54 protein-coding genes, 1 other RNA gene and 1 other annotated feature are annotated in these 56,241 nt (G+C 62.1%); of the genes, 33 read left to right on the top strand and 22 right to left on the bottom strand.

Going from position 1 to position 56,241, the window contains the following annotated elements; translation table 11 throughout:
- The first annotated feature begins 491 nt into the window (after positions 1-491).
- From H6B31_RS03040 to H6B31_RS03055, 4 genes are read left to right on the top strand one after another with little or no spacing between them, the layout of a single operon-like run.
- Positions 492-1,232 carry a WecB/TagA/CpsF family glycosyltransferase gene (locus H6B31_RS03040; protein WP_204897153.1) on the top strand — a complete coding sequence of 247 codons (741 nt, stop codon included), beginning with the start codon at positions 492-494 and terminating at the stop codon, positions 1,230-1,232.
- Entirely contained in the window at positions 1,232-1,900 is a 669-nt protein-coding gene (locus H6B31_RS03045; protein WP_204897154.1) for a dTMP kinase, read from the top strand. The genes H6B31_RS03040 and H6B31_RS03045 overlap by 1 nt, the downstream gene beginning before the upstream one ends.
- Positions 1,901-1,943: 43 nt before the next feature.
- On the top strand, positions 1,944-2,489 hold the full coding sequence (locus tag H6B31_RS03050) for a DJ-1 family glyoxalase III (RefSeq protein ID WP_204897155.1): 546 nt from the start codon (positions 1,944-1,946) through the stop codon (positions 2,487-2,489).
- Positions 2,464-3,045 carry a 5-formyltetrahydrofolate cyclo-ligase gene (locus H6B31_RS03055; RefSeq protein WP_204897156.1) on the top strand — a complete coding sequence of 194 codons (582 nt, stop codon included), beginning with the start codon at positions 2,464-2,466 and terminating at the stop codon, positions 3,043-3,045. Before H6B31_RS03050 ends, H6B31_RS03055 begins: the two co-directional genes overlap by 26 nt.
- 58 nt (positions 3,046-3,103) lie before the next feature.
- On the opposite strand, the gene H6B31_RS03060 is transcribed toward H6B31_RS03055, so the two are convergent.
- Positions 3,104-3,271 carry a hypothetical protein gene (locus tag H6B31_RS03060; protein ID WP_204897242.1) on the bottom strand — a complete coding sequence of 56 codons (168 nt, stop codon included), beginning with the start codon at positions 3,269-3,271 and terminating at the stop codon, positions 3,104-3,106.
- A gap of 123 nt (positions 3,272-3,394) precedes the next feature.
- Here H6B31_RS03060 and mltG point away from each other — a divergent pair, with 123 nt between their 5' ends.
- Together mltG and H6B31_RS03070 are read left to right on the top strand one after the other, a co-directional pair.
- A complete protein-coding gene (gene mltG, locus H6B31_RS03065) occupies positions 3,395-4,543 on the top strand; it encodes an endolytic transglycosylase MltG (RefSeq protein WP_204897157.1) in 1,149 nt (382 codons plus the stop codon).
- Between the two features lie 22 nt (positions 4,544-4,565).
- The gene (locus tag H6B31_RS03070; protein WP_204897158.1) at positions 4,566-5,819 is read left to right on the top strand and encodes a peptidase U32 family protein; all 1,254 of its coding nucleotides are present in this window, start codon (positions 4,566-4,568) and stop codon (positions 5,817-5,819) included.
- Between the two features lie 67 nt (positions 5,820-5,886).
- On the opposite strand, the gene H6B31_RS03075 is transcribed toward H6B31_RS03070, so the two are convergent.
- The 7 genes from H6B31_RS03075 to H6B31_RS03105 form a co-directional block, all read right to left on the bottom strand.
- Positions 5,887-7,767, bottom strand: a complete 1,881-nt coding sequence (locus H6B31_RS03075) for a hypothetical protein (RefSeq protein WP_204897159.1) — start codon at positions 7,765-7,767, stop codon at positions 5,887-5,889.
- Between the two features lie 39 nt (positions 7,768-7,806).
- Entirely contained in the window at positions 7,807-9,348 is a 1,542-nt protein-coding gene (locus H6B31_RS03080; protein WP_204897160.1) for a hypothetical protein, read from the bottom strand.
- 29 nt (positions 9,349-9,377) lie between these two features.
- Positions 9,378-11,456: a hypothetical protein gene (locus H6B31_RS03085; RefSeq protein WP_204897161.1), complete on the bottom strand. Its 2,079-nt coding sequence runs from the start codon at positions 11,454-11,456 to the stop codon at positions 9,378-9,380.
- A gap of 63 nt (positions 11,457-11,519) precedes the next feature.
- Complete coding sequence (locus H6B31_RS03090; protein WP_204897162.1) at positions 11,520-12,689, bottom strand: hypothetical protein; 1,170 nt, start codon at positions 12,687-12,689, stop codon at positions 11,520-11,522.
- A gap of 13 nt (positions 12,690-12,702) precedes the next feature.
- Positions 12,703-13,566, bottom strand: coding sequence for a M56 family metallopeptidase (locus H6B31_RS03095; RefSeq protein WP_204897163.1), 864 nt, complete (start codon positions 13,564-13,566; stop codon positions 12,703-12,705).
- A complete protein-coding gene (locus H6B31_RS03100; RefSeq protein WP_204897164.1) occupies positions 13,559-13,936 on the bottom strand; it encodes a BlaI/MecI/CopY family transcriptional regulator in 378 nt (125 codons plus the stop codon). The genes H6B31_RS03095 and H6B31_RS03100 overlap by 8 nt, the downstream gene beginning before the upstream one ends.
- 136 nt (positions 13,937-14,072) lie before the next feature.
- A complete protein-coding gene (locus H6B31_RS03105) occupies positions 14,073-14,399 on the bottom strand; it encodes an MGMT family protein (RefSeq protein WP_204897165.1) in 327 nt (108 codons plus the stop codon).
- Between the two features lie 186 nt (positions 14,400-14,585).
- Here H6B31_RS03105 and H6B31_RS03110 point away from each other — a divergent pair, with 186 nt between their 5' ends.
- From H6B31_RS03110 to H6B31_RS03160, 11 genes are all read left to right on the top strand, one after another.
- Positions 14,586-15,278 carry a hypothetical protein gene (locus H6B31_RS03110; protein ID WP_204897166.1) on the top strand — a complete coding sequence of 231 codons (693 nt, stop codon included), beginning with the start codon at positions 14,586-14,588 and terminating at the stop codon, positions 15,276-15,278.
- Positions 15,279-15,774: 496 nt separating this feature from the next.
- Positions 15,775-16,614, top strand: coding sequence for a 3-hydroxyacyl-CoA dehydrogenase family protein (locus H6B31_RS03115; RefSeq protein WP_204897167.1), 840 nt, complete (start codon positions 15,775-15,777; stop codon positions 16,612-16,614).
- Between the two features lie 21 nt (positions 16,615-16,635).
- Entirely contained in the window at positions 16,636-17,778 is a 1,143-nt protein-coding gene (locus tag H6B31_RS03120; RefSeq protein WP_087289050.1) for an acyl-CoA dehydrogenase, read from the top strand.
- An 18-nt stretch (positions 17,779-17,796) separates the two neighbouring features.
- Positions 17,797-18,597 (top strand): acryloyl-CoA reductase electron transfer subunit gamma, encoded by an 801-nt coding sequence (gene acrB, locus H6B31_RS03125; protein ID WP_087289048.1) that lies wholly within the window; start codon positions 17,797-17,799, stop codon positions 18,595-18,597.
- Positions 18,598-18,618: 21 nt separating this feature from the next.
- Positions 18,619-19,758: an acryloyl-CoA reductase electron transfer subunit beta gene (acrA, locus tag H6B31_RS03130; RefSeq protein ID WP_087289046.1), complete on the top strand. Its 1,140-nt coding sequence runs from the start codon at positions 18,619-18,621 to the stop codon at positions 19,756-19,758.
- 219 nt (positions 19,759-19,977) lie between these two features.
- Positions 19,978-20,277 carry a DUF2089 family protein gene (locus H6B31_RS03135; protein ID WP_204897168.1) on the top strand — a complete coding sequence of 100 codons (300 nt, stop codon included), beginning with the start codon at positions 19,978-19,980 and terminating at the stop codon, positions 20,275-20,277.
- 36 nt (positions 20,278-20,313) lie between these two features.
- Entirely contained in the window at positions 20,314-20,787 is a 474-nt protein-coding gene (locus tag H6B31_RS03140; RefSeq protein WP_204897169.1) for a hypothetical protein, read from the top strand.
- Between the two features lie 119 nt (positions 20,788-20,906).
- Positions 20,907-21,326: a hypothetical protein gene (locus H6B31_RS03145; protein WP_204897170.1), complete on the top strand. Its 420-nt coding sequence runs from the start codon at positions 20,907-20,909 to the stop codon at positions 21,324-21,326.
- A 42-nt stretch (positions 21,327-21,368) separates the two neighbouring features.
- Positions 21,369-21,818, top strand: a complete 450-nt coding sequence (locus H6B31_RS03150; protein WP_204897171.1) for a hypothetical protein — start codon at positions 21,369-21,371, stop codon at positions 21,816-21,818.
- 238 nt (positions 21,819-22,056) lie between these two features.
- Positions 22,057-22,296: a binding site (T-box leader), on the top strand.
- Between the two features lie 92 nt (positions 22,297-22,388).
- Complete coding sequence (gene asnB, locus H6B31_RS03155) at positions 22,389-23,972, top strand: asparagine synthase B (protein WP_204897172.1); 1,584 nt, start codon at positions 22,389-22,391, stop codon at positions 23,970-23,972.
- A 47-nt stretch (positions 23,973-24,019) separates the two neighbouring features.
- Complete coding sequence (locus H6B31_RS03160) at positions 24,020-26,107, top strand: glutamine synthetase III family protein (RefSeq protein ID WP_204897173.1); 2,088 nt, start codon at positions 24,020-24,022, stop codon at positions 26,105-26,107.
- Positions 26,108-26,241: 134 nt separating this feature from the next.
- On the opposite strand, the gene buk is transcribed toward H6B31_RS03160, so the two are convergent.
- From buk to H6B31_RS03205, 9 genes are all read right to left on the bottom strand, one after another.
- On the bottom strand, positions 26,242-27,327 hold the full coding sequence (gene buk, locus H6B31_RS03165) for a butyrate kinase (RefSeq protein WP_204897174.1): 1,086 nt from the start codon (positions 27,325-27,327) through the stop codon (positions 26,242-26,244).
- A 35-nt stretch (positions 27,328-27,362) separates the two neighbouring features.
- The gene (locus tag H6B31_RS03170; RefSeq protein ID WP_204897175.1) at positions 27,363-28,274 is read right to left on the bottom strand and encodes a bifunctional enoyl-CoA hydratase/phosphate acetyltransferase; all 912 of its coding nucleotides are present in this window, start codon (positions 28,272-28,274) and stop codon (positions 27,363-27,365) included.
- Positions 28,275-28,409: 135 nt separating this feature from the next.
- Positions 28,410-29,429: an aldo/keto reductase gene (locus H6B31_RS03175; RefSeq protein ID WP_204897176.1), complete on the bottom strand. Its 1,020-nt coding sequence runs from the start codon at positions 29,427-29,429 to the stop codon at positions 28,410-28,412.
- Between the two features lie 90 nt (positions 29,430-29,519).
- Positions 29,520-30,062 (bottom strand): peptidoglycan-binding domain-containing protein, encoded by a 543-nt coding sequence (locus H6B31_RS03180; protein ID WP_204897177.1) that lies wholly within the window; start codon positions 30,060-30,062, stop codon positions 29,520-29,522.
- A complete protein-coding gene (locus H6B31_RS03185) occupies positions 30,059-31,294 on the bottom strand; it encodes a peptidoglycan-binding domain-containing protein (protein ID WP_204897178.1) in 1,236 nt (411 codons plus the stop codon). Before H6B31_RS03185 ends, H6B31_RS03180 begins: the two co-directional genes overlap by 4 nt.
- A 9-nt stretch (positions 31,295-31,303) precedes the next feature.
- Complete coding sequence (locus tag H6B31_RS03190) at positions 31,304-31,696, bottom strand: spore cortex-lytic protein (protein WP_204897179.1); 393 nt, start codon at positions 31,694-31,696, stop codon at positions 31,304-31,306.
- Positions 31,697-31,835: 139 nt separating this feature from the next.
- Complete coding sequence (locus H6B31_RS17660) at positions 31,836-33,392, bottom strand: peptidylprolyl isomerase (RefSeq protein ID WP_204897180.1); 1,557 nt, start codon at positions 33,390-33,392, stop codon at positions 31,836-31,838.
- Between the two features lie 231 nt (positions 33,393-33,623).
- Positions 33,624-33,823, bottom strand: a non-coding RNA gene (gene ssrS, locus H6B31_RS03200) — 6S RNA.
- A gap of 16 nt (positions 33,824-33,839) precedes the next feature.
- The gene (locus H6B31_RS03205) at positions 33,840-34,151 is read right to left on the bottom strand and encodes a DUF1292 domain-containing protein (protein WP_204897181.1); all 312 of its coding nucleotides are present in this window, start codon (positions 34,149-34,151) and stop codon (positions 33,840-33,842) included.
- Positions 34,152-34,541: 390 nt separating this feature from the next.
- Here H6B31_RS03205 and H6B31_RS03210 point away from each other — a divergent pair, with 390 nt between their 5' ends.
- From H6B31_RS03210 to rplT, 8 genes are all read left to right on the top strand, one after another.
- Positions 34,542-35,078: an NUDIX domain-containing protein gene (locus tag H6B31_RS03210; protein WP_204897182.1), complete on the top strand. Its 537-nt coding sequence runs from the start codon at positions 34,542-34,544 to the stop codon at positions 35,076-35,078.
- A 14-nt stretch (positions 35,079-35,092) separates the two neighbouring features.
- On the top strand, positions 35,093-35,812 hold the full coding sequence (locus H6B31_RS03215; protein ID WP_204897183.1) for a response regulator: 720 nt from the start codon (positions 35,093-35,095) through the stop codon (positions 35,810-35,812).
- Positions 35,813-35,953: 141 nt separating this feature from the next.
- The gene (locus H6B31_RS03220) at positions 35,954-37,735 is read left to right on the top strand and encodes an ATP-binding protein (RefSeq protein ID WP_346014028.1); all 1,782 of its coding nucleotides are present in this window, start codon (positions 35,954-35,956) and stop codon (positions 37,733-37,735) included.
- On the top strand, positions 37,719-39,035 hold the full coding sequence (locus tag H6B31_RS03225; RefSeq protein ID WP_204897184.1) for a hypothetical protein: 1,317 nt from the start codon (positions 37,719-37,721) through the stop codon (positions 39,033-39,035). The genes H6B31_RS03220 and H6B31_RS03225 overlap by 17 nt, the downstream gene beginning before the upstream one ends.
- Before the next feature lie 6 nt (positions 39,036-39,041).
- Entirely contained in the window at positions 39,042-39,887 is an 846-nt protein-coding gene (locus H6B31_RS03230; RefSeq protein ID WP_204897185.1) for a two-component system regulatory protein YycI, read from the top strand.
- A gap of 189 nt (positions 39,888-40,076) precedes the next feature.
- Positions 40,077-40,652: a translation initiation factor IF-3 gene (gene infC, locus H6B31_RS03235; RefSeq protein ID WP_087289063.1), complete on the top strand. Its 576-nt coding sequence runs from the start codon at positions 40,077-40,079 to the stop codon at positions 40,650-40,652.
- Between the two features lie 21 nt (positions 40,653-40,673).
- Positions 40,674-40,877 (top strand): 50S ribosomal protein L35, encoded by a 204-nt coding sequence (rpmI, locus tag H6B31_RS03240; RefSeq protein WP_087289011.1) that lies wholly within the window; start codon positions 40,674-40,676, stop codon positions 40,875-40,877.
- 20 nt (positions 40,878-40,897) lie between these two features.
- Positions 40,898-41,254: a 50S ribosomal protein L20 gene (gene rplT / locus H6B31_RS03245; RefSeq protein WP_087289009.1), complete on the top strand. Its 357-nt coding sequence runs from the start codon at positions 40,898-40,900 to the stop codon at positions 41,252-41,254.
- A 316-nt stretch (positions 41,255-41,570) separates the two neighbouring features.
- On the opposite strand, the gene H6B31_RS03250 is transcribed toward rplT, so the two are convergent.
- Entirely contained in the window at positions 41,571-42,941 is a 1,371-nt protein-coding gene (locus tag H6B31_RS03250; protein ID WP_204897186.1) for a gamma-glutamyl-gamma-aminobutyrate hydrolase family protein, read from the bottom strand.
- A 293-nt stretch (positions 42,942-43,234) separates the two neighbouring features.
- Positions 43,235-44,074 (bottom strand): aldo/keto reductase, encoded by an 840-nt coding sequence (locus H6B31_RS03255; RefSeq protein ID WP_204897187.1) that lies wholly within the window; start codon positions 44,072-44,074, stop codon positions 43,235-43,237.
- A gap of 437 nt (positions 44,075-44,511) precedes the next feature.
- On the opposite strand from H6B31_RS03255, the gene H6B31_RS03260 reads away from it, so the two are divergent.
- The 4 genes from H6B31_RS03260 to H6B31_RS03275 all read left to right on the top strand — a co-directional run bounded on the left by H6B31_RS03260 (position 44,512) and on the right by H6B31_RS03275 (position 48,806).
- The gene (locus tag H6B31_RS03260; RefSeq protein ID WP_204897188.1) at positions 44,512-45,915 is read left to right on the top strand and encodes a sodium:proton antiporter; all 1,404 of its coding nucleotides are present in this window, start codon (positions 44,512-44,514) and stop codon (positions 45,913-45,915) included.
- Between the two features lie 16 nt (positions 45,916-45,931).
- Positions 45,932-46,948, top strand: coding sequence for a cytidylate kinase-like family protein (locus H6B31_RS03265; RefSeq protein ID WP_204897189.1), 1,017 nt, complete (start codon positions 45,932-45,934; stop codon positions 46,946-46,948).
- A 377-nt stretch (positions 46,949-47,325) separates the two neighbouring features.
- Positions 47,326-48,201 carry a dipicolinate synthase subunit DpsA gene (gene dpsA / locus H6B31_RS03270; RefSeq protein WP_204897190.1) on the top strand — a complete coding sequence of 292 codons (876 nt, stop codon included), beginning with the start codon at positions 47,326-47,328 and terminating at the stop codon, positions 48,199-48,201.
- Between the two features lie 23 nt (positions 48,202-48,224).
- Complete coding sequence (locus tag H6B31_RS03275) at positions 48,225-48,806, top strand: dipicolinate synthase subunit B (protein WP_430691865.1); 582 nt, start codon at positions 48,225-48,227, stop codon at positions 48,804-48,806.
- Between the two features lie 96 nt (positions 48,807-48,902).
- On the opposite strand, the gene H6B31_RS03280 is transcribed toward H6B31_RS03275, so the two are convergent.
- Positions 48,903-49,895: a biotin--[acetyl-CoA-carboxylase] ligase gene (locus H6B31_RS03280; protein WP_204897191.1), complete on the bottom strand. Its 993-nt coding sequence runs from the start codon at positions 49,893-49,895 to the stop codon at positions 48,903-48,905.
- A 192-nt stretch (positions 49,896-50,087) separates the two neighbouring features.
- On the opposite strand from H6B31_RS03280, the gene H6B31_RS03285 reads away from it, so the two are divergent.
- From H6B31_RS03285 to H6B31_RS03295, 3 genes are all read left to right on the top strand, one after another.
- On the top strand, positions 50,088-50,456 hold the full coding sequence (locus H6B31_RS03285) for a VOC family protein (RefSeq protein ID WP_204897192.1): 369 nt from the start codon (positions 50,088-50,090) through the stop codon (positions 50,454-50,456).
- Positions 50,456-51,505, top strand: coding sequence for an acyltransferase (locus tag H6B31_RS03290; RefSeq protein WP_204897193.1), 1,050 nt, complete (start codon positions 50,456-50,458; stop codon positions 51,503-51,505). The genes H6B31_RS03285 and H6B31_RS03290 overlap by 1 nt, the downstream gene beginning before the upstream one ends.
- Positions 51,506-51,616: 111 nt before the next feature.
- Positions 51,617-52,105: a helix-turn-helix domain-containing protein gene (locus H6B31_RS03295; RefSeq protein ID WP_204897194.1), complete on the top strand. Its 489-nt coding sequence runs from the start codon at positions 51,617-51,619 to the stop codon at positions 52,103-52,105.
- Positions 52,106-52,174: 69 nt separating this feature from the next.
- On the opposite strand, the gene H6B31_RS03300 is transcribed toward H6B31_RS03295, so the two are convergent.
- Positions 52,175-54,859, bottom strand: a complete 2,685-nt coding sequence (locus H6B31_RS03300; RefSeq protein WP_204897195.1) for an ABC transporter permease — start codon at positions 54,857-54,859, stop codon at positions 52,175-52,177.
- Between the two features lie 13 nt (positions 54,860-54,872).
- Positions 54,873-55,541 carry an ABC transporter ATP-binding protein gene (locus H6B31_RS03305; protein ID WP_204897196.1) on the bottom strand — a complete coding sequence of 223 codons (669 nt, stop codon included), beginning with the start codon at positions 55,539-55,541 and terminating at the stop codon, positions 54,873-54,875.
- Between the two features lie 152 nt (positions 55,542-55,693).
- On the opposite strand from H6B31_RS03305, the gene H6B31_RS03310 reads away from it, so the two are divergent.
- Entirely contained in the window at positions 55,694-56,182 is a 489-nt protein-coding gene (locus tag H6B31_RS03310) for a zinc ribbon domain-containing protein (protein ID WP_204897197.1), read from the top strand.
- Positions 56,183-56,241: the final 59 nt, after the last annotated feature.

Genomic DNA, 56,241 nt, shown 5'->3' on the forward strand with positions numbered 1-56,241 from the left:
AAAACAAGGAAGAAACTCCCTTAAACTAGAAGAAAAAGGGATTTTCAGCCAACTATGACAGCATAACGCCCCTTGCATGCTCCAAAACGTGCTCAAAACAAAAAAAGAGGGAGAAATCCGCGGGTTTCTCCCTCAAAAAATTACCATGGTAGACATCTGGTAGACCGCCTCCGAAAAACAGCAAAAAGAAACCGCCGGAAACCCTTGGCGCGCAAGGCTTCCCAGCGGTAGACCTGGTAGACGGCTGGTAGACCAGAATGAAGTCCATGCAGGCAGGGCGAGGGCTGCAATGGGTTACAACTCAGCAGGCGGGGGAATGGGTGTCCGGCTGTGTCTGCATCCTGTCTTAGATAATTTATACACAATAAGTTCAAATAGTGCTGGGAGTGTTTGCACCTTTTTCATGGACTTTTTCCATTGTCCATGGTACAATAAAGTACTTATAGGGGATTAACCCTGTCCCATTTACTTTTAATATGGAGGAACATCCATTGAAAACCGATATTTTGGGCATACAATTTGACAACCTCACCCGGGAGGAGGCCAAGGAGGCGGGGGCGGCTCTGCTCCACTCTCCGGAGTTCCACTATGTGGTTACGCCAAATCCGGAATTTATCCTGGCCGCCGACAAGGATCTGGAATTTCAGAAGATCCTCAACCAGGCAGACCTGGTCCTTCCGGACGGAATCGGGGTGGTGTATTCCGCCAAAATTTTGGGGACACCCTTAAAAGGACGGGTGGCCGGATTTGATTTTGCCTGCGACATGCTGGATGTGCTGGATGAGATGGGAGGGCGCCTCTACCTGCTGGGGGCCAAGCCCGGCGTGGCCGAGGAGGCGGGCCGCCGCATTTTAGAGAGCCACCCTAACATCGTCTTGTGCGGCACCCATGACGGGTATTTCAAGGACTCTGACCCGGTGGCCCGGGAGGTGGCACAGGCCCAGCCTGATCTGCTGTTTGTGTGCCTGGGGGCGCCCAAGCAGGAGAAGTGGATCTCCCGCTTCGGCCTGATCACCGGGGCCAAGCTGGCCATCGGTCTGGGGGGCGCCTTGGACGTGTTTGCCGGCAACGTGGAGCGCGCCCCGGAGCAGTGGCAGAAGGCAGGGATGGAGTGGGCCTACCGCCTGAAAAAGGAGCCCAAGCGCATCGGCCGCATGGCCAAGCTGCCCCTGGTGCTGGTGAAGGCGGCCGGGCGGCGGGTAACCGGCAAGGGCCGCCAGGGGGTCCTGTGATGGCCGGAAAGCTGATTGTCTTCGAGGGAACGGACGGCTCCGGCAAGTCCACCCAATTTCAAAAGCTGTGTCAGCGGGTCTCTCAGACGGGAAGGGAATTTCAAAAGCTGGTCTTTCCCCAGTACAGCGAGCCCTCCTCCGCCCTGATCCGCATGTATCTGAACGGGGAGTTCGGCCCCCGCCCGGAGGACGTCAACCCCTACGCCGCCTCCGCGTTCTACGCGGTGGACCGGTACGCCTCCTACAAGAAGGTGTGGGGGACGTACTATGAGCGGGGCGGCCTGATTCTCACCGACCGCTATACCACCTCCAACGCGGTCCACCAGACGGTGAAATGCCCCCCTCAGGAGCGGGGGGAGTTCCTCCGGTGGCTGGACGACTTTGAGCATACAAAGCTGGGACTGCCCCGGCCCGATATGGTCCTCTATCTGGACATGCCCACCGACCAGGCGGTGGCCCTCCTGCGCCGGCGGGAGGCGGACACCCATACCCGCGGGGACATCCACGAGGTGGACACCGCCTATCTGGCTTCCTGCCGGGAGAGCGCCCTTCAGGCGGCCAAGCTGCTGGGCTGGAAGGTCATCCCATGTGTGGATGCCTCCGGCACGCTGCGCCCGGTGGAGAGCATTCAGGAAGAAGTCTGGTCTCTGGCGGCCCCTCTGCTGTGACAGCCGGGCTGTCCGTGTGAATGAAAATTAAGGAGGTCTTTTGATGGTCTATTTATTCCTGGCCCCCGGCTTTGAGGAATCGGAAGCCGTTGTCCCCGCCGACCTGCTCCGCCAGGCGGAGGTGGAGACGGCCCTGGTCTCCCTGTCGGGAAGCACCGTCACCGGGGCCCACAACATTACGGTCCAGGCCGATCTGACGGTGGATGAAGTGGATCTGGATCAGGCGGAGATGCTGGTGTTCCCCGGCGGCGGCACTGGCGTGGAGAACCTGTGGAACGACGACCGGGTGTCCGCCCTCATTCAGGAGGCCGCCCGGCGGGACATCTGGTTGGCTGCGCTGTGCGCCGGGCCCATTCTGCTGGGGCGTTGGGGATTGCTGGACGGCCGTCAGGCGGTGTCCTACCCTACCCGGCAGGACCAGCTGGGCAGGGCCCTGGTCTTGCCCGAGGCCCGGGCGGTGCTGGACGGGAAGTTCGTCACCGGACACGCCTGCGGCTCCTCCTTTGACTTCGGCCTGAAGCTTGTGGAGGCCCTCCGGGGCCGGGAGGCTGTCAAGATCATCAATGACCGCATCTTCTACCACCGCTGAGGAAAAGGCCTGTCTGCGCCGCCAAGTCCGCGCCCAGCTGGCCGCCCTGTCCCCGGAAAGACTCCGGGAGAGCGACCGGGTCCTGTTTGAGGCCTTTCTGGCCCTGCCCCAGGTGGAGGAGGCCAGCAGCCTGTTCCTGTTCTGGGGGATTCCAGGCCGGGAGCCCGAGACGGAAATCCTGGTCCGGACCTTGACCGCACGGGGAAAGCGGGTGGGCCTGCCCCGGATGCTTCCGGAGCGGGGGATGGAGGTCCGCCTGTTTCAGCCGGAGGTCCCTATGGCGCAGGCGCCCTTCGGCATTTGGGAGCCCCCGGAGAGCGCCCCGCTGCTGAAGCGGGAGGAGATCCAGCTGGCCCTGGTTCCCGCGGTGTGCTACGACCGGGACCGGTACCGTCTGGGCTTTGGCGGGGGGTACTACGACCGGTGGCTGGCTGGATTTTCCGGTTTCACGGTGGGCTTGTGCCGGGAATGCGTGCTTCAGGCCCAGATGCCCCGGGAGGCCCACGACCAGCGGGTGGACCTTTTGCTGACGGAAATGCACCGGTTCTTCCGCTGAGGCCGGCCCATACGGAAAAAAGCGGGGCTTACGCCCCGCTCTCCTCCAAGGATGGACCTCAGCAGCCGCAGCCGTTGTCACAGCCGCCGCAGCCGTTGTTGCAGCCGCAGTTGTTGCCGCCCCAGCTGTTCCCGTTGCCGCAGCAGCAGCACAGGATGATGATCAGCAGGATGATCCACAGGCAGCCGCTGCCGCCAAACCCGTTGTTCCCACAACACATATTCATTTCACCTCGCTTGCCTCGCCGGGGGGAGCTTTCTCCTTCCCGCGCGTTCTGGTATAGTCTATGGCGCCTTCCTGTCCCAGGTTCTGCTGGGCGGAAAATTTTTCTCGGTTAGGAGCTGACCCTATGGCACAAGAACAACGCAGAACCGGCGATCAGCCGGAGCGCCGATCCCGCGCTTCCGGACGGTCCCGAACGACTCAGAATCGCGGCGGCCGGAAAAAAGGCCGCGCCGCGACGAGCTTTGCTCTGCTCTATGTGGTGTTTGTCATCGGAATTTCCGCCCTGCTGGCCTGTATCGGCTGGGTGGCCGCCAACGATGTGCTGGCCCTGAACAAAGAGCAGAAAACGGTTACCGTTACCATTTCCAGTGAAGACAGCTTTGGCGATGTGGCGGACATGCTCAAGGAAAACGGACTCATTGAGTACAAGTCTCTGTTTAATCTGTTTGCCACCTTTACCGGGAGCAAGGATGAGGTGGTGCCGGGCACCTTCACCTTGAACACCAACATGGACTACCGGGCCCTGCTCACCGGCATGAGCGCCAATTCCTCCAGCAAAGCCACCATCTCCGTCACCATCCCGGAGGGCTATACCATCGACCAGATCTTCACCCTGCTGGAGGAGCGGAATGTGGCCAGCGTGGAGGACCTCCAGGATATGGCCGCCAACCACGACTACGCCTTCTCCTTCCTCCAGGATATCGAGCTGGGGGACTACCACCGGCTGGAGGGATATCTGTTCCCGGACACCTATGAGTTCACCACCCCGGAGAACCCCCTGTATGTCATCAACAAGATGCTGGTGCAGTTTGATGCCAAGGTGACGGACGAGATGCGCCAGGAGATCCTGAACAGCGGCCGGTCCATCCATGAGGTGCTCACGGTGGCCTCCATGATTGAAAAGGAGACCGACGGCAGCGACCGGGAGACCATCGCCTCGGTCATCTACAACCGTCTGAACAACCCCAACGCCTCCGCGGGCACCAACGGCTATCTGCAGATCGACGCCACCCTGGCCTATATCAACGGAGGGAACGTGCCCACCGACGCGGACCGGTCCATCGACTCCCCCTACAACACCTACCTCTATCCCGGCCTGCCCCCCGGACCTATTGCCAACCCCGGCATGGAGTCCATCCAGGCGGCCATGAACCCCGCAGACACGTCCTATTACTACTATGCCCTGGGGGACGACAACACCCACCACTTCTTCCGCACCTACAGCGAGATGCAGAGCTTTATGGCCTCGCAGGAGCGGTACAGCAATTCTTAACAGTTTGGAAATGGGCCCCGGAATGTTCCGGGGCCCGTTTTTGGGAGGTATTTCCTTGAACGAGAAGAAAATTGAGCTTCTGGCCCCGGCGGGGGACATGGAGCGGCTGGAGATGGCCCTGGCCTACGGGGCCGACGCGGTCTATCTGGCCGGCACCACCTTCGGCATGCGCTCCTTCGCGGGCAATTTCAGCCCGGAGGAACTGAAGACCGCCGTGGAGCTGTGTCACGGCAAGGGCGTCCGGGTCCACGTCACCTGCAACACCATGCCCCGGAACGAGGAGGCAGCCCGCCTGCCTGAGTGGCTGGAGTACCTGGACAGCCTGGGGGTGGACGCGGTGATCCTGGCCGACATGGGGGTGTTCTCCCTGGCCGGGAAGTACGCCCCCCATGTGGAGCGGCACATATCCACCCAGGCCAGCGTGGTCAACTACCAGTGTGCCCGGGCCTGGTACGACCTGGGGGCCAAGCGGGTCATTCTGGCCCGGGAGCTGTCCCTGGACGAGATCCGGGAGATCCGGGCCAAGACCCCCAAGGAGTTGGAGCTGGAGGCCTTTGCCCACGGGGCCATGTGCGTGAGCTACTCCGGACGGTGCCTGCTGTCCAACTACATGACGGGCCGGGACTCCAACCGGGGGGCCTGTGCCCAGCCCTGCCGGTACCAGTATGCCCTCATGGAGGAGAAGCGCCCCGGGGAGTATTTCCCCATTTTTGAGGAAAATGGGGAAACTTACATCCTGAACTCCCGGGACATGTGCATGATCGACCATGTGGGGGAGCTGATGGAGGCGGGACTCAACTCCCTCAAGCTGGAGGGGCGGGCCAAGTCGGCCTACTACGCCGCCATCGTCACCGGAGCCTACCGCCACGCCATCGACGCGGCTATGGCGGGGGAGCCCCTGGACCCGGTGTGGCGGGACGAGGTGGAGCACATCAGCCACCGCCACTACTCCACCGGCTTCTACTACGGACAGCCGGGGCAGTTTACCGAGGATTCCCGGTACATCCGGGACTGGCAGATCGTGGCCAAGGTGCTCTCCTGCGACGGAGAGGGCAACGCCCTGCTCACCCTGAACAACAAGTTCTCCACCGGGGACACCCTGGAGCTGGTGGGCCCCGACGTGCGCCCCGTGTCCTTCCAGGTGGGGGAGCTGCGGGACGAGGAGGGCAATGTGCTGGAGCAGGTGCGCAAGCCCCAGATGCGCTTCACTCTGAAGCTGCCCCAGGCGGCCCCGCCCCTGTCCCTCCTCCGGCGGCAGGTGGACCTGACGCCGTAACATAAGATCCGATGCAGAAAAACGCGGAAGTCCCTCTGGGCTTCCGCGTTTTTTGTATCACGGCCTCTCAGTCAAACATGTTGTAGAGGACGATCCGGCTCACTTGGTCATTTTCAAAGAAGAACAGCAGGGCGGGGCCCAGATCCATGTAGCTGTCGCAGTACCACAGAAAATCCTCCTCCGCGCTGTCGTACAGGTGCCAGTAGTCTCCGTCCCGGAGCTCCGGATACAAGTTTTGCACCATGGAGCGGCTGTCCCCCACCTGGATTCCCCGGTAGGTGCGCAGGTCAGTGCGGGTGGTCTCGATAGACTGGACAGTCCAGCGGTCCTCCGAAGCGTGGTAATATCGCAGGGCGGTGAAGCCATCCACACTCCAGCGGTCCCAGTAGTCCCCTGGGTTATAGATCGGCTCCCCGTTTTCCAGAATTTCCACCGCAGGCTCGCCCCCCTGGACCAGATAGGGGGGCTCCTGCCAATCCCCCAGCCCAACGGGAGCGGAGGCGTTGTCATACAGCAGGGAGGCGTCCGCGTCCATCAGCCCAAAGGCCTCCTGGAAGGCGGCATCCCGGGCGGATTTTCCCGTATGGGCCGGGTACTGCCCCAGCAGCCGGAGGAAGGAGCCGTCAGCCCCGTCTTTCTGCAAAACAAGGTAGTCTGACATGCCCTCCCCATAGTAAGCTCGGAAGGTCACCTCATAGGCGATATTTCTCATCGCTCCGTCGGCCATCTCATCTCCATAGACAATGGACTCGATGGCGACTGCGTTTTCTGGAAGGACCTCGGGGGCCGCTTCGCCCGGGAAATAGATTTGAGAGTAGCCCTGGCTTTGATAATACTCCGCAATCAGTCGGTCCCGCTCCTCCAGGCCGCCCCAGGTCTCCCGGGGGAGTGACACCTCCTCCCGGTCCCCCTGAGCCCAGGCCAGCACGTCGCCCACCTGTCCGGTCTCCTGGTCAAAGAGGAGGACGGCGGAGAGCCAGCCGCCCTCTCCAGCTTCGGCCCGGCCGTCGCAGAAGGCCAGCAGGGAGTAGAGGGAGTCCCCCTCCCGCTGTCCGGGGACGGGCTCCTCCGCTTTCATAGACACGATGTGGTACAGGGCGGAGCGGTTGCCGGCGCTCCAGGCGTTGCGGCTGTCCCGGGTGAAATTCTCCACCCACACCCGGGTCTGGTAGGGGATGGGGATGGGCAGGTCCCCCTCCTCCGGGATGTAGAAGTTCTCACTGTGGTCCACCGCCCACTGGGGCCCCACGCCGCGGAGCACATCGTAGTCCGTCTCCACAAACACATCCACCCCGCCGGGGGCCAGCAGGGCCAGGTGGTCCTCCCAGTAGTTCTTATAGTCGGCAAAAGCCTGGGAACTCTCGTCCCGCAGGTCGCCCTCCACCGGCCAGGTCCAGGTAAAGTCGTCGCCCTCCAGACGGATCAGCCCGGAGCTGCCTTCCGAAAGGCCCTGGTGCATGCCGTTGTGGGTATACAGCAGGCAGTTCTCCCCATTTTGCTGGAAGGTGGTGACATACGGGGTGCCGTAGTAGGTCCCCTGCTGGTACACCGGAGCGGTGAGCTCCCCGGTCTCCCGGTCCATCACCCCGATGAGCAGGGTATCGCCCAGCCGGTGGGAATAGGCGGCCGCCCCCAGCAGGTAATCCCCCTGTTGAATGGAGGCCAGCAGGCGGGGCTCATCCCCCTCCTCCCGGATGGACTGGTCCTCTGCCGCCAGCAGGGACAGCAGAGTCTCCTCCTCCTGGGACAGGGAGACAGCCGGGGACTGGGGCTGACAGGACACCAGCCCCCCGCACAGCAGAGCCAGGGCGCAGGCCAGGGCCAGAAGCAGGATAGGCGGGCGTTTCGTTTTATACTGGAAGATATTCCGAATGCGGTCCTCCGCCTCCCTGGCCGAACCGGACAGGGGAGTGGAGAAGGGGGAGCGGGGGAAGGAGGTGTTTTTCATAGCGCATACTCCTTTGCAGAGTGGGGGGCGCCTGGCCCCTTATAGAAGACGGGTCAGGGTGATCTGGCGCACCGTGTCCCCATCCAGATAGAACAGGAGTGCCAGTCCCCGGTCCTGCTCTAAATCCTCCGCGATCCACAGGCAGTTCTCCTCGTTGAGGGAGGGGTTCCGGTCCGAGTGGGATTTGGCCTCCGGGTAAGCGGCCAGCACGTCCTCCCGGCTGTCCCTCACCCGCACGCCCCGCCAGGTGGCCACGTCGGTGCGGGTGGTGTCGATGAAGCGCAGGGTTTCAGAGCCGTCAGAGGCTAGGTGATAGTAGCCGGCGGAAAAATTTTCCCATTCATAGGTGAGCCAGTAGTCCTCCTCGTTCTGGGTCAGGCTCTCGCCGGGCCGTTCGATGCGGGTCCCGGGTTCGTCAAAAAACAGAGTGCTGGTCTCTATCCCCAGACCGGCGGGGGCATCCCATCCATCCCGCCACAAGGAGTACTCCAGGTTCCACAGGCCGTAGTCCTCCCCTGTGACGGGACTGGCGCTGGTGTCCCCAATGTCCTCAGAGGCGGGCTCCTGGTTGGGAGGAGCTGGAACGACGGAGCTGCCGCCGGGATATTCGGATGAATCGGGGGCAGGAGAGCTGGAGGTAACAAATCCGCCTTCCGGTTCCCCGCCGTTAAAATACCACTGACACCACAGGGGCGCGTCCACCCCAAACAGCTGGTCCAGCTGTTCCTCCGGCGGCACCAAGGGGGCCGCTGTCTGGGCGGCATAGTCATAGCGGGAGAGGGAGCCGTTGTCCCAGCAGTAGAGGTGTGCCCAAGGGTCGTATTCCCCGCCGGTTTCGGTGGGGGCAAAGCCGGTGGTGACGGACAGGTAAAACACCACATGGCCGTCCCCGCAGATGCGGAAGCCCAGAATGTGGGCGGGCTCCAGGATGGAGACGGGGGTGAGGGTATCGGGGAGAACGCTGTCCGTGTTGTCGGTCACATACTGGTCCAGGCCGGAGCAGAGCAGGTCCTCGGTAAGCCCGGCCAGCTCCAGGGCCTGCTGGGTGGTCACCAGGGTTTGCTCCTCCCTGTCATAGCACCAGGTGCGGATGTCTCCGTCGGTGCCGTAGCTGCCGTAGCTCTGAAAAAGGATCAGGTTCAGATACCGGCTCGTCTGGGTGGGGTAGAAGAGGCACTGCTGGGATGTGTAGACAGTCTCCTCCCCCGGGGAGTCCTGGACCCAGGCGTATTCCTGTGCCAGCTCTGCCAGGTCCCGGTTGATGGAGGCCTCCGCCTCGTTGAGTTCTCCGCCCTCTGGTGGGACCAGGGTGGGGACCTCAATGTAGTTGAGGCTGGTGTCATAGTACTGAATGGCCATGGCGATGCCCGGCCCGGCGGCGGGGGAGACGCTTCCGCCCGAAGCGGGCTGGCAGGACACCAGCCCCCCGCAGGACAGGGCCAGGATGCAGGCCAGGACGAAGAACAGCAGGGGCGGGCGCTTCTTTTTGTATTGGAAGATATTCCGAATGCGCTCCTCCGCCTCCCGGGCCGAGCCGGACAGGGGGGTGGAGAAGGGAGAGCGGGGGAAATTGTGCGGCATAGAAAAGCTCCTTTCAAGAGGTCGAGAGATCAGGAGAAGAAGCCGGTTCCTCCCTCCAGGTTGTAGAGGCCGTAGCACCTCAAAGTGTCGCTGGCCGAGTGGAGGGTGTGGCGCTCAGGCCACCAGGTCCAGAAGTCGTACGCACCGTAGAGCTCCGTTCCGGGAGCGTGGCCTGTGGCTTCCGGGGTATAGAGGATGAACTGCGCCCCGGACGAAAGGGCGTTCCCCTCCTCGTCGTCAAAGCCGTAGGGGGCGCTGGAGATGTAGTGATAGCCCTCCTGGTCCCACTCCTCCCCCACCGGGCGTTCCGTGTCCAGTACCAACTCGTCCAGGGTGAGCAGCCAGGAGGAATCGGTGAGCTGCACGAAGTCCCGGAAGGTCCCGTGAAATTGGCAGACCGACACGAAAGTGAGGTCAGAGTCGTGGTAGTTCCCGGTAAAGGAGCCGTCCGGGCGGAGCTCCAGCACGGTGGACCAGGCTCCCGCGCCGCTGCGGAACGTCATCTGGAGGGGCTCCTCCAGGGGAAGGGCCGCCGTTGCCCCCAGAGGGGTCTGGGCCTGGGTCAGGGCCTCCTGGAAGGCCGTCAGCGTTTCGGCCAGGGACATTCCGGCGCTGGGGGTAAAGTAGTCTGGAAAATCGTCCAGCCAGCTCAGATCCACCGCCGGGGCGGGCTCCGTCCGCAGCGACCCGTCCGCCTCGGACAGCTGGACGCTGTGAGCCAGCAGCTCATCCAGCTCCTCCACAAAGGCGGCGATGTCCTCCGGGTCGAACTGGTGGAAGGGGGCGTAAAAGTTGAGATCAAAGTTGACGCTGTTCCACTGGATAGTCTCCCCAAACTCGCCGGAGTGGTCTGAGAGCGCATAGTAGTATTGGAAGCTGCCCGGGACGTTTTCATTTTCCACTGTGGCAAACCGCAGCAGGTAGTCCATCCCGTCCAGCGTGCACAGGCAGTCTCCTGAGATCAGCCGGAGAAACTGCTGGCCGTCTTCCCACAACTGAATTTCCGAATCGCCGCCGTCCCTCACCAGGCGCACCTCCTCCGGAATGCCGTTGTGGTTCAGGTCGGGGGACAGCGCCGACGGACCGCCGGTCTCCGGGGAGGCGGAGGCCGGTGCGGCAAAGCCGCCCTCCGGCTCCCCGCCGTTAAAATACCACTGGCACCACAGGGGCGGGTCCATCTGAAGCAGTTCCTCCGCCGGGACCAGGGGGTGAAGGCCGTCCGCCGCGTACTGGTTGTAGAGGGAAAAGACGCCGCCGGACCAGACATACAGGTTGTCCGAGCCGCTGACCGCGTCGTTGACCCAGTCTTCCCGGTCGTCTACCCGGGCGGTGAGGTAGAAGATGGGCTGGCCGTCCGCCCCCATGCGGAAGCCCTCCAGCGTCGGGAACTGGATGGCCAGGTCCACGGGCGGGTTCTCCGGGGCCTGGTTTTGGGTGAGCTCCTGGGACTGCCGCTCCAGCTCCGGTGCGTACTGGTTGGCCAGCGCCTGATAGAGCCCCTCCTCGGTCTGTCCGACGATGGACAGCGCGTCTTCTAACGTAAGCTGCCGCCCCTCCTGCCGGTCATAGACCAGGGTGAGCACATGGCCGGAGTTTAAGTCGGTGGAATACGCGTCCCGGAAGAAGACCAGACTCAAGTACCGGTCCGTCTGGGTGGGGTAGAGCAGGCAGTGATTTTCGATCACGGGGACATACTCCGGATACGTCTGCGCATTGAGCGCATCGGGTGACCCGCTCTCCAGGAGGGAGAGCAGCGGGGCGTAGTCCCCTTTCAGTTCCGCCAGGGCCTGGTTGATGGCGGTCACCCCCTCGTCCGGCTCCACGCCGCCGGGCAGGGCCAGCATGGGGATTTCGATATAATTTCCCCGGGTGTCGTAGTATTGGGTATCCATCACCAGGATGGAAGACTCCGCATGGGCAGGCTGGCAGGACACCAGCCCCCCGCACAGCAGAGCCAGGGTGCAGGCCAGGACCAGAAGCAGGATAGGCGGGCGTTTCTTTTGATACTGGAAGATATTCCGAATGCGGTCCTCCGTCTCCCTGGCCGAGCCGGACAGGGGAGTGGAGAAGGGGGAGCGGGGGAGGGAGCGGAGCAGTCTGCGGGACATGAAAACACCTCTTTTGGAGATAGGAGTTAGGAGATAGAAGATAGGAGATACGGAGGCAGGGCCTTAGAAGCGGTAGAAGAGGTAGCCGTCCTCGTCTCCATAGGGCGTGCCGCCCGCCTCGTACTCCTCCTGAGTGGCGGCCTGCATGACCTGGCCGTCCTCGGCGATCCACAGAAGCCGGTCGGCGCCGGAGGCGGATTCCGCGGAGGCGGGCAGGCTTCGGGCGGACAGCTCCGGGTCGCCCAAGACGTATGATCCATCCTGGAAAACCACCGGACAATCTACAACCACCGGGTTGGACAGGGGGGCTTTCGAGGGGACCAGGGCCAGGGTGCACCAGATTGCGCCGTCCCGCAGGTAGAACTCCACCTGGCTGCCGCCCCAGAGGGTGCCCTCCAAAATGGGGGCCCCCTCCACCCAGCTCTCGTCCAGAATCAGCAGCTGGTTATCCGTGGCCACATAGAGGGCCAAGGTTTCCGGGTCATAGGAGGCGGAAATAGTAGTTTCCAGCGTGCGCGGATTGGGCGTGCGGTCCCTCATAGTGTCCGGCTCAAACAGGTGTAGACCTTCCACCCAAGATTGAGAGCCATGTTCATAGGCCAGGGCAAAGGCCAGCTCCTCCCGCCCGTCCCCGTCAAAATCCCCGCACCACAGTTCCGGGGCTTCATAGGCCCATAGATTGGCGCTCCAATCCAGGGAGCAGTAGGCGTTGTGTTTTCCGGAGTGGACGATGACCCCGTATAGCTTGTCGGAGGCGTTCAGGCCGGGGGTGTAGTCATCAAACTGAATGACGCCGTAGAGCGCCGCGTCCCGCTCTGTGTCCTGGGACAGGAGCCACACCGTCTCATTCCAGCTCTCTGATTGGGAGAAGTCCTCCAAATTTACCGGAGTGGTGGGGGGATCGTCTATTCCTAGGCCGTTTGCAGCCAGGTTATCCAGGAACGCAATATTGGTATCATTATAGTCCTGCGCTGACGTAGTGGGTATCACCACGTCCAACGGCTCTCCGGGCAGAGCCGTAAAATTGGGGAATGGGATATCTGTCCCGGTTTCCTGGGCTTGGCAGGACACTAGGGAGCCGCAGGACAGGGCCAGGGCGCAGGCCAGAAACAGGGCCGGCACCGGCGGGCGCTTCTTTTGATATTGAAAGATGTTGCGGATGCGGTCCTCCGTCTCCCTGGCCGATCCGGAAAGCGCGGTGGTGAAGGGGGAGTGAAAGATAGAAGTAGACATAGGGCACCTCTCTTTAAATTTCTGAATCGGAAATGGAAGCAGACTGTGGTCTGCCCGCCCCGGTGAGGGCGGACACGGCGCTTAAAATGGTTCGGCCGTAGGCGGCGTGCTCCGCCGGCGGGAGGTGTTTCAGGGCGCTCTCGTCACAGGAGAGCTCAATGTCCCGGTCCATGGTGCGGGCGGTGAGCCACACCAGGGGGTTAAACCAGTGGAGGGCCCGCACCCACAGGGCCAGGGTCTTGCGGAAGATGTCCCTGCGGCGGAAGTGGGTGAGCTCGTGGAGGAGGGAAAACCGCAGGGCGTCCCCGGCGGGCGGGTTCTCCGGAAGGAGAAGGGCGGGCCGGAACAGCCCGGCCAGCATGGGGACGGCCAGGCCGGGGCAGGAGAGCAGGCGGGGGCGGCGGTCCAGCCCCAGCTGGTTGCCCAGGGCGTTGTAGAGGGCCAGAATGTCCGCGTCCCGGACGGGGGCGGCCCAGCGGTTCAGATACCGGCAGAAGCGCAGGTGGGAGAGCAGGTTCCAAATCAGGACCACCGCGGCCCCCAGCAGCCAGAGACCGAAGATCAGCTGGGAGAGGGACAGGGCAGGGGCGGCTCCGGCCTCCGGTTCCACCGGAGCGGAAGAGGAGGCTGCGGGCTGCGCGGGCCGGAGCACCACCCGGTCCTCCACCACGGGCAGCTGAATGGGCGCCTGCTGTGCGGGGCGGTCGGGGAGCAGCGGGAGTGGGACGGCCAGGCGCAGGCAAAGGACCAGCCAGACCCAGCACCGCCACCGGGCGGCGTACCGGGCGTGGGTGAACCGGGCGGTGAGCATCAGGATGAGAGCCACCGCCCCTCCGCCCAGAGAGAGGGCGGCCAGGTGGATCAGAAAGTCACTCATGGGATTCGCCCCCGCTCAGCTCGTCCAGCAGGTCCCGCAGGTCCTCCAGGTCCTTCTGCTCCAGCCCTCCCTTGGCCAGGGCGGCCACAAAGTTCCGGGGGGAGCTGCCGTACAGCCGGGAGAGCACCATCCGGCTGTCAAAGGCCAGATAGTCCTCCCGGGAGACCAGGGGGGTGTACCGGTTGCTCTTTCCCTCCCGGCGCACGGACACAAAGCCCTTGTCCGCCAGGCGGTTCAAATAGGTGTTGATGGTGTTGGGGGACCACTGAAAGTCGGTCAAAGCGTGGTCCAGGGCGGCTCGGGGGGTGTCCGGCCCGGAGGCCCACAGGGCCTTCATCACTTCCAGTTCGGTGTCCGGCAGTCGTTTCATAGTGCATCGCTCCAATTTACGTCAAATGTAGTTGATAAGAACATACTACACTTGAAGTGAATCCCGGTCAAGTTACAGAGTAATGACAAAATCGCCCCGAACGGCGCTTCGTTCGGGGCAATTCAACTGTCTATTCTCAGAGCGGAGAGGAGGACGTAGCCCCGTCCCACCGACACCGGGACAGGTCCACCCGGCCGTCGGGGAGGAAGGGGATGCCCTCCGCCTCCAGAAGCATCCGCTGGATGCCGGGACCACCGAACACGTCCGGCGGGCTGAGGCGGCCGTCTCCGTAGATGACCCGATGGCAGGGGAGCCTCTCCGGGGCCCGGGCCATGGCGCCCCCCACGATCCGGCTGGCCCGGGGCCGTCCGGCCAGAAAAGCGATCTGACCGTAGGTGGCCACCCGACCGGCGGGGATCTGTGCGGTTACCTGATAGACCGCCTGATAAAAGCTGGACGCCATGTCAGCGCCTCCCTTCCCGCGTGCTGGCCTGCCGCTGTCTTCTCTCCTACCTTAGCACAGGCGTCCTCACCGCGCAACCGTTGCTTTCCCCGTCCGTGCAAAAGAATTGTATTTCCCCCAAGAGTGTGGTACAATAATTCAAATACTGACAAAATGCCCCGAAGCGGGGCGGAGACGAGGTGCCCCATGGACCATCCATTTCGAAGCGCCGCCCTGGGCGGCTTTAACCGGCAGGATGTGCTGGACTATTTGGAGAAGATGTCGGCGGAGAACGCCCAGCGGCAGCAGGAGCTGCAGCAGAACCTGGAAGCGGCTGAGGAGGAGCGGCGGCAGCTGGCCGCCAAGACGGCGGAGCAGGAGGAACAGCTCTCCATCCTCCACCGGGAGCGAGACAGCCTGAGCCAGCAGCTGGAGCAGGCCCAGCAGGCCCTGGCCGCCAGCCAGGACCGGGAGGAGGCACAGGAGCGGGAGCTGGCCGCCCTCCGGCAGGAGCGGGACAGCCTGAAGGACAAAGTGGCAGCCCTGGAGCCGGAGGCCGCCGCCTATGAGGCCGTGAAGGAGCGCACCGCCGGTGTGGAGCTGGAGGCCCACTGCCGGGCCCAGAACATTCTGGACCAGGCCAACGGCCAGGCCAAGGACCTGCGCCGGAGCATGGAGCAGTGGATGGGCCGGGTGGAGCGGGAGTACGACGCTCTGCGCAGCGAGGTGGAGTCCACCGTCTCCCACGCGGCCGACCAGCTGGAGAAGGCCAACAAGTGCCTGGACCGGATGACCGCGCTCCTGTCCGATCAGGACGTGGCCCTGGAGGCCCTGTCCCAGGCCTATGACAACACCGACCCGGAGAAGGTTCCCGCGCCGGTGCCCCTGAATGAGGACTGAGGCCGCATCCGGCGCGGCGGGAGCGGGGAGGGGGCGGCTGCCTCCTCCCATTGGTTCCCCGGAAAAACCAGTTTTTCCAGAAAAATGGATGAGCTTTAGCCCTGTTTCGTCTTGGGGAGAGGAGAATTTTTCCTGGGTCCGGCCCCCTTGGATTCCAAGCTTTTTTGCGAAAAATTCCGTTCCCTCATCCCAAAACACCGGGAGATTTTATTCCGCTTGAAATTTGTCCAATCTCATAAATTAACAGAATTTTAACTGGAAAAACTGTATAAAATGCCAGTATACTTTCCCCTTGCTTATCGCCCTAAAAAACGATATAATTTGAACGGTACATAATCAGTTCAGACCGATTTATGCCCACCGCAACAACAGGGAGATTCTCTGTGTTGCGCTTTTTCTGGTCATCGTTTGTTAATTTTCTAACAAAACTGCTTGTGTCCCGTCAAAACGGTCAGGATATCTGTCCGAAGGAAATCAAATTTTAGGAGGAAAGACAATGAAGGTTGCAATTTTCGGCGCCGGTACCATGGGCCGCGGCATCGCTCAGGTGTTTGCCGCCAACGGCCATACCGCTCTTATGTACGCCAGCAGCATCGCCTCCGCCCAGCGTCACCGGGATGAACTGGACGCATCTCTCCAGAAGCGCGTGGCCAAGGGGAAAATGCCCCAGGGGGCCAAGGACGCCCTTATGGCCAACGTCTTTGTGGAGGAGGAGTCCGCGGCGGCGGATGCCGATCTGGTCATCGAGTGCATTGCGGAAGAAATGGGTCCCAAGAAGGAACTGTTCCACCGCCTGGACGAGCTGTGCAAACCGGAGACCGTCTTTGCCACCAACACTTCCTCCCTGTCCATCACGGAGATGGGCCACGGCCTGAAGCATCCCCTCATCGGCATGCACTTCTTCAACCCTGTGCCCAGCATGAAGCTCATTGAGATCATCCGGGGCGTGAACACCCCCCAGGAGACCTTTGACTTCACCTATAAGCTGGCCCAGGATATCGGCAAGGAGCCCGTTGAGGTAGCCGAGGGCCCCGGCTTTGTGGTCAACAAGCTGCTCATCCCCATGATCAACGACGCCATCGGCCTGGTGGAGTCCGGCACCGCCTCGGTGGAGGACATCGACAAGGCCATGCGCCTGGGCGCCAACCACCCCATGGGTCCCCTGGCCCTGGGTGACTTTATCGGCCTGGACATCTGTCTGGCCATTATGAACACCCTGTACGATGAGACAGGCGATTCCAAGTATCGTCCTGCCCTGCTGCTGAAGAAGATGGTCCGCGGTGGTCTGCTGGGCGTCAAATCCGGCAAGGGCTTCTACGATTATTCCAAGAAGTAAAAAATTTAGGAGGACTGGAAAATGGATTTTCATCTGACTAGAGAGCAAGAGATGGTCCGCAAAATGTACCGTGAGTTTGCGGAAAACGAGGTCAAGCCCCTAGCCGAGGAGCTGGATGAGGAAGAGCGCTTCCCCATGGAGACCGTCGAGAAGATGGGCAAGCTGGGCATGATGGGCATCTACTTCCCCAAGAAGTACGGCGGAGCCGGCGGCGACGTGCTGTCCTACGCCATGTGCGTGGAGGAGCTGTCCAAGGTGTGCGGCACCACCGGCGTTATCGTGTCCGCCCACACCTCTCTGTGCTGCGCCCCCATCTATGAGCACGGCACCGAGGAGCAGAAGATGAAGTATCTGCCCGACCTGCTGTCCGGCAAGAAGATCGGCGCCTTCGGCCTGACCGAGCCCAACGCCGGTACCGACGCCTCCGGCCAGCAGACCACCGCCGTGCTGGAGGGCGACCACTACGTCCTGAACGGCTCCAAGTGCTTCATCACCAACGGCACCGTGGCCAGCACCATCGTGGTCTTCGCCATGACCGACCCCAAGGCCGGCAACCACGGCATCTCCGCCTTCATCGTGGAGAGCTCCTTCCCCGGCTTCTCCGTGGGCAAGAAGGAGAAGAAGATGGGTATCCGCGGCAGCTCCACCTGCGACCTGATCTTCGAGGACTGCATCGTGCCCAAGGAGAACCTGCTGGGCAAGGAGGGCCAGGGCTTCAAGATCGCCATGCAGACCCTGGACGGCGGCCGTATCGGCATCGCCGCGCAGGCTCTTGGCCTGGGCGAGGGCGCCATTGACGAGGCCGTCAAGTACACCCAGGAGCGCGTTCAGTTCAAGAAGCGTCTGAGCCAGTTCCAGAACACCCAGTTCCAGCTGGCCGACATGCACACCCGCATGCAGGCCGCTCAGTACCTGGTGTATGCCGCCGCCTGCAAGAAGGAGAACCACGAGCCCTACTCCGTGGACGCCGCCATGGCCAAGCTGTTCGCCGCTGAGGCCGCTTCCGACGTCACCCGCCGCGCCGTGCAGCTGTTCGGCGGCTACGGCTATACCCGTGAGTACCCCGTGGAGCGCATGATGCGCGACGCCAAGATCACCGAGATCTACGAGGGCACTTCCGAGGTCCAGCGCATGGTCATCTCCCGTGCCATGGGTGTGAAATAAGATAGGAGGCAGATGGAAATGAAAATCATTGTTTGTGTCAAGCAGGTCCCCGATACCTCCGGTAAGGTGGCCGTGAATCCCGATGGTACTCTGAACCGCGCCTCCATGGCCGCTATCACCAACCCCGACGACCTGAACGCCGTCGAGGCCGCTCTGGTCCTGAAGGAGCAGACCGGCGCCGAGGTGGTTGTCGTCTCCATGGGTCCCCCTCCTGCCGAGGGCATGCTGCGTGAGATCATCGCCCGGGGCGTGGACCGCGCCGTGCTGATCTCCGGCCGTGAGTTCGGCGGCTCCGATACCTATGCTACCTCTCAGATCATCGCCGCGGCCATCAACAAGATCGGCCTGGACGAGGACGACGTGGTGTTCTGCGGCCGTCAGGCCATCGACGGCGACACCGCCCAGGTGGGTCCCCAGATCGCCGAGAAGCTGGGCATCCCCCAGGTCTCCTACGCCGCTGAGATCACCAAGGAGGGCAAGACCCTCACCATCAAGCGGATGCTGGAGGACGGCTACATGACCATCAAGGTCAACACCCCCTGCCTGATCACCTGCATCAAGGAGCTGAACACTCCCCGCTACATGAGCGTGGGCGGCATCTTCGAGTGCTATGAGAAGCCCTATGAGGTTCTGGACTACAACGCTCTGAAGGACGATCCCCTGATCGACCCCGCCACCATCGGTCTGAAGGGCTCTCCCACCAACATTCTGACCTCCTTCACTCCTCCTCAGAAGGGTGCCGGCATGATGCTGGAAGGCGCCGACAAAGAGACTTGCGAGAAGCTGGCCGGCATTCTGGCTGCCAAGCATTTGATCTGATAGAAGGGAGAACGGAAGAATATGTCTACTTTCAACAGTGCTGATATCGCTGCCTTCAAGGGCGGCGTGTGGGTATTCTGCGAGCAGCGCCAGGGCAGCATGATGCCTACCTCCTTTGAGCTGATCTCCGAGGGCCGCAAGCTGGCCGACGAGCTGGGGACCAAGCTGTACGGCATCCTGCTGGGCCACAACATCGAGGGCATCGCCAAGGAGCTGGGCGGCTACGGCGCTGACGGCGTGTACGTCTGCGACCACCCCCTGCTGGAGCACTACACCACCGACGGCTACACCAAGGTCATCTGCGACGTGATCAAGGAGTACAAGCCCGAGATCATGCTCATCGGCGCCACCAACATCGGCCGTGACCTGGGCCCCCGCTGCGCGGCCCGCCTGCACACCGGTCTGTGCGCTGACTGTACCCACCTGGACGTGGATATGGGCATCTACAAGGACTTCCTGCGTGAGGCCTCCACTCTGGCCCCCGAGAAGATCGACGCCCTGAACACCGCCATCGTGCTGGGCGAGAAGCACGACGTGTCCCGCGACCTGAAGATGACCCGTCCCGCCTTCGGCGGCCACCTGATGGCCTCCATCATCTGCCCCCGCTTCCGTCCCGCCATGGCCACTGTGCGCCCCGGCGTGATGAAGAAGGCCCCCTTCGATCAGGCCAAGGCCGACGCCTGCGAGATCATCAAGCCCGAGTTCTCCCTCACTGAGGACGATATGGAGACACAGGTGGTCGAGGTCGTCAAGGCCGCCAAGAAGCTGGTGGACCTGATCGGCGCCGACGTGGTCGTCTCCGTGGGCCGCGGCATCTCCAAGGACGTGGAGGGCGGCATCAAGCTGGCCGAGGAGCTGGCTGAGGTTCTCGGCGGCGTCGTGGGCGGCTCCCGTGCCACCATCGACTCCGGCTGGCTGTCCGCCGACCACCAGGTCGGTCAGACCGGCAAGACCGTGCACCCCAAGATCTATGTGGCTCTGGGCATCTCCGGCGCCATCCAGCACAAGGCTGGCATGCAGGATTCCGAGTGCATCATCGCCGTGAACAAGAACGAGACCGCTCCTATCTTCGAGATCGCCGACTACGGCATCTGCGGCGACCTGTTCAAGGTCACCCCCATGCTGATCGAGGCCATCAAGGCTGCCAAGGCCGCGAAGTAAGTTCGTCTCCCATACAGCAATTTCAGCCCCGCATCCAACTGGATGCGGGGCTTTTTGCGTCTCGCGAAAGCTGCACGGGTGCAAAAGATTCTGCGGGATTCTCTTTGAAACTTCTGATTTGCTAAAATTTTATTCCTACAAAAAGAAAAATAAAATTAAAGATTGACTTTAATAAAGTTAAATGGTATACTCCAGATACAGAGAGGAGGCGGTGACTGCATGGCAATCGAGACCGTACCCGAGTGGATGGCCGGGCTGGAGGACGAGGACCTGGTGTTCATCAAAAAATTTGTGCTGGCCTCCGGGTCATTGAAGGAGATGGCGGGGGAGTACGGGGTGACCTACCCCACCGTGCGGCTGCGGCTGGACCGTCTGATCCAGAAAATCAAACTGGGCGAGGACACTGCCGCCGACCCCTATATCGGCCTCATCAAGCGGCTGACCGTCAACGAGAAGCTGGACTTCGACACCGCAAAGGTGCTCATCAGCGCCTATAAGAAAGCGAAGGAGGAATTATAAATGGCGATGTGGTCTGTATTTGGAATAATAGGCCTTTTGATAGCCTTAATTTCCATTCTTCTGCCGGTGGCGCTGGTGGTGGCACTCCAGGTGTGGCTGTGCAGGCGGAAGACCCGCTGGCTGGGCCTGATTCTGCCAGTCCTGAGCTTTCTGTTCAGCCTGCTGCTGGTGTTCAGTCTTGGCGCTTTTGGACTGATCCAGACGGGCAGCGGCGGTTCCATGACCCTTGATGAGAACGGCCAGGTAATCCAGCAAACCATCACAGAGAACGGCATGATCACTACCTATGACGGGGAGGGGAACATCCTGGATCAGTACCCCGACCCCGATGCCCAGGAAAAACAAGCGGCTCAGGAAGAAATATTCCGACACCTGCTCCCCTCAGCGGTCCTGCTGTTCCTGGTGGGCAACATCCCCACGGTGGTGCTGGGGGGCATCTGGCTCCACTACAAAAACCGCCGGGACTTTCAGGACGAGATCAAGAAGATGAACATCCAGGACCTTGGATGACGAAAATATGAAACTCAGGAGCTCCAAATTCGCCCGAACCGCCAGAGGGACGGAAAAGGGAGGCGGCTCTTTTTGGGGATTCTTGCCCATTGATAAGAAAGAGAAGGGAGAGGAATAGTATGGCAATCGCGTCTCTGTTTGGAGTGGTCGCTCTGCCGATTGTACTCATTGGCGTTTTACTTCCGATTGCCTTGATAGTGGCCCTCCAGGTGTGGCTGTGCAAACGGAAAAACCGCTGGCTGGGGCTGATCCTGCCGGGGCTGAGCCTGCTGTTCAGCCTGGCAATGCTCCTGAGTGTGGGAGTGTTTTCCCATGTGGGGACTTCTGTCGTCTCCTATGACGAGCATGGGACTGTGGTGGAGGAACACCATGAGGAGTCCCATCCCGGTTTTGGCGCGGAGACCTTTGCGCTGATGGGGGTAAACTTTTTGATCAACAACATCCCCACGGTGGTGTTGGGGGGGATCTGGCTCCACTACAAAAACCGCCGGGACTTTCAGAACGAGCTAAACAAAATGAACATTCAGGACCTGGAGTGATTCGGTTTCCGGAGGTTCCAGGTCAAAGAGGAGGAAACACCTATGTTTATCCTGCTGCTGATTTTGTCCCCCGTCATTCTGATTTTTGTAGGCCTGCCCCTGATGGCGGTGATCACCGTTCAAAAGCGGCTCTGCCGGAGAAATTCCAAATGGGTGGGGCTGATCCTGCCGGCGGCCGCTCTGGTGTACGGATTATTTCTGACGATCATCATGTCTGTGGTCATGTTTCACTACGATGGGCCGCCGATGATTACCACCACTGGATACACAGTGCCCGCCGGAGCGTCCTCCTCCTATGAGCCCTCTCCGGAGGATATATCGGTATCCTATTTTCCGGACCCGGAGCACCCTCTGACACCCGGTATGGTGGGGGGATTCCTGTTCGTGTTCAACATCCCAACTTTGTCTCTGGGGTGGATTTGGCTGAAAAGCCGGAGGGAGGAGCAGGTGAAGGCAGAAATGGAGAAAATGAAGGTCCAGGAATTAGAGTGAAGAAAATGTGAAATACGAAAGATACAAAATCTCTCAAAGGCACAAAGCAAAGAAAAATAGGAGTCAATCTTTTTGTGGAAGCCTCTAAAAAGGGCTGGGAGAACAAATTTTTTGGAGTTTTCCCTTGACATGGGAAAATACGGCGCATATAATAGCGCCATCAACAGCAAGGGCGCTGCGGCAAGGGAGCCGCGGCGCCCTCTTTGCATTTCTGCGAAGGTTGATACACCCAATACGGACAAAGGCATTGAGGGAGAAAAGTACCGCGGAGGCTCGGCCCCAGAGAGCGGGGGACGGTGGAAGCCCCGCGCAGGAGACTGCGGGAAGAACACTCCTGAGCTTCAAACAGAACGCCAAGGCAAGTATGGGAGACGGGGGCGACCGTTACATCGCAACGGCTTGTCAGAGCCGGAAAAGTGGTCCTCAGGTTGTGAGGGCAAGTTAGGTGGCACCGCGGAGCGCAGCATTCGTCCTAACCCGGAGGAGTTTCTTCCCCTTTTTGACACAAAGAGGGGTGGAAGGCCGAAGGGGAGAAGCAGCTGCAAAATCATCCGGAGGTGTATTTTTATTATGTGTGCAATTATGGGCTTTACCCAAAAATCACGAACCAGGGAGGAGATCCTCCCCTACTTCGACCGGACTCTCTCCCGTGGGCCGGACATGTCCAGCGTGGTGGAGACCCCGTCGGGCTGGCTGTGCTTCCACCGCCTGGCCATTATGGGCCTGGACGAGAGCGGCATGCAGCCCTTCTCCCTGGACGGGGACATGGTGGTGTGCAACGGCGAGCTGTACGGCTGGCGGAAGCTCAAGACCGAGCTGGAGAGCAGGGGCTACACCTTCCAGAGCGGCAGCGACTGCGAGCTGCTCCTCCCCCTGTACCGGGAGTACGGCCTGGATATGTTCTCCATGCTGGACGCGGAGTTTGCCCTCATTCTCTACGACAGCAGGACCGACTCCCTGGTGGCCGCCCGGGACCCCATCGGCATCCGCCCCCTGTTCTACGGCTATGACTACGACGGCGGCATTGTCTTTGCCAGCGAGGCCAAGAACCTCATCGGCCTGTGCAAAGAGGTGTTCCCCTTCCCGCCCGGCCACTACTACGCCGGCGGCGAGTTTGTCCGCTACGCCGATCTGACCACGGTGGATGTGTACCGGAAGGACGACCTGGAGACCGTGTGCCGGAACATCCGGGAGAAGCTCATCGCCGGGGTGGAGAAGCGGCTGGATGCGGACGCCCCTCTGGGCTTCCTCCTCTCCGGCGGTCTGGACTCCAGTCTGGTGTGCGCCATCGCCGCGAAGATCCTGGGCAAGAAGATCCGCACCTTTGCCATCGGCATGGATGTGGACGCCATCGACCTGAAATACGCCCGGGAGGTGGCCGACTTCATCGGCAGCGACCACACCGAGGTGATCATCACCAAGGAGGATGTGCTCAAGGCCCTCCCCGAGGTAGTGGCCGCCCTGGGCACCTACGACATCACCACCATCCGGGCCAGCATGGGCATGTATCTGGTGTGCAAGGCCATCCATGAGCAGACCGACGTGCGGGTCCTCCTCACCGGGGAGATCTCCGACGAGCTCTTCGGCTATAAGTATACCGACTTCGCTCCCTCCCCCGCCGCCTTCCAGGAGGAGGCCAAAAAGCGGGTGGATGAGCTCTATATGTACGACGTGCTCCGGGCCGACCGGTGCATCAGCGCCCACTCCATCGAGGCCCGGGTGCCCTTCGGCGACCTGGACTTTGTGAAGTACGTCATGGGTGTGGACCCCGCCCTGAAGGTGAACACCTACGGAAAGGGCAAGTATCTCCTCCGCCACGCCTTCGAGGGGGACCGCCTCCTGCCCGAAGACATCCTGTGGCGGGAGAAGGCGGCCTTCTCCGACGCGGTGGGCCACTCCCTGGTGGACGACCTGAAGGAGTACGCCGAGGAAAAATATACCGACCAGGAGTTCCGGCAGCTCAGCTCCAAATACGACTTCGCCACTCCCTTCACCAAGGAGAGCCTGCTCTACCGGGAGCTGTTTGAGGCCTACTACCCTGGCCAGGCCAAAATGGTCAAGGACTTCTGGATGCCCAACCGCTCCTGGGAGGGCTGCGATGTGGACGATCCCTCTGCCCGGGTGCTGGCCAACTACGGGGCCAGCGGGTTTTAAAATACCGATTCCCCCGCTTGCGGGATGAAATGAAAGGAGAATGCCCTATGGAAACGAAAGCCACAGATCTCACTGAGCTGTTTGGAAGCATGGTCTTCAACGAGGACGCGATGCGGCAGTACCTCTCCTCCAATTCCTTCAGCGCCTGGAAGGAGTGCATTGAAAATCAGACCGCGCTGGATCTGGCCATCGCCAACGACATTGCCGACGCCATGAAGCACTGGGCCATTGAGCGGGGCGCCACCCATTTCACCCACTGGTTCCAGCCTATGACCGGCTACACCGCGGAGAAGCACGACAGCTTCATCACCCCCGCCCCCGGCGGCAAGGTTTTGCTGGAGTTCTCCGGCAAAGAGCTGGTCCGGGGCGAGCCCGACGCCTCCTCCTTCCCCTCCGGCGGCCTGCGGGCCACCTTTGAGGCCCGGGGCTACACCGCCTGGGACCCCACCGCCTACGCCTTCCTGCGGGACAACACCCTGTATATTCCCACCGTGTTTTACTCCTACTCCGGCCAGGTGCTGGATAAAAAGACCCCCCTTCTGCGCTCCATGGATGAGGTGAGCCGCCAGGCGGTGCGCATCCTGCGCCTGTTTGGGGACACCGAGACCAAGCGGGTCACCGCCCAGGTGGGCCCCGAGCAGGAGTACTTCCTCATTGACGAGAAGGACTTTGCCAAGCGTATGGACCTGCGCATGTGCGGCCGGACCCTGTTCGGCGCCCCCGCCCCCAAGGGCCAGGAGCTGGAGGACCACTACTTCGGCGCTATCCGGCCCCGGGTGGCCGCCTACATGCAGGACCTGGACCGGGAGCTGTGGAAGCTGGGGGTCCTGTCCAAGACCAAGCACAACGAGGTGGCCCCCTGTCAGCATGAGATGGCCCCCATCTACACCGACGCCAACACCGCCTGCGACCACAACCAGATCACCATGGACGTGATGAAGAAGGTGGCCCGAAAGCACGGCCTGGTGTGCCTGCTCCATGAAAAGCCCTTTGCCGGCATCAATGGCTCGGGCAAGCATGACAACTGGTCCTTGGCCACGGACAAAGGCGATAACCTGTTTAAGCCCGGCAGCACCCCCAGCCAGAACGCCCGCTTCCTGCTGTTCCTGGCCGCTTTTGTGAAGGGTGTGGACGAGTACCAGGACTTCCTGCGCGCCACCGTGGCTTTTGCGGGCAACGACCACCGCCTGGGGGCCCAGGAGGCCCCTCCCGCCGTGGTGTCCATCTTCCTGGGCGACGAGCTCACCGCCGTGGTGGAGTCCATCATCCACGGCACCGAGTACTCCGACCCCGGCAAGAAGTCCCTGCGGGTGGGGGTGGACGTGATGCCTCCCATTCCCCAGGACAACACCGACCGGAACCGCACCTCTCCCATGGCCTTCACCGGCAACAAGTTTGAGTTCCGGATGCTGGGTTCCTCCCAGTCCATTGCCGGCCCCAACATTGCCCTGAACACTATCATGGCCGAGGAGCTGGAGCAGTTTGCCGATGAGCTGGAGGGGGCGGACGACTTCAACGAGGCCCTGGCCGCCCTCATCCGCCGGGTGTTCACCCAGCATCAGCGGATCATCTTCAACGGCAACGGCTATGAGGACGCCTGGCTCCAGGAGGCCGCCCGCCGCGGGCTGTCCAACCTTACCTCCACCGCCGACGCCCTTCCCGTCTACACCGCCGAGAAGAATGTGGTCCTGTTTACCAAGCACGGCATCTTTACCAGGGAGGAGATGGAGGCCCGCCGGGAGATCCACATGGAGAACTACTGCCATGTGCTCTCCATCGAGGCCAACACCATGGCGGATATGATCAAGCGGGATATCCTGCCCGCCGCCTCCGCCTACGCCGGGGAGCTGGCCCGCCGGGCCCTGGGCCGGGCCGGCAGTTCCGTCTGCCGGTACGAGACCACCATGGAGAGCCGGATCTCCGAGCTGACCGACGAGCTGCTGGCCGCCTGTGAGAAGCTGGAGGCGGACTTGAAGGGGGCTCCGGAGGCCGTCGAGGCCCGGCTGACCTACTTCCACGCGGTTGTCTTTGAGGACATGACCGCCGCCCGGAAGCTGGCCGATCAGCTGGAGACTCTGGTGGAGCGGAAGGCGTGGCCCTTCCCCACTTACAGCGACATGCTGTTTTATATGTGATAATTCTTCCTTCTTCTTTTCTTATACTGAAACAGCCGGTTCCGTTTGGAACCGGCTGTTTCAGTTTGCTTGTCAAAAAATTTCTGATGAGATGAATCCGCTCAAGTTGGGGCGGAGAAGCTCGAGGGGGCTGGTTAAGGGACCAGGGCGCAGGCGGGGTGGAAGGTGTGGACTGCCTCCTCCCCCCGGAGGATGCGCAGGGCCCCCAGGGCCAGGGCCTCCATCTCGTTCTCCCCGGGGATGACCACCACCTTCACCAGGTTGTGGAGGTAGTCGATAACCATGCCGGTGAGCTTTTTGGAGTTGGCCAGCCCGCCGGTGAGGATGACGGCGTCGATGAGCTCGGTGAAGCAGCCCAGCATGATGCCCACCCCCTTGGCGATCTGGAGGGCCTGGGCCTTGTAGACCAGGGCGGCCCACTCGTCCCCGTTCTCAATGCGCCGCTCAATCTCCTGGCAGTCGTGGGTGCCCAGCAGGGCGGACATGCCCCCCTCCCCCCGGAGCTTTTTCAGCATCTCCTTCTTGGTGTACTTGCCCGAGTAGCACAGGTCCACCACGTACAGCATGTTCAGGCTGCCGGAGCGGTCGGGGGAGAAGGGGCCGGCGTCGTCGGACACCGAGTCGATGATCCGGCCGCGGCTGTGGGCGGAGATGGAGATGCCGCCCCCCAGGTGGGCCACTACCAGATTCATATCCTCGTACTTCCGCCCCAGGGCCTCGGCGTACTTGTGGGCGGTGGCCCGGGCGTTGAGCACGTGACAGAAGCTGGTGCGGGTGACCTCCTTGAATCCGGTGACCCGGGCCTCGGGGAGCAGCTCGTCGCTGGTCACCGCGTCATAGATGTATGCGGGGATGTTCAGAGGCTGGGCGAAGGCACGGGCCATGAGGCCGCCCAGGTTGGAGGCGTGGTCGAACACCGGGTAGTTGCGCAGACAGTCCACCAGGTTGTCGTCCACCACATAGCCCCCAGCCACGATATTGGGGATGATGCCTCCCCGGCCCACCACGGCGGACAGGGTGGACAGGTCGATCCCCTCCTGTCCCAGCCAGCCCCGTACCAGGGCCACCCGGTAGTCCAGCTGGTCGTACAGGGTGGGGTAGGGGGCTAGGTCCTGATTGGTGTGGACGATGCTTTTCATGGCCACCTGCCGGTCGTCGTCATAGACAGCGGCCTTGGTGCTGGTGGAGCCGGGATTCAGAATCAAGAGGCGGTAGGACATATCGGTTCTCCTTATGGTAAAAACAATAGGATTGATTACGGATTGGACTGAGCCATGGCGGCGGCGATGGCGATGGAGTCGTACTTCTCCTCCGGAGCGGCGCTGCGGGAGTTGACGGTGATGGGGACGCAGGCCCCCAGCACCACGCCGGCCATCTTTCCACCGGCCATGCCGTAGAGGGCCTTGCACATGAGATTGCCCGCCGCGATGGAGGGGACCAGGAAGACGTCCGCATCCCCCGCCACGGGGCTGTGGTAGCCCTTGATCTCCGCCGCCGCCCGGTCGGTGGCCAGGTCGAAGGAGATAGGCCCCTCCACCAGACAGGGGCCGAAGTTCCCCCGGGCGCCCTCCTCCTTCAAGGCGGCGGCGTCCTCCGTCTCCGGCATGCGGGGGCTCACCGTCTCCGCGGCGCACAGAATGGCGGCCTTGGGCTGCTCATACCCCAGAAAGCGGCACAGAGACAATACGTTTCGTAATATTTCACGCTTTTGATTTCGATCTGGAGCGATCACCATGCCCCCGTCGGAGACGAACATCAGCTTGTGGTAGGCGGGTACGTCTAAAATGGCCACGTGGGACAGCAGCTCCGAGGCCCGGATGCCCGTATCCGGCTGGACCACCGCCCGGAGCAGGGTGCCGGTCTGGAGCATCCCCTTGATGAGTAGCTTGCCCCGGCCCTGGCGGATCAGGTCCACGGCGCACTGGGCGCACTCCGTCTCGCCGCCGGCCTGCACCAGCGCCTCCTGCGGGACGTCCTCCCCCTGGGAGCGGGCGATAGAGCGGATGCGCTCCGCGTCGCCCACAAAAATAGGGGAGATCAGCCCATCCCGCCGGGCCTGGAACACGGCCTCCAGGGTGTGCTCGTCATGGGCGGCGGACACCACCGCCGGCTGGGGGGCGGCCTCCCGCAGCTGCGTCTTCAGCTCCTGAAATCCAGAAATAACCAAGGAAATTTCCTCCTGAAAATATGGGTTGTACGGTAACTGTATTGTATCATTCCCAAAGAGAGAAGTAAAGATTTCCGGGAAAGGAGAAAAGCGGGAGCTGCCCCGCAGGGCAGCTCCCGGACTTGAAATTTTGAATCAGCCCCGCCCGGCCAGCACCTGCTGGTAGTCCCGGTAGTTTTCCTCCAGCAGGCGGGGCGTGTCCAGGCCGTAGGGGCACTTGGACATGCAGGCGCCGCAGTGGAGGCAGTCCTGGATTTTGCCCATCTTCTCCTGCCACTCCGGGGTGAGCCAGCCCTCCGCCGGAGCCCGGCGGAGCATCAGGGACATGCGGGCGCAGTTGTTGATCTCAATGCCCGCGGGGCAGGGCATGCAGTAGCCGCACCCCCGGCAGAAGTCCCCGGAGAGCTCCTTCCGGTCCCGGTCGATGACCGCCTGGCGCTCCGCCGTCATCTCCGGGGGATTTTTGACGCAGGCCAGGAACTGGTCCAGCTCCCAGTCGTACTGAACGCCCCAGATGGGGACCACGGAGGGCTGTGTCTCCATGAAGGCGGCCGCCGCCAGCCCGTCCCGGATGAGACCGCCAGCCAGGGCCTTCATAGCGATGAAGCCCATGTCCGCCGCCCGGCACTTGTCCACCAGCTCCAGCTCCTGGGGACCAGAGAGGTAGCTGAAGGGAAACTGGAGGGTGTCGTACAGCCCGGAGTCGATGGCCTCGTGGGCCACGGCCAGCCGGTGGTTGGTGATGGAGATGTGCCGGATCTTCCCCTGGCGCTTGGCCTCCAGGGCGGCCTCGTACAGGCCGTCCTCCCCGCCGGGCTTGGGACAGAAGGCGGGATTGTGGAACTGATAGATGTCAATATAGTCGGTCTGGAGGGCGCGCAGGCTCTCCTCCAGGTCTTTCCACATCCCATCCGCCGTCACCGCCTGGGTCTTGGTGGAGATGACGATTTTGTCCCGCATGCCGGCAAAGGCGGCCCCCACCTTCTCCTCGCTGTCCGAGTAGGCCCGGGCGGTGTCGAAGTAGTTCATGCCACCGTCGTAGGCCCGGCGGAGCAGGGCGACGGCCTCCTCCGTGGTGATGCGCTGAATGGGCAGACAGCCGAAGCTCTGCTTGCCGACCACCAGCTCCGTGCGGCCCAGTCGTACTGTTGTCATTGTGTTCTCCTCCTCTGCGTAAAGGTTCTCTTCCCACTCTATTATTAAAAACCGGGCCGCCTCTCAGTGTCAAGAGGCGGCCCGGAATTTTTACGACAGGGGTTCCGCTGTGATAAACAGCTCGTACAGCCGGCTGAGCATATCCCAGGTCTGCCGGTCCATGACTCCGGTCTCCTCCAGCTGGGCCAGGTTTTGAAGCCACAGGGTGTTCTGGACCGAGGCGTCCCCGTGAACGCCGTCGGCATCTCCCTCGGCGATGCCCTCCAGCCGCTGGCGGAGCAGCTGAAACATGGTCTGGGGCAAAATCATGGAGGCGCCGGACATGCCCGGCTGCACCTGATAGCCCTCCCCCGGAAAGATGCGGAGGGTGCGGGGGGGCGCGGACTCCCGCTCCAGATTGATCCAGGCGTCCCGGATGGCGTCCCAGGTCCGCTGGTCCACCACGCCGGTGACGGGAGGCGTCAGCTCCCGCTGAAACAGCATGACGGCCTCCAGGGTCCGCTCGCCGAAGATCCCGTCCAGCGCCAGCTGGGGCAGAAAATTGTATTTGCCGGCGAGCCGACGGAGCATATACTGCAGACTGCGCACCGGATTGGAGAGCATCTCCTCCTCCAGCTGCTGCGGTGTGGTCATACCAGACTCACTCCTTTCTGATCGCTGCTCCCCAGCTCCAGGTCCTGGCCGGGGAACTGGCCGTGGCGGCTGGAGGCGCCGTAGCGGTACGGGGCGTCCTCCCGGGACATGGCCTGGGCCGCATTCCCCTGGGGAAAGTTGATGTTGTCGTTGCGCAGGTCCCTCTCGATGCCGGTGAAGTCCCCGTAGATGGAGTACCAGGTCTCCTCGCCCACCACCCCGTCTGCCTGAAGGCCGCGGCTCTGCTGGTACGCCCGCACCGCCTGGGTTGTTCGAGCCCCATAGACCCCGTCCACGGCCAGATCGGTGAGGGTGGGGTCGAATTCGGCCGCCAGCGCCAGCATGTACTGGAGCACCGACACGTCTCCGCCCCGGTCCCCCTGGCGGAGAATGCCGGGGTACTGGAAGGAGAAGCCCTGGAACTGCTGGCCCATGCTCACCAGCTCGGACAGGCGGCTGAGCCCCACGTACAGGTAGACCATCTTGTACCAGGTGGCTTTGCCCACCACCCCGTCCGCTGTCAGACCGAAGACCGACTGGAAGGTGCGCACCGCCGACTGGGTTTTCTCGTCAAAGGTCCGGGTCACCGGCCAGAGCTTGGGGATGGCCGGATAGCCCTGGGAGATGCGGTTGAGCATGGTCTTCATGGTCACCACATCCGGCCCGGTGGAGCCCAGCCGCAGGGGATAGCCCGGGTAGGACTGGCCCAGGGACTGGACCGGGGCGTTTTCCACCAGCTCGATGTCGTCCCCGTAGTAGTACCTCAGGATCTCCATGGGGCCGTAGCCCTGCTGGGCCAGCTCCTGGCTGCCCCACTGGGAGAGCCCGGCGCAGGTGGAGGTGGTGCCGTTGCAGAATTTAGCGGCCAGGGGCTCCACAAAGCCCTCTCTGCGGATGTAGTCGGTGAACATCTCATCCACGGTCCAGCTGATGTTCTCAAAGATGTTCCGGTCCCGGATAAACTTCTGGTCATAGGCGGTGGAGGAGGTGATCTGAAAGTCATAGCCCCGGCTGGGATAGAACTCGGTGTATACCCGGTTCAGGGCAAAGGAAGTGATGGCCAGGATGTTGGCCTGAATGGCTGCTGGCTCCCAGGTGGGGTAGATCTCACTGGAGGCCACATTTTTCACATAGTCCGGAAATGAGACCGTCACATTTTCCGCCCACTCGTCCGGCGGGCCCAGATGTACCGTGATGGTGCGGGGCACGTAGGGGGTCACTTGCACAGGCATGGGGACACCTCACAGGGTCTGGCCGGTGATCTCCCGGACGTTGTTCTGAATCAGACTGGACTGCCCCTCGTTCAGGGGTTCCAGCTCCATGGACTGGAGGGTCTCCACGCCCTGGAAAATCTGAACGCCCTCCACCAGCAGCATGGCGTAGCCAGGATGCTCCGCCCAAACATCGCACACGGCGTATGGGGGGGCGGAGCTGCCCGGGTGGGTGCTCTCCCCCAGGGCCGGAGTGGAAATGACGACGGGCTTTGTGGCGCCGCTGCGGTCGGTGGCCTGAACGGACAGCAGCTGGTATTTTCCGCCCGTCCCTCTCTGGGTGACCACCACAGTGGCCCCCTCCACCGGCAGCTGGGCCCGGGAGGTAATAACACGGACCGACAGGGTCCCGGTTCCTTCCATAAGCGTTCCTCCTTCCGGCAGACTCCAATATGGGCCCGCCTGTCTTGTTCCATGCTATGCCGGGACGGGGAGGAAGGTGCGGATATAAAAAAACGGAGCGCCGCTGAGCGGCGCTCCGAAAAAATCGGGATATTTGAGATTAAGAGACCAAGTCCAGGCCGGAGCCGTGAACCGCCTCCACGTTTTCGGTGAGAGAAGCCAGCCACTCGCTGGTGTCGCTCTCCTTCCAGGTGGACTTCACCGTGTACTCCCAGGCGGGGTCGTCCCAGCCCACAAAGTACATGATGTGCCAGCCCTGGATGGAGCTGCTCTCATTTTTGACGATCCCGGTATCCCCCGGCTGACGGGCGGGGTCCAGAGCCCAGTTCAGGAAGTTGGGCTCCAGGCTGTCGGTGCTGGAGATGCCGCTGTACAGGCCGCCGGTGGACTGAGAGCCGCTGTCGTCCGTGTTCTGGACGGCCAGGGCGGCGAAGCTGTCCTCGGTGGCGTCCCCGGCCTTCCACTGGTCCAAAAGGGCCTGGGCCTCGGCCTCGGCGGCGTCGAACTCCTCCTGAGTGGGGGTGGTGCCGGAAGAAGCGGCGCCGATCAGAATGTGGCGCACATCGGCGGTGGCGGAGTCGTCCCGGGTCCGGCTGTCAAACTGGACCACATAGTAGTTGTATGCGCTGCTCTCACTGCGGTCCAGCTCGGCCAGGGTGATGTCCCCGCTCTGGCGGGCGGCGTCATACAGCCAGTCGGCATAGGCGGCAGAGGAGAAGGTGGAGCCCATGGCGGTGGTGTGGATGGAGGAGCTGTACAGCGCGTCGGCGTACTCGTCGGCCAGGGCCTGAGCGTCCTCACCGTTGGTCAGGCGGCTCTGGATCGCCTGGGCGGTGGCCAGAGCGTCGGCCTTGGCGGTCTCCAGGGCGGCGGTCTTCTCCTCGTCGGTCATCTCCACCGTGTTGCCCTCTTCATCGGTCTGCTCCTCCACGGTGGCCTGGACCGTGAAGACCGTGTAGCCGAAGGTGTCCAGGTCGTTGGTGTGCTCGTTATAGTAGGCCTCGGTCTCCTCATCGGTATAGGTCAGGCTGTCCTGATAGTGCTGCCGGTAGGAGTCGGCCAGCACCTGGTCGGCGTAGAGGGACTGGAAGGTATCCTCGTCCATATAGCTGCCGTAGTTCAGTTTCAGGTAGCTGGACAGACTGTCATAGGAGCCGCTGGAGCGCCAGGTGCTGTCCAGGGTGGCCAGCTCGCTCTCCAGATAGGCCTGGTCCTTCTGGGTGAGGGTGTAGCCCTCCGCCTCGGCGGCGTGGACCAGGACGGTGACCTGGGTCAAATCGTCGATGGCCTGGTCCAGCAGGAAGTCCCGCCAGGTCTGGCCGGTCTCCTCGTCGTAGACCTGCTCTGCGGGGTCCACATTGTAGTCAAAGGTGGAGGAGCCCATCACGGAATTGTAATAGGCGGTGTTAAGGGCCGATTGGTAGTAATACTGCACCACGGCGGGGCCGTAGTCCTCTCCGTCAATGGTGACAGCGGTGGAGCGCTTCTGGAAGAAGCCGCTGTCCCACACCAGAAGGGCGATGGCCAATACCGCAACAACGCCGCCCGCGATGCCATACAGGATGTGCTTGCGGCGGTCCTTGTCCTCCTCACGGTTATTCCGGCGCTGGACATAGGTGGAGTCCGACCGGGTTTTCTTTTCTCTGGATGCACTCACAGTTGATTCCGTCCTCTCATTGTGAACTTGCAAGTGTCCGGCCGCAGAGAAAGGCGGCCGGACGGGGAATTCTGTGCTATTATACAAGAATCCGCAGGAGGATTCAAGGGGGAAAGGGGAGAGAAACCTCAGCTTTTACAGTTTGTTCATGGGAAATCGGACGAATCTCCAGCCGGAATGGGCGTAAAAAAGACCGCGGCTTGCGCCGCGGCCCATATCCAAGTGAGTTTTATATACCCCGCTCTGGCCGTGTGGACCTGTTTAAAACCTGCACGAAATGGCAGGTGGGTCGCCTCCACAACGCTTTACTGCTTCCAACTTCCAGCCGACCTCGATGGGGGCCGGGAGGCCTGCAAGCCACGCCGTGAGGTGGGCGTCCCGTTTAAGAAATGTGGGTTTAAAAAGGCCCATCACGCACCGAGCAGGAAAACCCGCCTGAAGTCTGAATTATTCGTCCTCCTCCTGGAAAAACCGCTCCATGAAGAGGTTGTAGATCTCCTCGATCTCCTCGTCGCTGTCCAGGGTGGAGAGTAGCTCCTCGCCGTTCTCCTCCACCACCTTCATAATGACCAGGCCGTATTCCTCGTCGTCCGCGTCCACGTCCACCGGCTCGCCGCTCTCCTCATCCTCCTGAGAAGCGGGGAACAGGGCGTGGTAGATGACGCCGTTGTGCTCCAGGGTGTCCACCAGCTCCAGCTCAAACTCGTTGCCGTCCTCGTCGGTGACGGTGATAAAATCGGGGCCGTACGCCTCGCTCATAGGGGAATACCTCCTGCCTGTTTTCTGACCCTATTGTAACCCGGATGGAGAGAAAATGCAAGTGGGAGAGACGTCAAAATTTTACCGGCCTGTCGTTCGGGCCTCTCCGGGGCGAAAAAACAGGTTTCCAGGGCGGAGGAGGCGGGCGCGGAGCCGGGAAAATCAGACGTTTGGCTTTACCGGGGCCGGGCAGCTGTGCTATAATGAAATTCACATGGGGCGGCGGGCCGCCGCCCCCGGCCTGGGCGGCTTCTGTGTGCGTTTTCAGACGGCCGCCCGCAGCGGACTGGACGCAATGCTGCCGCGGCACGGGCCGGGATTGGACAAAAAACGTCCGGGGAGCGGGAGAACCGCCCCAAAAACCGGATGGGCAGAGAGGAAGAATACCTTATGGATTTGACGGAGCGGACCCTTTCAAGCGAGACGGTGTATCAGGGCAAGATCGTCACCCTGCTGGTGGATCAGGCGGAGCTGCCCAACGGAATGCAGGCCAAGCGGGAGGTGGTGCTCCACCCCGGCGGGGTGGCCATTCTGCCTCTGGACCGGGATGGAAATGTGACGCTGGTGCAGCAGTACCGCTATCCCTTCCACCAGCTGCTGCTGGAGCTGCCCGCCGGAAAACTGGACGAGGGGGAGGACCACCGGGTGGCCGCCGCCCGGGAACTCAGTGAGGAGACCGGTCTGGAGGCGGGGGAGCTGACCTATCTGGGGTGTATTCTGGCCTCCCCGGGCTTCTGCACTGAGAAGCTGCACATGTACCTGGCCCGGGACCTGAGCCGCGCCCAGAGTCATCCGGACGACGACGAGTTTTTAAACGTCGTCACCATGCCCTTTGAGGAGCTGTTCCAAAAGGTGATGGACGGGACCCTGGAGGACGCCAAGACGGTGGCCACGGTTTTGAAGACCAAGGTGCTTTTGAATCTGTAAGGGAGGGAGCCAAGTTGGGAAAGACCATTCTGATCGTGGAAGACGAGCAGAACATCGTGGATATTCTGTCCTTCAACCTCAGCCGGGAGGGGTACGATACCCTGGAGGCCTATGACGGAAATACCGGCCTGCAGCTGGCTCTGGAACAGAACCCGGACCTGATCCTGCTGGACCTGATGCTGCCGGGGATGAACGGATTTGACGTGTGCCGGAAGATCCGGGAGGCGGGGTCCGCCGTGCCCATCCTCATGCTCACCGCCCGGGAGGAGGAGGCCGACAAGGTCCTGGGTCTGGAGCTGGGGGCGGACGACTATATCACCAAGCCCTTCGCCATGCGGGAGCTGCTGGCCCGGGTAAAGGCCAACATCCGCCGGGTGGCCATGGCCCCCGCCCAGCTTCCCCAGGCGGGAAGTGAGCCGGGAAAGCGGCTGGACCTGGGACGGGTGGTGGTGGACCTGGAGGGGGCCACCGTGTACAAGGACGGCCGCGCCCTGGAGCTGACCCAGCGGGAGTACGACCTGATTTGTTTTCTGGCCTCCCAGCCGGGGAAGGTGTTCTCCCGGGAGGCCCTGATGGAGCACGTCTGGAACTATGAGGGCTATGTGGGCGACGTGCGGGCCGTGGACGTGGCGGTGCGCCGCCTGCGGGAGAAGATTGAGGACGACCCCGCCTCTCCCAAGTTCATTTTGACCAAGCGGGGAATGGGATACCTGTTCGGCGGACAGCAGAGCTGATTGTTATTTTAGAGTGAAGAGTTGAGAGTGGAGAGTGAAGAAATGGAGTTCGCCCAAGGCGAATGATTGATAAGGTCCGGCGCAGCCGGACCCATATCTCCACTCTCCACTTTCCGCTCTGAATGAAAGGGGGTGCCTCCGGTGCTGCGCAGCGTGCATATGAAGCTGGTGATGATCATGGTGCTGCTCATCCTGTCTCTGATGACGGTGGTGGGCACCTTCCTGATCAACTCCGTTATGGCCTTCTATCTGGAGGAGTTCTATACCCAGATGAGCCGGGTCTTTGATCAGAATCAAGCCCTGAGCCGCAATCTGGAGACTGAGGTCACGTCGGATGAGGACGGGGCCCAGGCCATTTTGAGCATCATGGAGGCCTACTACGGCGATTTGGGGCTGGACAGCCGCAGCCGCACTCTATATATCCTGGACGGGGAGACCGGCGACTATCTGACCGGCACCGACGAGGAGGAGGGGCGCGGACTGGAGTACGACTCCCCCAACCTGACTCGGGCCCTGGTGGAGCGGGAGGAGGGGACCGAGGCCAACATCGCCGCCGACTATATGGACGTGGCCCTGCCCATCACCCGGGGGGACAACCAGTACGTCATCTATATTCTGGACAACAAGGCCACGGTGAACAGCCTGATCAGCCAGATTTTCGGTCTGATTCTGGAATCCCTGGTCTTCGGGCTGGTCATCTCCATCCTGCTCTCTTTCCTGCTGTCCAAGACCATGATCATTCCCATCCAGCGCCTCACCGAGGGGGCCATGCGGGTGGCGGAGGGGGACTTCTCCCGGCGCATCGAGGTCACCTCAAGGGACGAGATCGGCGTGCTCACCGACACCTTCAATGACATGGCCCGGCAGCTGCGGGACACCCTGCGCCAGGTGGAGAACGAGCGCAACAAGCTGGACACCCTGTTCCTCCACATGACCGACGGCGTGGTGGCCTTTGACCGGGACGGCCAGGTGATCCACTCCAATCCGGCGGCGGAGGGCATGCTGGGCCGTCCCATCGGTCCGGACACCACCTATAAGGAGCTCTTTGGGGACCAGTATTCCCTGGAGGAGGCCATGGCCGCCCCCGACCATCTGGAGGGGGAGGTCCGGGTGGGGGACCAGGTGCTGGACCTGCTACTGGCCCCCTTCGACCGGGAGCGGCAGGGGGGGGTGCTGGTGGTCCTCCACGACGTCACCGAGGAGCGGAAGAATCAGGAGATGCAGCGGGAGTTCGTGGCCAACGTCTCCCACGAGCTGCGCACCCCCCTGACCAACATCCGCAGCTATGCGGAGACCCTCTCCGACAGCGCCGGGGACATCCCCCCCGCCATGGAGAAGAAGTTCCTGGGGGTCATTTTGAACGAGAGCGACCGCATGACCCACATTGTTCAGGACCTGCTCACCCTGTCCCGGTTCGACTCGGGGCGGGACGAGCTGAAGCTGAGCTGGTTCTCCTTTGAGGGGGCGGTGCAGGACCTGTACAACGCCGTCTATATGGAGGCCCAGCGCCACAGCCACACCATGAAGCTGTGCGTGGAGCCCGGCCTGCCTCAGGTGCGGGCCGACCGGGAGCGGATCATGCAGGTGATGATGAATATTGTCTCCAATTCCATCAAGTACACCCCGGACGGCGGGCAGATCCAGATTTCTGCGGGGCAGAACGGCAGCCGGGTGTGGATGCAGGTGGACGACAACGGCATCGGCATTCCGGCCGCGGACCGTCCCCGGATTTTTGAGCGCTTTTACCGGGTGGACAAGGCCCGCTCCCGCCAGTCCGGCGGCACCGGCCTGGGACTGTCCATCGCCAAAGAGATCGTAGACCGGCACGAGGGCGCGCTGGAGCTGGTGGACCGGAATGGTCCCGGCCTGTCGGTGCGCATGGAGCTGAACATTGAGGGACCCAGCCATGACGAGAGGAAGTAAAAAACGGCGCATTGAGCGCCTTAAAAGCGCTCTGATCGTCCTGCTGAGCTGCTCGGCTGTCTTTCTGCTGGTGCGCACCCAGGCGGCTATTGTAAGCTCGGAAGATTCCGGGACCGCTTACCAGGCGGAGGCAGAGGGCTCCTCCTCCACGGAGAGCCCCGGGGCTACCGCGCGTCCTCTGCGCATGGCGGCGGCCATTCAGCGGGGGAGCGAGGTGGTGCGCTATGGAGTGCAGTATGACCAGGAGGGCACGGACAGCCTTTACCAGCAGTCGTACAGCCTTCTGGTGGAGGCCCTGAGCAGCGCCAGCCAGCCCCGCGCCGTGGGCGAGACGGAATTTCAGCAGGCCCTGTCTACCGCGCCGGGCCTCTACTTTGACTGGCAGGGAGAAATTCCGGTGGCGGTTTTGAACGGATGGCTGTCCGTGGATAACCAGACCCTTACCGGGACGGTGCGGCGGATGGTGCTTACGGCGGTGGAGGGCCAGGTGCTCCTGTACTATTGGGATGAGTCGGCGGACCAGGGCTGGGTCTGCACCTCGGACGTGATCAGCTCCAGCCGCCTGAACGAGGCGGTGGGGGCGCTGCAGGAGAACGGAACTGTGTTTGCCTTTGAAGCTGAAGAGCTGGACGCGCTGGCTCCATATACCATGGTACAGCCCCAGACTCCGGTCCCTGTGGTTTACAGTGCCACCAACCCCATCGCAGGTGAGGATCGCCGCCAGGCCCTCCAGGAGCAGCTGGGCTTCCCAGAGAACTCCATCTCCTACCCTGCGGCGGGAGAGTATGTGATTCGCAGCCGCAACGATACCCTCCACATCGCGGAGGACGGGCATGTGACCTATGAGGCCGCGGCGGAGGGGAGCGAACGCTACCGCCTGTCCGGAGCCGGTGTCTATGAGGCGGTGGAAGGGTGCCGCCGCCTGGCCCAGCAGACTCTGGGCCAGAACAGCGGAGAGGCCACCCTCTACCTGATCTCCGCGGAGGAGAACGGGGAGGGAAATTGGCTGGTGGAGTTTGGTTACAGCCTCAATGGGGCCCAGGTCCGCATCGGAGAGGAGGGCTGGGCCGCCCGCTTTGTGGTGGAACAGGGACAGATCACGGAGTTTCAGCTGTGGTTCCGCAGCTATACGGACAGCGGGACCACCTCGGTGGTCCTTCCGGTGCGGCAGGCGGTGGCCGCCATGGAGGCCAAGGGCCACACGGGCGAGGAACTGCTTCTGGTCTATCTGGACGGCGGAGGCGAGGAACTGGTCTCCGCCTCTTGGGCGGCCGCCCGGGCCCTTGACACAGGGAGGTGACGGCAGATGGAGTGGTCCCGGATCAAGACGATCATACTCATAATTCTGGCGGTCACCAACGTGAGCCTGCTGGGATTCCTGGTTCAGCGGGAAGTGCAGGTCCAGAATGCCCGGCAGGAGGCCAGACAGAACTCCATCCAATTTTTGGAGAACAACGGCGTGACGGTGGAGGATGAGACCGTCCCCGAGGAGATGACCCTGCTGCCCCAGACGGTGGAGTGGGACCGGGAGCAGGAGCGGGAGGCCGCCGCGGTCCTTCTGGGGGGCGAGGTGCAGGAGCAGGCCTGGAGCGATGAGATCTACCGCTATTACAACGAGACGGGGAGCATCCAGTTCCACCGGGACGGCACCTTCCAGGGGGAGTTTGTGGAGGGGGCCTTCCAGCTGGAGGGGCAGGACGCCGCCGCATACAGCCTTCAGGTTCTGGAGATCCTGGGCATCCAGGGGGAGAGCCTCTCCGTTCAGGCTGACAGCGGGGAGGAGGACGCTGTGACCGTAGTCTGCCGGCAGCTTTGGAATCAGGTGCCGGTGTTCAACCACCTGATCACGCTGACGTTTCGGGAGGACAGTTTGTCGGCGGTCGAGGGCCGGCGGCTGACAGGAGAACCGGTTCTGGACACAGGGCAGAAGCCCATCTCCATTCCCACCGCCCTATTTCAGTTTTACCACGGAATGGTGGCCTTGGGCGACGTGTGCAGCCGGATCGAAAGCATTACCCCGGGCTATGTGACCAGTGCGGGGACAGGGCCCTCGGCGCTGACTCCGGTGTGGTATATTGCCACGGATACCCGGAACTACCGGCTGAACACCCTGACCGGGGAGCTGAGCCGGGCGGAGGAGAGCGGCGCCTGAGCATGGTCGTCTCTCTGAAAAACAAGAAAAAAGTGCTTGACAAGAGGACGGGACACTGCTATACTGCTAGGGTACAACAAAGCAGGAACGGTGCCCCGTCCTCACCCCAGGCCAGAGCCAAAGGGTCAACATGGAGAATCCTCGCCGGAACATCTATATTCGGCGTGGTTTTGCTGTGACGCGGGTGCCATTCAGGCAGACGCGTTTTATTTTTTTGTTTGGAGGTGCTTTCCCATCGCTAACACAGGTCATCAAACCAACGAAGAGATCCGGGATAAGGAGGTCCGCCTGATCTCGGAGAGCGGCGAACAGCTGGGCATCATGTCCTCTCAGGAGGCGCTGCGTCTGGCCGAGGAGCGTGAGCTGGATCTGGTCAAAATTTCGCCCAATGCCGTGCCCCCGGTGTGCAAGCTGATGGACTACGGCAAGTACCGGTTCGAGCAGACCAAGCGTGAAAAGGAAGCCCGGAAGAACCAGCGCGTGGTGGAGATCAAGGAGATCCGGATGTCCCCCAGCATTGACGTGAACGATTTCAACGTCAAGCTGCGCAACGCCCAGAAGTTTCTGGCCGAGGGCAACCGGTGCAAGGTCACCGTCCGGTTCCGGGGCCGTGAGATGGCGCACACCAACATCGGTCAGGAGCTGCTGCTGAAGTTTGCCGAATCCTGCGGCGAGGTCGCCGTGATGGATAAAAGTCCGAAGCTGGAGGGACGGCATATGTCCATCTTCCTGTCCCCCAAGCCGGTCAAGGACGCGAAAAAGTAAGTCGAAAAGGAGTTTTCTGTTATGCCGAAGATCAAGACCCACAGCGGCGCCAAGAAGCGTTTCGCTCTCACCAAGAACGGCAAGGTCAAGCGTGCCCACGCCGGCAAGCGGCATCTGCTCAACGGCCACGGCAAGACCACCAAGCTGAAGAGAGGCCTCCGGAAGGGCGGCTATGCGGATAAGACCAACGAGGCCGCCATCAAGCGCATGATCCTGTATAAGTAAGAGAAGGAGGCTGAAGAACAATGGCAAGAGTGAAGGGCGCGATGATGACGCGCAAGAGAAGAAATAAGATCCTGAAGATGGCCAAGGGCTACTGGGGCGCCAAGTCCAAGCACTTCAAGATGGCCAACCAGGCCGTGATGAAGTCCGGCGTGTACGCCTATGTGGGCCGCAAGCGCAAGAAGCGCGATTTCCGCCGCCTGTGGATCACCAGAATCAGTGCCGCCTGCAAGCTCAACGGCATGAACTATTCCACCTTCATGAACGGGCTGAAGAAGGCCGGGATTGAGATGAACCGGAAGATGCTGGCCGAGCTGGCTGTCAACGACAAGGCCGCTTTCACCCAGCTCACCGAGACCGCTAAGAAGGCCCTGGCCTGAGCGCGGCTTCTAAAAATCAAGTGATATAGTAAAAGCGCCTGGACCAGTGTCCAGGCGCTTTTAATTTGTCGAAAAACCTGCGCAGAATCAAATTCGGCTGAGTCAGGGCGGGGGAGATCGAGGGGGCAGCCGCCCGCCTCGAATGGAATTAAATGCCCCGGAAGCCTTGCTGTGCAAGAATTCCGGCAAGTGAAGCGAGGACTGATGCACCGCTGTGCAGCACAGCAGTAACGGCATTTTTGCGCAGAAAACTGCTCCGCAGGCACAGGGCCTGCGGAGCAGAGATCTATATGGAGTTAGAAGCCTGTCTTTTCTATTAGGCCGCGGCGGCCGCGACCAGGGACTCGAAGAAGTTCAGACAGATATCCACATCGCACAGGGCGGCCTCGGGATTGTTGTCGTAGATGGCCAGCTTGCAGTCATTCTCGGGATGGAACTGCACGCCCAGGCAGAAGGTGTTGTTCTGATTCTCCACGCCCTCAATGATGGTCACGCCATTGTCCACGGTCTGAGCCACCACGGTCAGGTCGGTGCCCTCCACGCTGCGGACGGCCTGATGATGCCAGGAGGAGACGTTAGCCAGCGTGCTGGAGCCCACGATGCTGTACAGCAGGGAATCGGTACCGATGAGCTCCACATCATGGCGGGCATAGTCCCGGTTCTCAGCGTCGGCGGGCATCCGGTGCAGGTCGTTGTACTCCGCGCCCTGTTCAGCGTAATAGTCGGGGATCTCCTGGATGAAATCGGCGCCGGAGACGATACTCATCATCTGCATGCCGCGGCAGGCGGCGAAGGTGGGCACGTCGTTGTCGATGCAGTAGGCCATCAGAGTGTAGTCGGAGATGTCGCGGGTGGCGTTGATCTCCTCACCGCCGTTGGCCTCCTCCTGGGGAACCTTGAACAGGGAGGGGCTGATGTCCTCGCCGCCGGTGAAGAACACGCCGTCGATGCCGGCCATCACGTCGGCCACGTTGGTGGTGGCGTAGTTGCGGGCCTTGATCTGGTCGGCGTACTGCTGGATCAGGTTGCCGGTATCCTCCAGATAGCCGGTGCGGATCATGCCGTCCTCATTGTAGCCCACGGCGGTGCTGGTGACCTGATAGAGCTCCACCGGGTTGCCGCCGGCGGCTTCGATGACAGCTTTGAAGCCGGCATAATCCTGGTCGTTGGCCTTCCAGGTGATGCCGATGTAGGGCTTGCCCACGAGGGAGGAGCCGTTCTCCAGCATAGCCTGGAACTGACCCTCGGTTACTGCCGCGTCGGCACTGTAAGTAATTCCATCCGTCAGTCCGACCCGCGCCGCGGTGGTGCTGTAATCAGCGGGCCAGGAGGTAAGCATTTCCTCAGGGACGCCGGCATACTGCATGATGGCGGCAGCAGCCTCCACCTGAGTGGTCTGGGCGTCCGGGCTGAAGGTGTCTGCGCCGGTGCCGCTGATCAGGCCCTGGGCGTAGGCCAGGTTGATGTAGCCCTTGTACTCGCTGTCCTCCGCTACGTCGGAGAACACGCTGGCCTGGCTCTGATACTGGGCGACCTGGTCGGTCAGACCGGCTCCCTCCACCAGAAGCTTGGCCATCTCGCCGCGGGTCAGGGTGTCGCCCTCAGCGGCGCCGGCGGTGACGGCCATCGCCAGGGTGAGACCAGAGGCGATGGTCAGGGACAGGGCTCTGCGGAATGTCTTTTTCATAAGCTGGACCTCCTTCAATTTCTCCCAGCCGGGCAGAGAGGAAGGGGATGCCACGGAGAGGATTCCTGTCTGTCGCGGCTAGTCAAAATGACACATCATTTGTAAAATCCAATGGGCCATTTTGATTAAATTTAGTATAGCGCAGGCATAAATTTTCTGTCAAGTGGGAAAAGCCTTTTTGAAGAAAAGTTTTCTGTATCAGGGAAAAGTTGTGTTTTACTCTTAAAACAGACTGAAAAGACAAGAAAACTGCAAAAAAATGGCTAGATTTGCTTCTGTACTGCCGGAGCGGATCAGGAGAGCAGAGCCCGCTCCCGGTCCGGATGCTCCCCGGACCAGGCGGTCTGAGGCATGGTGGCGATCCAGGACATCTCCTCCTGGGACAGGGAGAACCGGAACAGGTCCAGGTTTTCCCGCATCCGCTTTGGGCTGGAGGACTTTGGGAGAGGGAGCACACCGTTTTGCAGGGCGAAGCGCAGGCAGACCTGGGGCACGGTGACCTGGTGGGCGGCGGCGATCTCGCTGAGCAGGGGGTCGTCCATCAGCCTCCGCCGACCCAGGGGAGACCAGGCGGACACCTGGATGTGGTTCTCCCGGCAGTACTGAACCGCGGCGCTCTGAAGATACCCCGGGTGGTACTCCAGCTGGTTGACCATGGGAAGAAGTCCGCCGCGGGCGGCGAGATTCATCAGGTGGTGAGGCAGGAAGTTACTGGTGCCGATGGCACGCACCTTCCCCTGCTGGTACAGCTCCTGCAGGCAGTCCCAGACCCGGGCGTCCAGCTCCTTCCAATCGGCCCGCTCCAGGTCGGGGCGGGGCCAGTGGATCAGGTAGAGATCCAGGTAGTCGGTCCCCAGAGCCCGGAGGGAGGCCTCAAAGGCCGCCCGTGGGTCGTCCATCTGGGTGCGCCAGAGTTTTGTGGTGAGGAAAAACGCCTCCCGGGGAAGCCCGCTCTCCCGGACAGCATGGCCCAGCGCCTCCTCCGTCTGGTAGAAAGAGGCGGTGTCAAAGTGGCGGTAGCCCGCCTCGATTGCGTCCAGAAGAATCCGCTTCTGCTCCGGCGGCGTCAGGGCATAGCACCCAAAGCCGATGGCGGGGATATTCATGCCGTTAGATAGAACAAAAGATTCCATTTCAAAGACCTCCTTGTCATGGAAAATACCTTATCATTTTATCGCGGCGGGCACAGAGGCGCAAGAAAGAATTTTGTGAAATTTACACGATAAAACGGGAACTATTATTTACTGAAATACTATATGAGGTATAGTTAAAATATTATAAATACAAAATGGCGCGTTGCTGGGAGTGCTTTTTTGTGCTAAAATAGCATCTGGCCGGGGCAGAACCGGTAAAACAAGGGCTGTGTGTCGGGAGCGGCGGAAGGGCCGCATCCCGGAGCAGGGACTTGGAATCGGTTCGGCCGCCGCCCTGCCGGTGGAGAAAAAACGTTTCAGTGTGTGGAAAAAATCAGCCGTCTGTACCGTCCTTGAGGAGATCCTGGAGACTGAGGAAAAGTTTGGAGAGGATCATGTTGGCGAAGAAAGTTTCATTTGGCTTAGGAGCGCTCCTGATGCTGGGGATGCTCCTGATGGGAATTTGGAATCGGGCCTCCCTGTCCGGAGCGGGGGGAGAGGTCCCGCTTTGGCTGAGCATCCCCTTTGCGGGGCTGCTGCTGTGCATCGCCCTGTGTCCGCTGCTGTGCTCCTCGTGGTGGGAGAGCCATCAGCCCTTGGCGGTGGCGTTCTGGTCGCTGGCCTTTCTCATCCCCTATGCTCTGATGGGGGGACTGGGTACGGCGGTGGAGACGGCGCTGGAGTGCCTGATCGGCGACTACCTCACCTTTATTGTGCTGTTGTTCGGCCTGTTCTGTGTGGCCGGCAATATCTCTCTGGAGGGCGACCTGGCCGGTTCTCCCCGAATCAATGTGTTTCTCCTGCTCCTGGGTACGGTGCTGTCCAGCTGGATCGGCACCACCGGGGCCAGCATGCTCATGGTCCGTCCGGTGATCAAAATGAACGCCTGGCGGCGGCACCGCAGCCACATCATGGTGTTTTTCATCTTCCTGATCTCCAACATGGGCGGTTGCCTGACCCCCATCGGAGACCCGCCTCTGCTCATGGGCTTCTCCCGGGGCGTGCCCTTCTTCTGGAGCCTTCAGCTGGCTCCGGTGCTGCTGTTCAACGCGGTGATCCTGCTGGCAGTCTTTTATTGGATCGACATGCGGGCCTACCGTAAGGACATTGCCGCCGGCAACATGCCCGACATCCGGAAGCCGGGCACGGAGATCCACATCCGGGGCCTCCACAATCTGATTTTCCTGGTGATGATCGTGGCCGCCGTGGTCATCAGCGGGGTGCTCCCCACCCTCCCCATGTTCCAGAATGAGGCGGGCGAGGTGATCGGCATCCCCATCTTCGGCGAGGTCACCCTCACCATCCCCGCGCTGCTGGAGATCATTATTATCCTTCTGGCGGCGTTCCTCTCCTTCAAGACCACCGATGTGTCGGTGCGCAAATCCAACCACTTCACCTGGGGGGCCATCCAGGAGGTGGCGGTGCTCTTTGTGGGCATCTTCATCACCATGCAGCCCGCCCTGATGCTCCTCACCGCCAAGGGCGGCGAGCTGGGGCTCACTCACCCGGCGGAGATGTTCTGGGCCACCGGCGCCCTGTCCAGCTTCCTGGACAACACCCCCACCTACCTGGTCTTCCTGACGGCGGCCTGTGCCCAGGGGGCCCAGACCGGGCTGGCTACTACCCTGGGGGTCGTGCCCACCAAGATGCTGGCGGCCATCTCCTGCGGCGCGGTATTCATGGGGGCCAACACCTATATCGGCAACGCGCCCAACTTTATGGTCAAGTCCATCTCGGATGAAAATGGTATCCGCATGCCGTCCTTCTTCGGGTATATGTTCTGGTCGGTGCGCTTCCTGATCCCCGTCTTTATCCTGGATACGCTGATCTTTTTCTTGTGAGGAGGGCTGAGTTGTCATGGAAGAGACGAGAAATTTAGTGCTTGAGATTGCAAACCGCCTGTATGATCTGGACGCTGAGGTCTACCGGGTGCTGGGGTCCGGCCTGGGCCGGGTGTTCAACGCCAGCCGGGAGGAGTCCATCCGAGAGCTGACCCAGATCATGAAGGAGCACCGCACCAGCCACTACCTGCGCAGCTCCCTGGCCCTGATCGGCAACATGGCCCGCACCATCCCGGAGCGGCAGGAGCGCTCCCGGGTGATGACCGAGTACAACGAGATCTGGAAGCTGATCCAGAAGCTGCCCGACCGCTTTGGCGCGGTGGATATTTTGGACGAAACCCTGGCTGGGCTCAACCAGTCCTTCTCCCAGAACAGCTGGAAGGGCCGGTTCAACGCGGGAAACCATCTGGTGATCTGCATCGGCCGCACCTATGGCAGCGCCGGGACCGACGTGGGTTTCAATCTGGCGGACACCCTGAAGATCAACTACTATGACACGGAGATCTTTGCCGAGGTTCTGAAGCGGCTGGAGGCCCAGCAGGACCACATCCGCGACCGGGCCAGCTTCACCAACCCCCAGGATCTGAATCAAGACCCCATGGCGGTGGAGAGACCCAAGGGGCTCAAGGCCCGCATCCGGGAGTTCAGCCGCTACCACGGCCTGCCCAAGGCGGAGGCGGTCTTTTTCAACCAGAGCGAATTGATCTGCGACATGGCCCGGCGGGAGGACTTTGTCATCATGGGCCGCTGTGCCGACGTGATCCTCACCAACCACCAGATCCCCCATGTGAGCATTTTTGTCAACGCCCCCTTTGAGGTGCGGGTTCGCCGGGTGATGAAGCAGGACAACCTGGACTATAAGAGCGCCCGGAAGTTTCTCAAGAAGGTGGACCACCGCCACCGCGCCTACTATGAGTTTTTTACCAGCCGGAAGTGGGGAGATGTGGTCAACTATGACCTGTGCATCAACTCGGCCAGCTATGGCATCGAAGGGTCCGTGCAGCTGATCGAGCGGCTGCTTCTGCAAAAATAATAGACGCCCGCCCTCCGCAGGGCAGGGGGAGCAAAGACCGCCGTACGTTTCGTACGGCGGTCTTAGACTCTCGAAAAAGTGGCTGCGCCACTTTCTCGAGAAAGGCTGCACGGAATTTTGGCCTCGATTTCTGGCGAAATTGTCAGCCAAAATTTCGTGAGAGGTGTCATTTCCGAGGCACATGTCCTCGAAAATGACGGGATTTAATTTTATTCCGCCGTCTGCGGACGGCGGAACTCCTTGCAGGAGGGCTTTTTTGACACGCTGAGACCGCCGTACGTTTCGTACGGCGGTCTTTTGCTGTCTTTTCCGGCTGTCTGTCACCAAAAGGAACCCCTCCTCATAGCTTGAAGCAGAACGTGACGGGAGGATGGGTTATGAGACAGGAACTGAATTTCTGGGTTCTGGGGGGCGACATGCGCCAGGGAAAGCTGGCCCAGCTGCTCTCCGAGGACGGCCACCGGGTTCACGCCTACGCTCTGGAGGAGGGGGTGGTCCCGGCCGGGGGACTGACAGTGGAGGGCACGCTGCAGGGGGCGGGGGAGGCGGACTGTGTCGTCCTGCCCCTGCCGGTGTCCCAGGGGGAGGGGAAGCTGAACTGTCCCCTGTCCCGGCTGGAGCCCACGCTGGCCCAGGTGATGGACGCCCTCCGCCCGGGGCAAATGGTGTGCGGAGGCCGGGTGGACCCGGTGACGGCGGCCCTGGCCGGACAGCGGGGGATCGCGGTGCTGGATTACTTCGCCCGGGAGGAGTTGGCGGTGGCCAATGCGGTGCCCACCGCCGAGGGGGCGGTGCAGATCGCCCTGGAGCAGATGCCCATTACCCTCCACGGCTCCCGGGTGCTGGTGATCGGCTTCGGCCGGGTGGGCCGGGCGGCGGCCCAGCGGATGGCGGCCCTGGGGGCCAGAGTCACCGTGGCCGCCCGGCGGTATGAGTCCCTGGCCTGGGCTCAGGCCACCGGCTATGGGGCGGAAAAGACCGGGCAGCTGGCGGGCTGGCTGTGCGGGTACGACCTGGTGGTGAACACGGTCCCAGCACTGATGCTGGGGGAGGCGGAGCTGGCCGACCTGAAGCCCGACTGCCTGGTGCTGGACCTGGCCAGCAAGCCTGGGGGCGTGGACCTGGAGGCCGCCGCCCGCCTGGGGCGAAATGTGATCTGGGCCCTGTCCCTGCCGGGAAAGGTGGCCCCGGTCACCGCCGGCGCGGCCATCAAAAACACGATCTATAACATGCTCCACGAGCTTGGCGCATAGGAATAGGAAAGGAAGCGGATAAAATGTTGGAAGAGAAAACCGTAGGATTTGCCATGTGCGGCTCCTTCTGCACCCACAGCCGGGCCATGGAGGCCCTGGAACAGGTGAAGGCCCGCTTTGCCCATGTGGTCCCCATTGTGTCCGAGTATACGGCGGCGGCGGACACCCGGTTCGGGGACGCCCACGACCTGATGCGGGAGATGATGCGCATCTGCGACCACCGGGTCATCTCCACCATCAAGGAGGCGGAGCCCATCGGACCCCAGAAGCTGCTGGACCTGTTGATCATCGCCCCCTGCACGGGAAACACACTGGGAAAGCTGGCCAACGGGATCACCGACACCAGCGTCACCATGGCGGCCAAGGCCCATCTGCGCAACGGGCGGCCGGTGCTCATCGCTCCCTCCACCAACGACGGGCTCTCCGCCTCGGCCGCCAACCTGGGGAGCCTGCTGGGCCGCAAGTACATCTACTTCGTCCCCTTCGGCCAGGACGACCCTGTGCATAAGCCCACCTCTCTGGTGGCCGACTTCTCCCTGGTGGCCGACGCGGCCCTGGCCGCCTTGGAGGGGCGGCAGCTCCAGCCCATGCTGGTCACTCCGTGAGCTTTTCTCCCGTCCGGCCGATTTCCTCCCGGCCGGATCAGGCAATGGCCCGGAGGCGGTTTTCTTCCGCCTCCGGGCCTGCCTGTTTGGTTCTTGCTATACATAGCCGTACATGCCCCGCACGGATACCTCTCCGGCGGACAGGGCGGCCCGGCGGCCGTCGGGGTACTCCACCACCAGGCGGAAGTCGTCGTCGATGGCCACGGCGAAGGCCTCCTCCCGGGAGGCGGGGGTGATGAGCTGAACCTGCTTTCCCACCGTGAGGCAGTCGGCACGGTACCGCTCCAGGTAGTCCTGCTTGTTCTGGGGGAACTGGGCGTACATCCGGTCCAGGGCCCGGATGATCTCCACCGCCAGCTGGGCCCGGCGGACGGGACGGCCCAGCTCCTGGGCCAGGGAGGTGGCGATGGGCCGCACCTCGCTGTCAAAGTCCTCGGGGGTGTGGTTTACGTTGATCCCAATGCCGGTGATTAAGTAGTCCAGGTTGTTGCTCTCGCTCTCCAGGCCCAGCTCGGTGAGGATGCCGCACAGTTTTTTGCCGTTCAGCACCAGGTCGTTGGTCCACTTGATCTGAGGGCGGACGCCGCAGGCGGCCTCAATGCCGTCGCACACCGCCACCGCCACCCAGGCGGTGATGTCGGCCACCTGGCTGGGGTCCAGCCTGGGGCGGAGCAGGGCGGTGAGGTAGAGCCCCTTCCCCTTGGGGGACTGGAAGGAGCGGCCCCGGCGGCCCCGGCCTCCGGTCTGCTCCTCGCTGACGATGACCAGGCCGTCGGGGGCCCCGGCCATGGCCTGGCGCTTGGCCTCGGTGTTGGTGGAGTCGATGGTCTCCAGGCACAGGAGGCTCCCACCCACCCGGCAGCCGGCCAGCGGGCCGGAGAGCTCCCCTTCCCGCACCCGGTCCGGGGCGTTCTCCAGGCGGTAGCCCCGGTTGGGGGCGGATTGGATCACATAGCCCTCCTGGCGCAGGGCCTCAATGGCCTTCCACACGGCGGCCCGGCTGATCCCCAGGGCGCGGCTCATGGCCTCCCCCGACACATAGCGGTCCCCCTGCTCCAGCAGCAGGGACAGTACCTTCTCCCGGCTCATGGTGTTGTCCTCCTGGTTTGGTAAGTCTCTTTTGGATATTATAAAAGAAAAAGGGGAACCCCGTCAACCGGAGGAGGGCTGGGAACTTTCGGTTGCAATCCGCCGGAGGGGTACGGTATAATAAAAGCGGCCCGGATTTCGGGCCCGGGGGCGGAAAATACGCCTCCACCCCATCAAAAGGAGAACGGAACCATGATTCAATTCAACCATTTTAATTTTAATGTCCTGGACCTGGACAAGAGCCTGGCCTTCTACAAGGAGGCCCTGGGCCTGGAGCCGGTGCGGGTGAAGGACGCCGCCGACGGCTCCTTCCAACTGGTCTACCTGGGGGACGGCCGCACCGGCTTCCAGCTGGAGCTCACCTGGCTGCGGGACCGCACCGAGCCCTATAACCTGGGGGAGTGTGAATTCCATCTGGCCTTCGTGACGGATCAGTACCAGGAATTCTATGAGAAGCACAAGGCCATGGGCTGCATCTGCTTCGAGAATCCGGCCATGGGTATCTACTTCATCAGCGACCCCGACGGCTACTGGATCGAGATCGTCCCGGAGAAGGACTGATGGCGGGGGAACGAAACAGCGGCTGGCCCGGATTTTTCCGGGTCTTTGCCGTATTTGCGGCCCTGATGCTCCTGCTGGCCCAGAGCGGCCAGGAGCTGGTGCCCATCTCCAGCGGAGATTGGCAGGTGCTGTCCATCTATGAGGGGCTCACCCGCTGGTCGGTCCCCGCCCTGTTCATGGTGTGGGGGATGTACGCCCTGGAGGGGGGAAATAAATCCGCCCTGGGCGGAACTCTGCTGACCCTGGCCCTCCCCGCCTTCTGCATGCTGGTGTTCTGGGGGGCTCTGTACGCTGTGGTGTCCCATCTGCTGGGGGGCGGGGCCCTCACCTTGGGGGGCGTCTGGTCTGCCCTGGTGTCAGCGGCCCAGGGGAACACCTATTTCCACCTGTGGATTCTATATCCCCTCATCGGCCTGTACCTGGTCCACCCCCTGCTCCAGCGGTTCGCCTCGTCGGCCAGCCGGGGGGAGATTTTGTACATCCTGGGCCTGGCCTTCCTCTTTGCCGGCGTGCTGCCCCTGTGGGCCGCCTTCCACCCCAATCAGGTGCTCACCGTCCTGCTGGAGCGGTTCCAGGTCCACATGGTGCTGGGCTATATGGGCTACTACCTGGCCGGGTGGTATTTGAGGCACTTCACCATCGGCCGCATTCCGGAGTTTCTCATTTACATTCTGGGCATCCTGGGGATGGTCCTCACCCTGGCGGGGCCCAGCCACATCGGCGGAGGCCGGGAGCTGTGGTACAGCTACACCGCCCCGGGGGTGGCCCTGACGGCGGCCGCCCTGTGCACCCTGTTCCGCTATGTGCTGGGGGTGAGCGAGGAGCGCTCCCGCCGCCGGGCGGTGTACGCTCTGGGGGAGTGCGTCTTTGGGGTGTACCTGTTCCACCAGATCTGGGTCCTGGTGTTCCGGTGGTTCGGGGTGTCCCCTCTGGCCCTGGGGGCGGTGGCCTCAGTGCCGGTGTTCGCCCTGGTCTACTTCCTGCTCTCCCTCCCCTTCGCCTGGCTGTTCTCCCATATTCCGGGGGTTGGACGCTGGCTGGCGGATTAAAAATGCTGGAATGGGGCCGCCGCAATCTGTAATTGCGGGATTTCCGTCTCAAGCTGCTGGCGGAAAATATTCCCGCCGGTTACAATGGAGTCAGAGAGGGAGGTGGAGTCCATGACATTGGGAGAAAAGCTCCAGCGTCTGCGGAAGGCCCGGGGCATGTCCCAGGAGGAGCTGGCCGCCCAGATGGGGGTCTCCCGGCAGGCGGTCTCCCACTGGGAGCTGAACATCGCCCTGCCGGATACGGAAAATGTGGTGCGGCTGAGCGAACTGTTTGGGGTGACCACAGATTACCTGCTGAAACAGCAGGAGGCGGGAGAAAAACCGTCCCCGGAACTGGGGGCACCCGGGTCCAAAGGCAGATACGCCGCCCAGCAGCGGGGCGGCGGCATTTTGATGGCTCTCTCCCTGCTTGGCCTGCTGGTTATGGGGATTTTAAGCTCCATCCAGCCCACCGTCAGTTATTACCCCGACGGGAGTGTGGCTGCGGACGGCCTGATTGCCTGGGTGCGCGCCCACGATTTGATGTGGCTGTTTGGCCTGTGCCTCCTGGGGGCGCTTGTGAACGTGTACCTGCTTGTGAAACCCAGGCGTAAATCGTAGATTTGTGAGCGGCGAAGAAGCAAACCCGGCGCTATGGATCATTCCACAGCGCCGGGCTTTTTCTCTCTGTCAGGTCTCCGCCTCCCGCAGGCGCTCCACGATGGTGTGCCGGGCCACCGACCGGTACACCCCCAGGGGCACCAGGATGCCCAGAAGGGCAAATATTGGGATCACAACCAGGAAGGGAACCAGGGTCAGGCGGTAGGTGAAGAACCAGAACAGGTTCCCCACCGCTGTGAAGGCCGCCGGCCCCAGAATCAGAGTCAGCGCCAGAGAGATGGCCGCCGCCCCCAGGGCGTAGAACAGCCCCTCATACACCAGCATGGTCTTCAGCTGTTTTCCCGTCATGCCGATGGACTGGAGGACGGCCAGCTCCCGCTTCCGGGCCAGAATGCCAGTGAGGATGGCGTTGAAGAAGTTCAGTACCCCCACCAGCCCCACGATGAAGCTCAGGGCCCCGCCCAGCAGCAGGAACATGGAGCGCATGCTCTCAAACTCCCCGGCGTAGAGGGCCTTACTCTCGTAGTCCAGCTCCGGATTTACGTTCTCCGTGTAGTTCTGCAAAAATTCCTCCATGGGGTCATTGGCCTCGTCGGTGGTGTCAAAGGCGTAGTACATCACCGAGCTGGTCCCGGTGTCCTCCACGAAGGTCTGGGCATTCAGAATGAACTCGTCGCTGCCGTAGTACCGGTAGCTGAGGGCGGAGGGTACCGTCACCAGGGCGGCCACCTGATACGCCGCGTCCCGGTACTTGACCGGCTGCGCCACCCAGTTGGCCTCGGCGGGTACATCCTCCACATCGGAGTAGGCGATGCCGGTGTCCGGGTCCACATATTCCCACTCCTCCACGTACCGGATGGTGACCGTATCCCCCAGGCGGGCCCAGTGGGAGTCCATGTCCGCTCTGCCGTAGTCGTCCTCGGCGTACACGGCGGCCACATACTTTCCGCCCTCCTCATAGAGCTTGGACAGGTCCCCCTCCAGCACCGTCAGGTGGTCCAGGGCAAAGGGGCTCATGCCGGAGAGCTGGACGTTTGCGGCCAGGTCTCCCGCCTCGTTCCGGCCGGTCAGGCGGATTGCGTTGTCCAGCTGTTCCGGGGTGTAGAAGCGCTGGTTCATCTGCCGGAAGTAGTCCTCAGTGATGTACTCCAGGGCGGAGGAGGTCTGCCCGTACACCACGCCCCCGTCTGTAATGCCCTCCTGGGCGCCGATATCATCCATGGCGGACTGGGGCACGGCCATATCGGGGGTGAAGTCCAGGACGCTGTTTTGGAACTTCCCGGCGTTGGCCACGATGAAGTCGCTGGCGGTGAAGTTGGACACATACTTGTCCATGTCAAAGCCATTGGTAAAGTTCACCGTCACCGTCAGCAGTACCACCGCCAGGGACAGAGAGGTAATTGTGACGGCGGTCTTGCCCCGGCTGCGGCCCAGGTTGGCCCAGGCCATGGCCAGCAGGGAGGACCCGCCCGCCCCCTTATGGGCAAGGCGCTTCCCGGAGGGGCGGCGGGATTTTCTTCCGGCCCCCTCAGTGTACCGCACCGCCTCGATGGGGGAGACCTTGGCGGCCATCCGGCCCGGCCTGCGGCAGGACAGGAGCACCGTGAACAGGGCGAACAGGGCGGAGCCCAAAAAGAGCACGGGACTCACCGACACCACGTCGGACACTCCGTCCAGCCGGGCGATGATGACCGGGGTGAGCTGCCCGCCGATGAGCCAGCCGGCCAGGAGCCCCAGGGGGATGCCCAGGGCGGAGAGGGCCAGGGCCTGGTACCGGATGATCCGCCGGAGCTGACGTCCTGTGGTGCCGATGGTTTTCAGCAGGCCGTAAAACCGGATGTCCCCGGCCACCGAGATCTGGAACACATTATAGATGATCAAATAGCCGGTGAGGAGGATGAGCAGGAGCATCCCCGCGATGACCGTAGCCGTGGCCGGGTCCATGCTGTCGGACAGCTGGGCCCCGGTGTAGCCCCAGTTGATTCCGGTGTCAATGTAGTTCTCTCCCGGCGTCTCGCTCTGATAGCCGTGGTCGGCCAGGATCTGATTCAAATCCTGTTCAATGTGCCGGGAGCCGCTTTTCAGCATCACGTCCAGGTTCCAGGTGCCCGTCATGCCGTCGGTGGGGTTGTTGGGGTCCACTCCCACCTCGTCCAGGATGGTGTCCACCCGGCTCTCCGGAATGAGCATGTGGCTGGCCTGGACGGCCCCGTCCCGATCCCACCAGCCGCACAGGGTAAAGGTCTGGGTGGTTTCATGGCCGTCCACGTTGAAGGTGAGGGTGAACTGGGCCCCCAGCTCCGGCTCAATGCCCAGCAGCTCCAGCACTCGGGTGTCGGTGGCCGCCTGGTCGGTGCCCTCCTGGGGCAGGGAACCCTCCACCGGATCGCAGAAGGACCAGTGGGCGTAGTTTGCGTCGGACCAGCCCACCTCCACATGGGTCTTGTTGAAGGGCACCTCTGTGGGTATGCCCAGGAAGCGCCGCACCCCCCACTGGCCGATGAGGGGATCATCCTTCAATTCGCTGCACTGCTCCTCCGTCAGGTACTTGAACCCGCCGTGAGAGAAGCCCCCCACCTGGCGGAAGTTGGACTGCTGGATGCCCTCGTTGATGGACAGGGCGATGGTAAAGAGGGAGGTGAACAGCACCGCCGTCAGGGCGATGGCCAGCACCGCAATGAGGTTTCGGGTCCGGTTGGCCGCTAAGCTCTTCCAGGCCAGGCGGCGGACACACTTGCCGTTGGATACCTTCATGGCGCGCACCCCCTCACCGTGTGACGATCCTGCCGTCCTCGATGCGGACGATGCGGTCAGCGAGCTGGGCGATCTCCTCGTTGTGGGTGATCATCACCATGGTCTGGGCAAATTTCTGTCCGGTGGTCTTCATCAGGGAGAGGACGTCCTGGCTGGTCCGGGAGTCCAGGTTGCCCGTGGGCTCGTCGGCCAGGAGGATGGCGGGCTTAGTGGCCAGGGCCCGGGCGATGGCCACCCGCTGCTGCTGCCCGCCGGAGAGCTGGTTGGGCAAGCGGTCCAGTTTCTGCTCCAGCCCCAGGGCCTCGATCACCTGGTTCACATACGCCTCGTCCACCCGGCCCCCGTCCAGCTGGATGGGCAGGATGATGTTGTCATAGACGCTGAGCACTGGGACCAGGTTGTAGGACTGGAACACAAAGCCGATCTTCCGCCGGCGGAAGATGGTCAGCTCCTCGTCCTTCAGGGCGAAGATGTCCCGGCCCTCCACCAGGACAGAGCCGTCGGTGGGCCGGTCCAGGCCGCCCAGCATGTGGAGCAGGGTGGACTTGCCCGAGCCCGAGGTGCCCACAATGGCCACGAACTCCCCGTTCTCCACCGTCAGATCGACTCCGTCCAGGGCCTTCACCTGGGTGTCGCCGGAGCCGTAGTATTTTTTCAGATCCTTGGTTTCCAAAACCGTCATGGGGATGCACTCCTTTCTGATACCCCCATTGTACCCAAACAATCTTTCCAGAGTCTTTCCAAAATCGAACAGAGTGGTAAGAATTCCGCAACCGCCCGTTGCTTGTGCATCCGGAGGCGGTCTGCTATACTGGGCAAAAAGGAGGCGATTGAATGGAGACAAGGGATGCGCTGTTGGAGCTGCGCCGGGACCTGGGGCTGTCCCAGGAGGAGTTTGCCCAAAAGCTCTGTGTCACCCGGCAGGCGGTCTCCCGCTGGGAGACCGGCGAGACCGTCCCCAGCACCGACACCCTGAAGGAGATCGCAAAGGTATTCCAGGTGTCGGTGGACCGGCTGCTGGGGTACCCCGCCGGATATTGTCAAAGCTGCGGCATGGCCCTGACCCGGGACGAGGAGCGGGGGACTGAGGCGGACGGCAGCCGGTCGGAGACGTACTGCGTATACTGCTATCAGCAGGGGCGGTTCCTTCAGGACGTGACCATGGAGGAGATGGCGGAGCACAATCTGCAGTTTTTAGCGGAGTGGAACCGGGCCAACGGACTGGACCTGGATGAGGCGGAGGCCCGGGCGGGACTGCTGGCCTTTCTCCCCACCCTGAAGCGCTGGCGCAGGGGAGAGACAGAGCGGGCGTCAGAGCCGTAATGTCTCGCAGAACAAAAAAACGGGGCGGCCGGTTGGCCGCCCCGCGGTTTTTGGAACAA

The sequence above is a fragment of the Pseudoflavonifractor capillosus genome, from assembly GCF_016899775.1.
GTDB lineage: Bacteria > Bacillota > Clostridia > Oscillospirales > Oscillospiraceae > Lawsonibacter.

Bases quoted from the DNA above. Each gene is read 5' to 3' on its own strand.
- H6B31_RS03045 (WP_204897154.1), top strand. From the start codon at position 1,232: ATGGCCGGAAAGCTGATTGTCTTCGAGGGAACGGACGGCTCCGGCAAG.
- H6B31_RS03050 (WP_204897155.1), top strand. From the start codon at position 1,944: ATGGTCTATTTATTCCTGGCCCCCGGCTTTGAGGAATCGGAAGCCGTT.
- H6B31_RS03055 (WP_204897156.1), top strand. From the start codon at position 2,464: ATGACCGCATCTTCTACCACCGCTGAGGAAAAGGCCTGTCTGCGCCGC.
- H6B31_RS03060 (WP_204897242.1), bottom strand. From the start codon at position 3,271: ATGAATATGTGTTGTGGGAACAACGGGTTTGGCGGCAGCGGCTGCCTG.
- mltG (WP_204897157.1), top strand. From the start codon at position 3,395: ATGGCACAAGAACAACGCAGAACCGGCGATCAGCCGGAGCGCCGATCC.
- H6B31_RS03070 (WP_204897158.1), top strand. From the start codon at position 4,566: ATGTTCCGGGGCCCGTTTTTGGGAGGTATTTCCTTGAACGAGAAGAAA.
- H6B31_RS03075 (WP_204897159.1), bottom strand. From the start codon at position 7,767: ATGAAAAACACCTCCTTCCCCCGCTCCCCCTTCTCCACTCCCCTGTCC.
- H6B31_RS03080 (WP_204897160.1), bottom strand. From the start codon at position 9,348: ATGCCGCACAATTTCCCCCGCTCTCCCTTCTCCACCCCCCTGTCCGGC.
- H6B31_RS03085 (WP_204897161.1), bottom strand. From the start codon at position 11,456: ATGTCCCGCAGACTGCTCCGCTCCCTCCCCCGCTCCCCCTTCTCCACT.
- H6B31_RS03090 (WP_204897162.1), bottom strand. From the start codon at position 12,689: ATGTCTACTTCTATCTTTCACTCCCCCTTCACCACCGCGCTTTCCGGA.
- H6B31_RS03095 (WP_204897163.1), bottom strand. From the start codon at position 13,566: ATGAGTGACTTTCTGATCCACCTGGCCGCCCTCTCTCTGGGCGGAGGG.
- H6B31_RS03100 (WP_204897164.1), bottom strand. From the start codon at position 13,936: ATGAAACGACTGCCGGACACCGAACTGGAAGTGATGAAGGCCCTGTGG.
- H6B31_RS03105 (WP_204897165.1), bottom strand. From the start codon at position 14,399: ATGGCGTCCAGCTTTTATCAGGCGGTCTATCAGGTAACCGCACAGATC.
- H6B31_RS03110 (WP_204897166.1), top strand. From the start codon at position 14,586: ATGGACCATCCATTTCGAAGCGCCGCCCTGGGCGGCTTTAACCGGCAG.
- H6B31_RS03115 (WP_204897167.1), top strand. From the start codon at position 15,775: ATGAAGGTTGCAATTTTCGGCGCCGGTACCATGGGCCGCGGCATCGCT.
- H6B31_RS03120 (WP_087289050.1), top strand. From the start codon at position 16,636: ATGGATTTTCATCTGACTAGAGAGCAAGAGATGGTCCGCAAAATGTAC.
- acrB (WP_087289048.1), top strand. From the start codon at position 17,797: ATGAAAATCATTGTTTGTGTCAAGCAGGTCCCCGATACCTCCGGTAAG.
- acrA (WP_087289046.1), top strand. From the start codon at position 18,619: ATGTCTACTTTCAACAGTGCTGATATCGCTGCCTTCAAGGGCGGCGTG.
- H6B31_RS03135 (WP_204897168.1), top strand. From the start codon at position 19,978: ATGGCAATCGAGACCGTACCCGAGTGGATGGCCGGGCTGGAGGACGAG.
- H6B31_RS03145 (WP_204897170.1), top strand. From the start codon at position 20,907: ATGGCAATCGCGTCTCTGTTTGGAGTGGTCGCTCTGCCGATTGTACTC.
- H6B31_RS03150 (WP_204897171.1), top strand. From the start codon at position 21,369: ATGTTTATCCTGCTGCTGATTTTGTCCCCCGTCATTCTGATTTTTGTA.
- asnB (WP_204897172.1), top strand. From the start codon at position 22,389: ATGTGTGCAATTATGGGCTTTACCCAAAAATCACGAACCAGGGAGGAG.
- H6B31_RS03160 (WP_204897173.1), top strand. From the start codon at position 24,020: ATGGAAACGAAAGCCACAGATCTCACTGAGCTGTTTGGAAGCATGGTC.
- buk (WP_204897174.1), bottom strand. From the start codon at position 27,327: ATGTCCTACCGCCTCTTGATTCTGAATCCCGGCTCCACCAGCACCAAG.
- H6B31_RS03175 (WP_204897176.1), bottom strand. From the start codon at position 29,429: ATGACAACAGTACGACTGGGCCGCACGGAGCTGGTGGTCGGCAAGCAG.
- H6B31_RS03180 (WP_204897177.1), bottom strand. From the start codon at position 30,062: ATGACCACACCGCAGCAGCTGGAGGAGGAGATGCTCTCCAATCCGGTG.
- H6B31_RS03185 (WP_204897178.1), bottom strand. From the start codon at position 31,294: ATGCCTGTGCAAGTGACCCCCTACGTGCCCCGCACCATCACGGTACAT.
- H6B31_RS03190 (WP_204897179.1), bottom strand. From the start codon at position 31,696: ATGGAAGGAACCGGGACCCTGTCGGTCCGTGTTATTACCTCCCGGGCC.
- H6B31_RS03205 (WP_204897181.1), bottom strand. From the start codon at position 34,151: ATGAGCGAGGCGTACGGCCCCGATTTTATCACCGTCACCGACGAGGAC.
- H6B31_RS03210 (WP_204897182.1), top strand. From the start codon at position 34,542: ATGGATTTGACGGAGCGGACCCTTTCAAGCGAGACGGTGTATCAGGGC.
- H6B31_RS03225 (WP_204897184.1), top strand. From the start codon at position 37,719: ATGACGAGAGGAAGTAAAAAACGGCGCATTGAGCGCCTTAAAAGCGCT.
- H6B31_RS03230 (WP_204897185.1), top strand. From the start codon at position 39,042: ATGGAGTGGTCCCGGATCAAGACGATCATACTCATAATTCTGGCGGTC.
- rpmI (WP_087289011.1), top strand. From the start codon at position 40,674: ATGCCGAAGATCAAGACCCACAGCGGCGCCAAGAAGCGTTTCGCTCTC.
- rplT (WP_087289009.1), top strand. From the start codon at position 40,898: ATGGCAAGAGTGAAGGGCGCGATGATGACGCGCAAGAGAAGAAATAAG.
- H6B31_RS03250 (WP_204897186.1), bottom strand. From the start codon at position 42,941: ATGAAAAAGACATTCCGCAGAGCCCTGTCCCTGACCATCGCCTCTGGT.
- H6B31_RS03255 (WP_204897187.1), bottom strand. From the start codon at position 44,074: ATGGAATCTTTTGTTCTATCTAACGGCATGAATATCCCCGCCATCGGC.
- H6B31_RS03260 (WP_204897188.1), top strand. From the start codon at position 44,512: ATGCTGGGGATGCTCCTGATGGGAATTTGGAATCGGGCCTCCCTGTCC.
- H6B31_RS03265 (WP_204897189.1), top strand. From the start codon at position 45,932: ATGGAAGAGACGAGAAATTTAGTGCTTGAGATTGCAAACCGCCTGTAT.
- dpsA (WP_204897190.1), top strand. From the start codon at position 47,326: ATGAGACAGGAACTGAATTTCTGGGTTCTGGGGGGCGACATGCGCCAG.
- H6B31_RS03275 (WP_430691865.1), top strand. From the start codon at position 48,225: ATGTTGGAAGAGAAAACCGTAGGATTTGCCATGTGCGGCTCCTTCTGC.
- H6B31_RS03280 (WP_204897191.1), bottom strand. From the start codon at position 49,895: ATGAGCCGGGAGAAGGTACTGTCCCTGCTGCTGGAGCAGGGGGACCGC.
- H6B31_RS03285 (WP_204897192.1), top strand. From the start codon at position 50,088: ATGATTCAATTCAACCATTTTAATTTTAATGTCCTGGACCTGGACAAG.
- H6B31_RS03290 (WP_204897193.1), top strand. From the start codon at position 50,456: ATGGCGGGGGAACGAAACAGCGGCTGGCCCGGATTTTTCCGGGTCTTT.
- H6B31_RS03295 (WP_204897194.1), top strand. From the start codon at position 51,617: ATGACATTGGGAGAAAAGCTCCAGCGTCTGCGGAAGGCCCGGGGCATG.
- H6B31_RS03300 (WP_204897195.1), bottom strand. From the start codon at position 54,859: ATGAAGGTATCCAACGGCAAGTGTGTCCGCCGCCTGGCCTGGAAGAGC.
- H6B31_RS03305 (WP_204897196.1), bottom strand. From the start codon at position 55,541: ATGACGGTTTTGGAAACCAAGGATCTGAAAAAATACTACGGCTCCGGC.
- H6B31_RS03310 (WP_204897197.1), top strand. From the start codon at position 55,694: ATGGAGACAAGGGATGCGCTGTTGGAGCTGCGCCGGGACCTGGGGCTG.